The organism is Salinivibrio sp. PR932 (assembly GCF_001996125.1).
GTDB lineage: Bacteria > Pseudomonadota > Gammaproteobacteria > Enterobacterales > Vibrionaceae > Salinivibrio > Salinivibrio proteolyticus.
The window spans coordinates 57672-107662 of sequence record NZ_MUFM01000010.1; the positions used below are offsets into that span (position 1 = coordinate 57672).

Annotated in this window: 38 protein-coding genes (1 of these 38 only partly in view); 21 read left to right on the top strand and 17 right to left on the bottom strand. The window is 48.8% G+C overall.

All coding sequences use genetic code 11. The features are described 5' to 3' along the window. Window positions 1-503, bottom strand: the beginning of a protein-coding gene (locus BZG84_RS06980; RefSeq protein WP_077479157.1) for a hybrid sensor histidine kinase/response regulator. The gene continues 2692 nt to the left of window position 1, outside the view; 503 of the gene's 3195 nt are visible here — the first part of the coding sequence; it begins with the start codon at window positions 501-503; its stop codon lies beyond the left edge, outside the window. A gap of 367 nt (window positions 504-870) precedes the next feature. On the opposite strand from BZG84_RS06980, the gene BZG84_RS06985 reads away from it, so the two are divergent. The 3 genes from BZG84_RS06985 (at window position 871) to nagK (ending at window position 3108) form a co-directional block, all read left to right on the top strand. After that, window positions 871-1215, top strand: coding sequence for a DUF3802 family protein (locus BZG84_RS06985; RefSeq protein ID WP_069588527.1), 345 nt, complete (start codon window positions 871-873; stop codon window positions 1213-1215). A 134-nt stretch (window positions 1216-1349) separates the two neighbouring features. Continuing rightward, window positions 1350-2096, top strand: coding sequence for a tRNA-uridine aminocarboxypropyltransferase (locus tag BZG84_RS06990; RefSeq protein WP_077479158.1), 747 nt, complete (start codon window positions 1350-1352; stop codon window positions 2094-2096). 106 nt (window positions 2097-2202) lie between these two features. Further along, window positions 2203-3108: an N-acetylglucosamine kinase gene (gene nagK / locus BZG84_RS06995; RefSeq protein ID WP_077479159.1), complete on the top strand. Its 906-nt coding sequence runs from the start codon at window positions 2203-2205 to the stop codon at window positions 3106-3108. Between the two features lie 84 nt (window positions 3109-3192). On the opposite strand, the gene BZG84_RS07000 is transcribed toward nagK, so the two are convergent. The 4 genes from BZG84_RS07000 to BZG84_RS07015 form a co-directional block, all read right to left on the bottom strand. After that, window positions 3193-4272, bottom strand: a complete 1080-nt coding sequence (locus BZG84_RS07000) for a ketoacyl-ACP synthase III (protein WP_069588533.1) — start codon at window positions 4270-4272, stop codon at window positions 3193-3195. Between the two features lie 127 nt (window positions 4273-4399). Beyond that, a complete protein-coding gene (locus BZG84_RS07005) occupies window positions 4400-5770 on the bottom strand; it encodes an SLC13 family permease (protein WP_077479161.1) in 1371 nt (456 codons plus the stop codon). A 209-nt stretch (window positions 5771-5979) separates the two neighbouring features. Further along, complete coding sequence (locus BZG84_RS07010; RefSeq protein ID WP_077457021.1) at window positions 5980-6639, bottom strand: SanA/YdcF family protein; 660 nt, start codon at window positions 6637-6639, stop codon at window positions 5980-5982. 119 nt (window positions 6640-6758) lie between these two features. Beyond that, a complete protein-coding gene (locus tag BZG84_RS07015; protein WP_077678100.1) occupies window positions 6759-8450 on the bottom strand; it encodes an NAD-dependent malic enzyme in 1692 nt (563 codons plus the stop codon). A 513-nt stretch (window positions 8451-8963) separates the two neighbouring features. Here BZG84_RS07015 and BZG84_RS07020 point away from each other — a divergent pair. After that, window positions 8964-9701, top strand: coding sequence for a substrate-binding periplasmic protein (locus tag BZG84_RS07020; RefSeq protein WP_077479163.1), 738 nt, complete (start codon window positions 8964-8966; stop codon window positions 9699-9701). A 75-nt stretch (window positions 9702-9776) separates the two neighbouring features. On the opposite strand, the gene BZG84_RS07025 is transcribed toward BZG84_RS07020, so the two are convergent. From BZG84_RS07025 to BZG84_RS07035, 3 genes are all read right to left on the bottom strand, one after another. Next, window positions 9777-10259, bottom strand: a complete 483-nt coding sequence (locus BZG84_RS07025; RefSeq protein ID WP_077457015.1) for a YajQ family cyclic di-GMP-binding protein — start codon at window positions 10257-10259, stop codon at window positions 9777-9779. A gap of 48 nt (window positions 10260-10307) precedes the next feature. Beyond that, window positions 10308-11366, bottom strand: a complete 1059-nt coding sequence (locus BZG84_RS07030; RefSeq protein ID WP_077479164.1) for a 3-deoxy-7-phosphoheptulonate synthase — start codon at window positions 11364-11366, stop codon at window positions 10308-10310. Window positions 11367-11543: 177 nt separating this feature from the next. Beyond that, window positions 11544-13013: a protein adenylyltransferase SelO gene (locus BZG84_RS07035; protein ID WP_077479165.1), complete on the bottom strand. Its 1470-nt coding sequence runs from the start codon at window positions 13011-13013 to the stop codon at window positions 11544-11546. Window positions 13014-13202: 189 nt separating this feature from the next. On the opposite strand from BZG84_RS07035, the gene BZG84_RS07040 reads away from it, so the two are divergent. Further along, the gene (locus BZG84_RS07040; RefSeq protein ID WP_077479166.1) at window positions 13203-14036 is read left to right on the top strand and encodes a CvfB family protein; all 834 of its coding nucleotides are present in this window, start codon (window positions 13203-13205) and stop codon (window positions 14034-14036) included. A gap of 177 nt (window positions 14037-14213) precedes the next feature. Here BZG84_RS07040 and rsmF read toward each other — a convergent pair whose 3' ends face one another. The 4 genes from rsmF to BZG84_RS07060 all read right to left on the bottom strand — a co-directional run bounded on the left by rsmF (window position 14214) and on the right by BZG84_RS07060 (window position 21456). Continuing rightward, window positions 14214-15662 carry a 16S rRNA (cytosine(1407)-C(5))-methyltransferase RsmF gene (gene rsmF / locus BZG84_RS07045; protein ID WP_077479167.1) on the bottom strand — a complete coding sequence of 483 codons (1449 nt, stop codon included), beginning with the start codon at window positions 15660-15662 and terminating at the stop codon, window positions 14214-14216. Between the two features lie 146 nt (window positions 15663-15808). Then, window positions 15809-18445, bottom strand: coding sequence for a PqiB family protein (locus BZG84_RS07050; protein ID WP_077479168.1), 2637 nt, complete (start codon window positions 18443-18445; stop codon window positions 15809-15811). Then, complete coding sequence (locus BZG84_RS07055; RefSeq protein ID WP_077479169.1) at window positions 18408-19667, bottom strand: paraquat-inducible protein A; 1260 nt, start codon at window positions 19665-19667, stop codon at window positions 18408-18410. The genes BZG84_RS07050 and BZG84_RS07055 overlap by 38 nt, the downstream gene beginning before the upstream one ends. A gap of 1 nt (window position 19668) precedes the next feature. Further along, the gene (locus tag BZG84_RS07060) at window positions 19669-21456 is read right to left on the bottom strand and encodes an ABC transporter ATP-binding protein (RefSeq protein WP_077479170.1); all 1788 of its coding nucleotides are present in this window, start codon (window positions 21454-21456) and stop codon (window positions 19669-19671) included. A 76-nt stretch (window positions 21457-21532) separates the two neighbouring features. Here BZG84_RS07060 and BZG84_RS07065 point away from each other — a divergent pair, with 76 nt between their 5' ends. The 4 genes from BZG84_RS07065 to BZG84_RS07080 all read left to right on the top strand — a co-directional run bounded on the left by BZG84_RS07065 (window position 21533) and on the right by BZG84_RS07080 (window position 25596). After that, complete coding sequence (locus BZG84_RS07065) at window positions 21533-21991, top strand: GAF domain-containing protein (protein WP_077479171.1); 459 nt, start codon at window positions 21533-21535, stop codon at window positions 21989-21991. A 115-nt stretch (window positions 21992-22106) separates the two neighbouring features. Further along, window positions 22107-22748, top strand: a complete 642-nt coding sequence (gene proQ / locus BZG84_RS07070; protein WP_069589069.1) for an RNA chaperone ProQ — start codon at window positions 22107-22109, stop codon at window positions 22746-22748. Window positions 22749-22765: 17 nt separating this feature from the next. After that, window positions 22766-24772: a carboxy terminal-processing peptidase gene (prc, locus tag BZG84_RS07075; protein ID WP_077678101.1), complete on the top strand. Its 2007-nt coding sequence runs from the start codon at window positions 22766-22768 to the stop codon at window positions 24770-24772. Window positions 24773-24948: 176 nt separating this feature from the next. Further along, a complete protein-coding gene (locus tag BZG84_RS07080; RefSeq protein ID WP_077456730.1) occupies window positions 24949-25596 on the top strand; it encodes a hypothetical protein in 648 nt (215 codons plus the stop codon). A 79-nt stretch (window positions 25597-25675) separates the two neighbouring features. Here BZG84_RS07080 and pncB read toward each other — a convergent pair whose 3' ends face one another. Next, window positions 25676-26848, bottom strand: a complete 1173-nt coding sequence (pncB, locus tag BZG84_RS07085; protein WP_077479173.1) for a nicotinate phosphoribosyltransferase — start codon at window positions 26846-26848, stop codon at window positions 25676-25678. 342 nt (window positions 26849-27190) lie between these two features. Between pncB and pepN the strand changes: the two genes are divergently transcribed. The 9 genes from pepN (at window position 27191) to rmf (ending at window position 42227) form a co-directional block, all read left to right on the top strand. Next, on the top strand, window positions 27191-29800 hold the full coding sequence (gene pepN, locus BZG84_RS07090) for an aminopeptidase N (protein WP_077678102.1): 2610 nt from the start codon (window positions 27191-27193) through the stop codon (window positions 29798-29800). A gap of 97 nt (window positions 29801-29897) precedes the next feature. Then, window positions 29898-30116: a DUF2835 domain-containing protein gene (locus BZG84_RS07095; protein WP_069587733.1), complete on the top strand. Its 219-nt coding sequence runs from the start codon at window positions 29898-29900 to the stop codon at window positions 30114-30116. A 185-nt stretch (window positions 30117-30301) separates the two neighbouring features. Beyond that, the gene (locus tag BZG84_RS07100) at window positions 30302-35122 is read left to right on the top strand and encodes an NAD-glutamate dehydrogenase (RefSeq protein ID WP_077678103.1); all 4821 of its coding nucleotides are present in this window, start codon (window positions 30302-30304) and stop codon (window positions 35120-35122) included. A gap of 61 nt (window positions 35123-35183) precedes the next feature. Beyond that, entirely contained in the window at window positions 35184-36197 is a 1014-nt protein-coding gene (gene pyrD, locus BZG84_RS07105; RefSeq protein ID WP_077678104.1) for a quinone-dependent dihydroorotate dehydrogenase, read from the top strand. 157 nt (window positions 36198-36354) lie between these two features. After that, window positions 36355-36909: a cell division protein ZapC gene (locus BZG84_RS07110; RefSeq protein WP_077456720.1), complete on the top strand. Its 555-nt coding sequence runs from the start codon at window positions 36355-36357 to the stop codon at window positions 36907-36909. 660 nt (window positions 36910-37569) lie between these two features. Beyond that, a complete protein-coding gene (rlmKL, locus tag BZG84_RS07115) occupies window positions 37570-39708 on the top strand; it encodes a bifunctional 23S rRNA (guanine(2069)-N(7))-methyltransferase RlmK/23S rRNA (guanine(2445)-N(2))-methyltransferase RlmL (RefSeq protein ID WP_077678105.1) in 2139 nt (712 codons plus the stop codon). Window positions 39709-39710: 2 nt separating this feature from the next. Then, window positions 39711-39965 (top strand): glutaredoxin family protein, encoded by a 255-nt coding sequence (locus BZG84_RS07120; RefSeq protein ID WP_077479178.1) that lies wholly within the window; start codon window positions 39711-39713, stop codon window positions 39963-39965. Continuing rightward, window positions 39952-41874: an ATP-binding cassette ATPase Uup gene (uup, locus tag BZG84_RS07125; protein WP_077479179.1), complete on the top strand. Its 1923-nt coding sequence runs from the start codon at window positions 39952-39954 to the stop codon at window positions 41872-41874. Before BZG84_RS07120 ends, uup begins: the two co-directional genes overlap by 14 nt. 182 nt (window positions 41875-42056) lie before the next feature. Then, window positions 42057-42227 (top strand): ribosome modulation factor, encoded by a 171-nt coding sequence (gene rmf, locus BZG84_RS07130; protein ID WP_077456710.1) that lies wholly within the window; start codon window positions 42057-42059, stop codon window positions 42225-42227. A gap of 222 nt (window positions 42228-42449) precedes the next feature. On the opposite strand, the gene fabA is transcribed toward rmf, so the two are convergent. Further along, entirely contained in the window at window positions 42450-42965 is a 516-nt protein-coding gene (fabA, locus tag BZG84_RS07135) for a bifunctional 3-hydroxydecanoyl-ACP dehydratase/trans-2-decenoyl-ACP isomerase (RefSeq protein ID WP_069587720.1), read from the bottom strand. A gap of 68 nt (window positions 42966-43033) precedes the next feature. Beyond that, window positions 43034-44689 carry an AAA family ATPase gene (locus BZG84_RS07140; RefSeq protein WP_077479180.1) on the bottom strand — a complete coding sequence of 552 codons (1656 nt, stop codon included), beginning with the start codon at window positions 44687-44689 and terminating at the stop codon, window positions 43034-43036. 196 nt (window positions 44690-44885) lie between these two features. Here BZG84_RS07140 and matP point away from each other — a divergent pair, with 196 nt between their 5' ends. Continuing rightward, window positions 44886-45335 (top strand): macrodomain Ter protein MatP, encoded by a 450-nt coding sequence (gene matP, locus BZG84_RS07145; RefSeq protein WP_077678106.1) that lies wholly within the window; start codon window positions 44886-44888, stop codon window positions 45333-45335. 59 nt (window positions 45336-45394) lie between these two features. Then, window positions 45395-45685 (top strand): DUF3634 family protein, encoded by a 291-nt coding sequence (locus BZG84_RS07150; RefSeq protein ID WP_069587715.1) that lies wholly within the window; start codon window positions 45395-45397, stop codon window positions 45683-45685. 292 nt (window positions 45686-45977) lie between these two features. Here BZG84_RS07150 and BZG84_RS07155 read toward each other — a convergent pair whose 3' ends face one another. Together BZG84_RS07155 and BZG84_RS07160 are read right to left on the bottom strand one after the other, a co-directional pair. Beyond that, window positions 45978-48101 (bottom strand): hybrid sensor histidine kinase/response regulator, encoded by a 2124-nt coding sequence (locus BZG84_RS07155; RefSeq protein WP_077678107.1) that lies wholly within the window; start codon window positions 48099-48101, stop codon window positions 45978-45980. A 2-nt stretch (window positions 48102-48103) separates the two neighbouring features. Continuing rightward, window positions 48104-49294 carry an FIST signal transduction protein gene (locus tag BZG84_RS07160; protein ID WP_077678108.1) on the bottom strand — a complete coding sequence of 397 codons (1191 nt, stop codon included), beginning with the start codon at window positions 49292-49294 and terminating at the stop codon, window positions 48104-48106. A 200-nt stretch (window positions 49295-49494) separates the two neighbouring features. Here BZG84_RS07160 and BZG84_RS07165 point away from each other — a divergent pair, with 200 nt between their 5' ends. Continuing rightward, window positions 49495-49989, top strand: coding sequence for a hypothetical protein (locus BZG84_RS07165; RefSeq protein ID WP_131826263.1), 495 nt, complete (start codon window positions 49495-49497; stop codon window positions 49987-49989). Window positions 49990-49991 lie beyond the last annotated feature (2 nt).

The window sequence follows — 49991 nt, forward strand, 5'->3', positions numbered from 1 at the left end:
GCGGCTTTTAATTCGGCGACGAGGCTATCGATCGGGCGGACCACATCAATCGATAAACGTAATACTTGCTTGCGAGCCCATTGCTCAGCAATCGGATCAAACTCGGTTAGTACTTTCTGATGAGCTTTACGTTGAAATCTTTCATACAGATGACGAATTTCCGCAAGCCGCTGGTGGCCACTTGGTTTGATCCGTGCCAGCTTGTCTAGTTGGTTCTCGAATTCTTGTTGGTTTTCAAGAAACACGGCCAATGATTCATGACGCCCCATGACATATTTGAGCATGCTGGCATTCATTTCACCCGCCGCCCGCAGTAAGGTCATGGTAATAATGGCACTGGGGATTTCTTGGTTCGTGGCTTGCTCAACATCCCGATTAACGCGCTCTTGCATCACGTAACTGGATACAGAGAGGCCGAGCACCATCAGGGTGATAAAGGTCATGATCAGCCCGATTTTGCTGACAATACTTTTGCTAAATGGGCGGGCACGGTTAGCTGTCATGCGTGTTTCCTACATCCTTGTGCGTGAATAGCGACGGGGTCATCCCGGCTTGTTGCCATTGAGGCCTCTGCATCTTTGCCAACCCCCAGCTATACTGCTGGTAGTTGCACTGGCGTTCAGTCCTTTGTATGAGCTTGTGCCTCAACACGGATTGTGGTTGTATGCTTGCCTAGCTCACGAATTTGACGACGTGTCGGTTCGACGTGGTCGCATGGCGTGCTATACACAATGCTATCTTATAGTATACATAGCGTTAAGCGGTGTACGAAGAAGCGTGACTAGCTTTCTAATTTCGTGCGCAAAAGGCGCATACACTTGACGATCGCGATACAATAGCGACATTAGAACAGTCTAAGGACAAGTAATCATGGTAGTAGACTCAGACGGGTATCAAGCACTGATCGAGCATTTTGCGTTTAATCTCTCTGTGTTTGAGCAACCGGGCGAAGCCATTGGCGATGATACGATTGCCGATATCGTCCATGATTTGGTCGCATCCAATATTATGACTATATGCGAGCAGAATCCTGGCCTTTCGTCAGCGTTGCGCTTTACCATCCTGAAAGAAGCTGACCGTGTGGTAGAAGATATGGAAGAAGTACTCGCGGGACGCTGGGAGCAACCTGTTACGGCAGAACAAGTGGGCTTTTTGGAAGAGTACATTGCACTCGTCAAAAATTTGTTTGATGGCGCTATGGTTGAACTGCGCTAAACAAAAGATCACTACATGCCACAGAGCTCAGTGTTGACTGGGCTCTTTTCTTGTCAGCACACCCCCTTTCAGCACTGCATCCTATTTTACTTTGCGTATAATAGGCGCCTTTATCGTTATTGCCTGCTTACCTTATGCCTAACGCAACCTCTTCCCATGCCATTCACCGCTTATACGAGAGGCGCCTTGCTCGCGCCACACGACCTTATCTTGCCCGAGGTGCAGGTGTTGAACGTTGTACCCAATGCATGTTGGTTCGCCGCTATTGTGTGTGTGAATACCGTCGCCAGTGTGAGACTAACGCCGCGTTTATGTTGATCATGTACGATGACGAAGTTCTCAAGCCGAGTAACACGGGGCGACTCATTGCTGACTGTATCCCTGATACCTCGGCGTATATTTGGTCGCGTACTGAGCCAGATCCTGAGATGCTGACGCGATTAGCCGATCCCGCTTACCAGCCTTATATTGTGTTTCCCGCCCAATATGCTGAGCCGTCTCGCGTTGTTTCTTCCCCAAAGCCTCATCCTAGCGGTAAACGTCCGCTATTTGTGATCATTGATGGCACATGGCGAGAAGCGAAGAAAATCTTTAGAAAAAGCCCTTGGCTTGATCGTTTTCCGGTTTTGAGTATTCAACCTGAGGCATTATCACGCTATCAAGTCCGTGACGCACACGGAGAGAACCAATTAGCGACCGCAGAAGTGGCAGCGCACGTGCTCGAAAACGCGGGTTACCGCCGAGCTGCGGTGCATTTAAGCCAGTGGTTTGATGTCTTTCGCGAACGCTATATTGCTGGGAAGCGACAAAAAGCGTTACCTGAGGGAGATGCGTTAACCCAGTTTATAGCGATGCGTGACCAAACATCTTACGCAGGATAAAATATCTTGTTCTAAAGTAACGAAATATGTTGCGGCTCACGGACATTTATGACCGTTTGCTGAATAATAATTTGTATAAATAACGACACACAAAGGTGGCTGGGCCATGTATTACGGCTTTGATGTGGGCGGAACCAAAATTGAATTTGGCGCCTTCGATAAACAACTCAATCGTATAGCAACTGAGCGCTATGCGACACCGACTAAGGATTACGCAGCCCTGATTGATATCCTCGCCATGTTGGTCGAAAAGTACGACGCGAAGTTCGGCGAAAAGGGGACGGTGGGGATTGGCATTCCCGGATCAGAAGCGGCAGACGGCACGGTGTTAACCGTGAATGTGCCAGCAGCAAACGGTATGCACTTGCGAGCGGATTTAGAAGCACGCGTCGGTCGAGAGGTGCGGGTGAGTAATGACGCCAATTGCTTCGCGCTATCGGAAGCTTGGGATGAGCAAGCCAAAGAAGCGAAAACCGTGCTTGGTTTGATTCTGGGTACCGGGTTTGGTGGTGGCTTGGTGATTAACGGTAAGGTGATCAACGGTAAAAACCAAATGGCCGGTGAAGTGGGTCATATGCGCATGCCTATTGATGCCTGGCTACGCTTGGGGGATAAACCACCCATGTTTGCCTGTGGATGTGGTAATCAAGGTTGTCTCGATAACTACTTGTCAGGACGCGGGTTTGAACAACTTTATGCCCATTATTACGCGCCGCTATCTGCCGTTGAGATCATCGAGCAATACCGCTTAGGTGAAACGAAGGCCGTTGCGTTTGTTGACCGCTTTTTTGATGTGTTGGCGATGTGCTTTGGTGGGTTATTAACCGCGCTTGATCCCGATATGGTGGTACTGGGCGGTGGTTTGTCCAACTTTGATGAAATTTATCATGAGTTGCCCAAACGTCTTCCTCATCACCTTTTGTCCGCGGCAAAACCACCGATGCTGATGAAAGCACAGCACGGTGATTCTGGTGGTGTACGCGGTGCGGCGTTTTTGCATCTCGCTCAGTAAGCAACGCCTGATAAAATACACAGCAAAAAGCCGACTTAATTGTCGGCTTTTTTTCAGCATGTGCGTATGTACCAAGCGTTAGGGCTAGGCTTGGCGGTTCTGACATTGATCAACCGCGTAGGCAAGTAGCTCAAGCGCGGTTTTATCTGTGGCGGGTAATTCTGCATCCGATTGTTGCAGTGGCGTGGTGCGTTCACCCCAACGAATCAATCCCGCTCCCCAAGTTAAACCAGCTCCAAACGCGGCGGTTAACAATTGGCTATGGGGTTTAACCACACCTTGTTCCACCGCTTCGCAAAGTGCGATAGGAATGGTTGCTGCCGAGGTGTTGCCATAGTGCTGAATATTCACAAATGCTTTATCTAGGCCAATGCCGGCGTGGTCACAAAGCGCTTCAATAATGCGTTTATTGGCTTGGTGAGGAACCACCACGTCAATTTGCTCAGCGCTGAGCTGGTTACGCGACAATACTTGATTCGCGGCAGCCCCCATTCCTTTTACGGCACGTTTAAAAATGTCGCGGCCGATAAAGTCAAACGCGAAGTGACCATTTTGCGGGTCAAATCTGTCCATCGCGGTACCAAAAGCAGGGATCGCTAATACATCGCGTCCTGCTGAGTCGCATCCGAGCTGGGCGTCGAGAAGGCCCACTTCTTGATCGGTTTGACTGATAACCACCGCGCCAGCGCCATCACCGAACAACACCGCAGTATCGCGTTTGCTCCAGTCGAGGTACCACGTTAAGTGTTCAGCCCCGATGATCAGCGCATGCTGATAATGGCCGGCTTGAAGCATCTTGGTTGCGGTTTCTAGGCCATAGAGAAAGCCGGTGCAGGCCGCATTCATATCAAATGCCGCCGCGCGCACCGCACCAAGATTACCTTGGACTTTGGAGGCAATGTTAGGAATTAAGGTATCCGGTGAGCAGGTCGCAACAATCAGCAGATCAAGTTGTGCTGCCTCAATCCCTGCGGCGGCCAGCGCACGTTGAGCGGCCACGGTAGCAAGATCCGAGGTTTCAACATGACTGACTCGGCGTGACTCAATACCGGTACGTGATCGGATCCACTCATCGTTTGTTTCAATAATCGTGCTGAGGTCATCATTGGTCAGCACGGCCGGAGGAAGACATTTTCCCCAGCCTGTAATTTCTGCAAATGCCATAGTTAGTTACGGTTAATGAAGCGTCGCAACAGTGTAAACCTGAAACTCTATTGAAACAATTTCGGGGTGAGAGTAGAGGAGAAAAACACTACCTAGCGCAAATGCTAGGTAGTGTGAGTGAACAGGGTTACCAGAATAACCAAGTAAAGACGGCTAAAACCATGATACAAATAATGTTTAGGTACAAACCAATACGCATCATGTCACGCTGTTCGATATGACCGGAACCAAAAACAATGGCATTTGGCGGTGTCGCGACCGGCAGCATAAAGGCACAGGATGCGGCAATCGCAATCAGTGCAGATAGCGCCACAGGGGAAACACCTAACGCTTCTGCAATCGTGGCAAACACAGGAACGAGTAAGGCAGCACTGGTGGTATTGCTGGCAAACTCAGTCAGAAAAATCACAAAGGCGACGACACCTAACATGGTGAAAAAGATGCCAGAGCCGGTCAGGGCGCTGCTTAGGTGGTTAGCCAAAAATAGGCTTGTCCCAGTGGCTTTGAGTACGTTGCTTAGACAAATCCCGCCACCGAAAAGAAGTAAAACGCCCCAATCAGCAGTCTTTTCGATCTCTTTCCATTTCACGACACGGGTTGCACCCAGCAGCACAATGGCAGATAGGGCGACGATGGAGTCAAACTTACTGAGGCCACCTAACAGAGAGTTTAGTGGTTTGCTAAAGATCCAAGCCGCGACGGTGAGTGCAAAAATGCCCATGGTGACTAAGCGAGGTTGCGTCCATTCGAAGTGACGCTTCTCTGCCTCAAAGGCGTGACTTAAATTAGGCTTGGTCAGCACATAGAGCACCAAGACGGCGATCGGGAGTAATACCAAGGTGATAGGCAATCCGATTTTCATCCAACCAACAAAATTCAGTCCCGCTTCTGCTGCGGCAATCGCATTGGGTGGGCTGCCGACGATGGTCGCAATCCCGCCGATACTCGCGCAATAAGCAATCCCCAGTAACACAAACACATAGGTTCCATGATCTTTTTGGTTACTGACTTTACGCAAAATGCCGAGCACAAGCGGCAGCATCATCGCCGTGGTAGCGGTGTTGCTTATCCACATTGACAAGGCCGCAGTGACCCCAAACAGCATCATCACGGCAACGGACATTTTTCCTTTCGCGACCGTCAGTACCTTATTAGCGATGGCTTGATCCAGACCTTGGGCCTGCAATGCCGCGGCAAGGGCAAAGCCACCCAAGAATAGGAAAATGATAGGGTTAGCAAAATTCGCCATCGCCGCAGGGGTTTCAAATACCCCTAAGACGACCGACAGAATGGGAACGAGAATGGCAGTGATGCTGACATGGATAGCTTCAGTGAGCCAGAGCACCGCGATAAAGACGAGAAGGCTGAGACCTGTAGTCACTTGAGGGTCAAAGGGCAGGCTGTAGTACAGCACGAAAAAAAGTGCGATATCGGCAAATAGGATCCACGCTTTTCTATCCAATCCGGAGGATTGGGAGGTCAAAGATTGCACATCCATAGGGCTTCCTTTTTGTTACAACGTTATCGTGCATGCAGCACGTATTATTATGTTTTAAACACCGCACAGCACCTGCTGTGTCAGACGGCGCTAATATACGCCTTATTGAAGAGGGTGTTAATCGATTGCACGCTACTTTTTGAACGCTTAATTAAAAAGATGTGAAATTTGTGAGAGGAAAGAGAAAGAAGGGGTGGATTTATACCCATTTACGATTCAGTGGCAGTGACACCATCAATTGGCTCTTTCGGGCCAGTAAACTTGGGTTTCACATTAAGGATAAAGCTATCTAACACGGCTTTAGTGCGTGCGAGCACTTCACGCAAACGGATCTTTATGCCAGCCCAGCCTTGTGGGCTTGCTACGGCATAGCAAATCGCATCAATATTGTTCACGTCAGCAAGAAATAAGGCACGCTCACAGTGAAACTGCTGACTGACAACGGTAAAGCGGGCCAAGCTGAATACCGTTTTTGCTCGAACCACGGAGTCGAGTGTACGAAATCCAGCATAATCAAGGTGAATGGCGTCGTCTGCGATCCCAGCTTTCAGTAGATCGCGCTTCATGGTCCAAGGTTCATTATAGGAGCGGTGCGCATTATCGCCGCTTAAGAGTAAATGACTCACCTTATTTGCTTTATACAGTGCCTCTGCGGCCTCGATGCGGTGGGTATAGTAAGGATTCGGGGTTTTACCAATATATTTGCTGGTACCAAGCACTAATGCCACTTGGCGTTTGGGCAGGTCGTCGACGTCGGTATAAACGCGGTCACGCGCATTGAGCGTGATCGCTAAGTCACTAGCTACCATGGTAACCAGTGCGAAAATCACTGCGATAAACACCAATCGTGCGAGGCGCCGGATCGCCATACTACTTACTGTCCCTTTCAGAAATGCCATGCGGATAAGGCGTCAAGGTTGGCGCCTCAAGTGAATGGAATCCTAGCAAAAAAAGCTCCTCGAAAGGAGCTTTTTGTGTCAACCGCTGGTTAAAACGACGTGCGTTTATACTCACGGTATCTGGGTTCCCAGAAGCTATCATCAATGCGTTTTTTCAATGCCTCATCAGACAGCTCGGCCGCGACGCCTTCTTCAATCGCCTGTTTCGCAACCGCAAAAGCAATTTGCTTTGAAACATAGGTAATATCTTCCAGTGAAGGAAGTAAGGCACCGGTGCCGCGCTTCGCTAACGGCGAACACTCAGCGAGTGCACGCGAAGAGGCCATTAACATACCATCGGTCACGCGAGTGGCGTCCACTGCAAGGACACCTAGGCCAATACCCGGGAAGATATAGCTGTTATTACATTGCGCGATTGGGAAGGTTTTACCATTGTCTAGGCGCACGGGTTCAAACGGACTACCTGTCGCAACCAGTGCTTGGCCGTCTGTCCAGCGAAGAATGTCAAAGGGAGTGGCTTCGACTCGGCTGGTTGGGTTTGATAGGGGGAAGATAATCGGCCGTTTACAATTATCATGCATGGCCTTAATTACATCTTCGGTAAAGAGGCCTGGTGCCCCAGAGACTCCAATGAGCACGGTTGGCTGGGCATTACGTACCACATCCAACAGTGAAATATTATTGTCTTCTAATTGCCAGTCTTTTAATGCGCTGCTCTTTTGAACCAGTTTTTGCTGGAAGTCGAGTAGGTTTGGCATGGCATCGATGAGTAAGCCCCAGCGATCAACCATAAAGACACGCGCACGCGCTTCTTGATCGGAAATCCCTTCCGACACCATTTGGGCAATGATAGCTTCAGCAATGCCACAGCCGGCAGAACCTGCACCGAGGAAGGTGATGCGTTGCTCGGAGAGCTTGGTGCCAGCGGCTTTACAGGCAGCAATTAACGAACCCACGGTGACGGCGGCCGTCCCTTGGATGTCGTCGTTAAAACAGCACACTTTGTCTTTGTAACGCTCAAGAATAGGCATCGCATTTTTCTGTGCGAAGTCTTCAAACTGAATGAGTGCATCCGGCCAGCGACGCTGCACCGCTTGGATGAATTCTTCAATAAAGTCGTCGTAGTCTTGGCCGCTTATCCGAGTATGGCGCCACCCCATGTACATAGGATCTGACAGACGCTGTGGATTATTGGTGCCCACATCGAGCACGATTGGAAGCGTATACGCTGGGCTAATGCCCCCACATGCGGTGTACAAAGATAGCTTTCCGATTGGAATGCCCATGCCGCCGATGCCTTGGTCGCCAAGACCAAGAATTCGCTCACCGTCGGTAACGACAATCACTTTCACATTGTGACGTGACGCGTTGTTTAAAACATCATCAATTCGATCGCGGTTTGGATAAGAGATAAAAAGCCCACGGCCTCGACGATAAATATTAGAGAAGTTCTCGCAGGCAGCACCGACCGTTGGCGTATAGATGATTGGCATCATTTCGGTGATGTGATTCGACACTAAACGATAAAATAATGTCTCGTTGGTATCTTGAATATTACGCAAGTAAATGTGTTTATCGATATCGTTTTCAAAGCGTTGATACTGCTGGTAGGCGCGCTCGGTCTGCTCTTCAATGGTTTCAATGGCATCGGGTAGCAAGCCCTCGAGGTTAAAAAACTTACGTTCTTCGACGCTAAACGCACTGCCTTTGTTGAGAAGCGGGGTTTCGAGTAACGCAGGTCCCGCATAGGGAATGTAAAGAGGTCGCTTTTGATTATTCATGGGTTTTCAGACTCGGCATTGTCCAGGCTGGAATATGACTGACTTTTATTGCTCACTCAGTAACCTTATTCGTTAGAGTACGCATTATTAATGAGGCCTAATTGAGCAATTATATGAAACAAGGGGTAAAGTTTAGTCATTAATGGTGACCTAATTCAACTTTTTTGCATAGGAGTGGGCGGCCAAACACGTGTTTTTTGCGTGAAAGGGACGTGAGTATTCTTGTTATGCGTCATAACAAGGCCTTGCTTTGTGTATCAAGGTGTTGAATTGTAAAAAACAACAATGAGGAAGACTCATAAGCGCGTTTAAAATTACGCAGGGTGATTCTTCGCTGACTATACTCAGCAGTGATAACGGTTAGCACGGTGCTTGTCTGTGGCTGAGCCACAACCGCATGAACACCATGGTGTGGCAACCCAAAAGTAGCGTCATACATGAGTACGGGTTATCCGAATAATAATATTGGCTGGGCGTCTGTTTTTATGGAATGAACAACAAAGAGGTAGTCCAATGAAGTCACTCATTGCCGCCAGTTTACTGGTATTTTCAACTACGACAGTAGCTGCCAACCTAAGCGACTTAAATTATATCACTGAGGTTTATCCCCCTTTTAACTATGAAGAGAACGGGCAGTTGAAAGGAATTGCCGTGGATTTTCTCGAAGTGGCTACCGAAGCAGCGGGCGAACCGATTACCCGTGATCAAGTTAAGATCCAACCTTGGGCGCGTGGCTATGCCACCGCATTGTCTGAGCCAAACACGGTACTGTTTTCAACCACCCGCACGGAAGAGCGCGAAGATAAGTTTAAGTGGGTAGGTCCCATCACAGATACCAAAATTGTCGTGTGGGCACCGAAAAGTAAAGGGATTACCATTAATAGCGGCAGCGACTTTGCCAACTACAAAGTTGGGGTAGTACGTGACGATGTCGGTGAGCATTTGTTACGCAGCCTAGGCGTTAGCGATAACGCATTGCGTCTCTCACCTAAAGCAGATTTGCTGGCTAAACAGCTCGCGGCGGGCCGTGTTGATATGTGGGCGTATGAAGAAAACGTCAGTTCCTTCATCATGAGTCAAAATAATGTGGACACAAGCCAGTTTGAAGTGGTGTATGTGTTGAGTGAAGCGCAATTGTATTACAGCCTGAGCAAAAGTACGCCTGATAGCTATGTAGAGAAATTGCAAGCTGGGGTAGATAAAGCGATTGCAAGCGGGGCGCTCGATGAAATCAAAAGCCAGTATAAGTAGTGTTAGCTGATAACGACACTGTCTTTACAAGCAAAACGGGCCAAATGGCCCGTTTTTTGTGGCAGATGTTGCACATTAGTCGCGAAAGTTTTCGAACTGGAACGGCTGCTCAAAATCACTGTCTTTTACCAGCTGAATCACCGCTTGAAGATCATCGCGTTTTTTACCGGTTACTCGGACTTGTTCGCCTTGAATTTGTGTTTGTACTTTCATTTTGGCGTCTTTGATAGCTTTAGTGATTTTCTTGGCAACGGGGGTTTCAATGCCATTTTTGAATTTCACTTGCTGCGAGAAGCTTTTGCCTGAGTGCACCATATCTTGAATATCCATGGCACGAGAATCCACGCCACGTTTGGCAAGGTTATTACGCAGGATATCCATCATCTGGTTGAGTTGGAAATCTGCCTCTGCAATGACTTTCACGGTTTCTTTGTCCAGCTCGAAGCTCGCTTCAACGCCACGAAAATCAAAACGCGTCGCCAGTTCGCGACTTGCATTATCTACGGCGTTCTTCAATTCAACCTTGTCGATTTCAGACACAATATCAAAAGAGGGCATAGTTCTGTCCTTTTCTCACATGACGGATGTCATGTCGCTGATAAATAATTAATAGGCTTGATGTCGCTTAGCACTTGCAGTGGCCAGTCGCTCAAGCAAGCGTTCAGTATCCTGCCAGCCAAGGCAAGGGTCGGTAATAGACTGGCCATATCGGCGCGTCGCGCTATCACCCATAGGTTGGTTGCCTTCTTCTAAAAAGCTTTCTGCCATAATACCCGCAATGGCGGTACTTCCGTTAGCCAGTTGCGTTGCAATATCCTCTGCGACATCTAACTGACGGCGATGCTGTTTCTGGCAGTTGCCATGGCTAAAGTCTACCACTAATTTGGCCGGCAACCCGAAGCTCGATAAGGTTTCTGAGGCCGCTTGCACATCTTTTTGGTAGTAATTGGGTTGATGGCCGCCACGTAAAATAACGTGGCCATCAGGGTTACCCGCTGTGCGATAAATGGTCATGGTGCCATGCTTGTCTGGCGAGCAAAACAGGTGTGACTCACGGCTCGCACGAATGGCATCGACAGCGATACGAATATTGCCATCAGTGCCATTCTTAAACCCTACTGGGCAAGACAAGGCGGATGCCATTTCGCGATGGATTTGAGACTCGGTTGTACGCGCACCGATGGCCCCCCAACTGATCAAGTCGGCAATATATTGACCGGTGATCATATCGAGAAACTCGGTCGCAGTGGGTAAACCCATTTTATTGATATCGAGTAACAACTCACGGGCAGTGAACAGCCCAGCACGAATATCACCGCTCCCATCAAGGTGAGGGTCGTTTATCAAACCTTTCCAACCGACAACCGTGCGCGGCTTTTCAAAGTAGGTACGCATGACAATCAGTAACTGATCGGAGTAAGTCTCTGCCAATCCTTTTAACCGTTTGGCGTATTCGCGTGCAGCGTCAGGATCGTGCACGGAGCAGGGCCCAATCACCACAAGTAGGCGCGGGTCATGGCCATTAAGAATTTGGCTGATTGCATGACGCGAAGCAGTAATATGGCGAGCAACATTGTCGCTGATGGGGTGGGCGGCTTCCACCTCTGCGGGCGTGGGCATGGTATCAACCACGCGGGTGCGAAGTTCATCGGTTTTCAGTGGCATAGAGGACAGCCTTCCTCACATCTTAATCTGTTGCGAAGCCAGTAAGATAGCAAAAATCGCGGCCCTTGAAAGCATGAATGTGATATCCGTAGCGTTTTTAAGGCGATTTTGACCAGAAAAATGCTGGTTAGGGCTGACGACGAGCTAAGTTTTTTGCCCGTCATCAGTCACTGATAGTTAGGACGAACAGCTCAATGCAAGGCCTTTATTATCATCCGTTGGCGGGTTGGCCAAGTGCGCGAGCGACGGGTGCTCATCGAAGGGGTGGGCAAGTACCGTCATTAAATCATGGGTTGGTTGTAAGTCCCCTTTTTCAGCCGCCTCGATGGCCGCTTGGGCCAAATAGTTGCGTAAAATGTACTTTGGATTGGTGCGCTGCATACAGGCCAGACGAGTCGCATCATCCAGTGTATGGACGCGCTGTTGATACGCGGATAGCCATTCAGTTAATGCCTGCGTGTCTTGGCAGATGGATTTGAACTGGTTCAGGGTGCCGGCTGTTAGGAGTGCGTCACCGCGATACTGACTGAGTTGATAGAAAAAACACGTATAGTCGGTTTGGTTTTCCTCTAGCAATGCAAAGAGCTGATTAAACAATTGACTGTCTGACGGCTGTGCGTCGGACAAACCCAGCTTATCGCGCATGGCGCGGCTATAGGCAACTTGTAGTCGATGTTCAAAGCTGCCAAGAATATCGTTAATCACATCCTTGTCCACGAGAGGCGTAAAGGCATAGCCCAGTGCGGACAGATTCCAGAGTGCGATGGCAGGTTGCTGATTAAACGCATAGCGACCACTGTAATCGGAATGGTTGCAGATATAACCTGGGTCGAAATCGTCTAAAAAGGCATAAGGGCCGTAATCGAAGGTCTGGCCGAGAATCGACATATTATCGGTATTCATCACACCGTGGTTAAAGCCGATGGCTTGCCATTGGGCAATCATATCCGCCGTTCGTTCGACAATTTCTTGTAGCAGTGCCGCATAGGGTTTTTCGGCCTCGGCCAGTTCAGGGAAATGACGTGCAATCACATAGTCGGCCAGCGTGCCTAGTGCCTCATGCTGCTGACTGTAAAACAAGTACTCGAAGTGGCCAAAACGGACGTGACTCTCGGTAACGCGAAGTAGCGTTGCGGCAGTTTCGATGCGCTCGCGCATCACCGGGGTATCGCTGGTGGCCATGGCTAATGCCTGAGTGGTCGGAATGTTGAGCCCTGTCATGGCGGCACTGGCGAGATACTCGCGGAGCGTCGAGCGTAACACCGCTCGTCCATCACCGTGGCGGCTGTATGGCGTTTTTCCCGCCCCTTTTAGGTGCCAATCCCACAAGGTGCCATCGGCATCGCGCCATTCCCCTAATAAGACACCACGGCCATCGCCGAGCGCGGGGTTATATTGACCAAACTGGTGACCGGTGTATTTCATTGCAAACGGTGTTCGGCCGGCTAACGGCTGCTCTGCGGATAAAATCGCCCGAAACGCTTCCGAGGTGAGGTCAGATTCATTCAATCCAAGCTGTTTTGCCAGTTGGGCGTTATAGGTGAAAAGCCGACCGTTTTCGAGCGCGGTTGGCGTAACGTGTTCGCCAAATGCACTGCCAAGCTGGCTAAAACTAAAGCTGATGTGTGAGCCGTTAAATACTGCCATGAATTCCCCCTATAGTCTTCACTCAAGCCTAACAGGGATTGGGCCGCTAACAAGAGACAGAAAGTAGGGGTATAGCGGGAGATAGGCAGTGCTTGAGGGTTTTTTATCCGTTTGAGTGGTGTTTTGGCTGCGCATATCAGGGTGAAATTGCGTATACTCACCGCCATTACTTTCTACAGCGTTGAGACAATGATTAAACTAGGCCAATACAACACATTGACGGTAGTGAAGCAGGCAGACTTCGGGGTATTTCTTGATGGTGATGAGTTCGGCAATATTTTGCTACCAACTCGGTACGTCCCTGAGAATACCCGTGTCGGCGACGAGCTCAAGGTGTTTATCTATTTCGATTCCGAAGACGATATTATCGCCACTACTGAAACGCCATTGGCCCAAGTGGGCGAGTTTGCGTCTTTGCGCTGTGTTGGTGTCAATTCGGTTGGCGCGTTTGTCGATTGGGGCTTGAGCAAAGACTTGCTGGTGCCTTTTAGTGAGCAACGCACGCGAATGGAAGAGGGTAAACCTTATGTGGTTCGCGTCTACACGGATAAAGCCTCGGGCCGTATCGTGGCTAGCCGCAAATTCAACAAGTTTATCAGCGACGAAAAGCCTCGTTTAAAAGCGGGCGACAAAGTGTCGGTAATCATTACGGATATCACGGACCTCGGCTTTAAGTGTGTGGTGAATAATCAGCACTGGGGGCTTATTTATCGCGCTGAAGCGTTCGGGAAGCTGTTCATCGGTAAGAAGCTGAGTGCGTTTGTTAAAACGGTGCGCGACGATGGTAAGTTGGATCTTGCTCTACAAAAACACGGTAAAGCGCGGGTTGATGATTTAAGCGATAAAATTTTGCAAACCCTAGATAAAAAAGGGGGCTTTTTGCCGCTTAACGACAAAAGCTCCCCGGATGCGATTTTTGCCTTGTTCCGCACCAGTAAAGCGACCTTTAAAAAGACTTTGGGTGGCTTGTACAAGCAACGCAAGATTCGTATTGAAGCGGATGGCATTTACCGCGTTAAGTGACGGCGTCACGTTAGACAAGACAAAAAAAGGCTCGGAACGTCCTGTTCCGAGCTCAGGGAAAGGGCTCATTGGAGCCAGATGCCAATTTAGGTTGTGATTCCACTAAAGTGTAGTTTATCAATACAGCTTTGCCAGTTTCTTTCCCTGTGAACTATTATCAACACCATTTCATATCGATTAAAACAAGTTGCTATCGCGAACTTGATCGCGAGGTAGGCCATTTTTAATCCGATTCCCGACCCATTTGCCGAGTCCGAGCACGTCCCCTTGATAGGTCACAATAATATCGCCCTTATCTGGCGTTTGATCGGGCCAAATGTCGCGTCCTTGATACCATTCAACGGCTTGTGTCTTGGTGAGCGCAATGGTTTTACATTCAGCGAGTGACTGGGTGCTCAGTGCGATAATCGCCTCGTGTTGCCAGCGATAACCTTTGCGGTGGGTTTCGGCTAACTTGATCCCAATGCGGTCAAACTTCACTTCGCCTAACATAGGTTCGATAGCTGAAGGGAAAAGCCATACCTCTTTGTCACGTAACCATAGCGTGGCCTCATTCGGCAGCGATAGCCCGAGTTCCTTTTTAAAGGTGGCGCTTATCTGTTGATTGTCTTTTTGACTTGCCGGTGAGAATGGAAATTTGCCCAGTCGCTTTTTTACACTCGGTGGAGTGGCGGATGCATGTTTACGAATGCGGGCGACAAAAAAGCCCTCGCTGTCAAAAATCTGAGGGTAGAGATGTAAAAAGCCTTCCTCGGTCAGAGCTTGTTCGGCACCCGGGAATAAATCCTTTAGTGACTCAAAAGTGACAGCGTCACCGTAAGTTTGCTTGAGCCAGTGGCAAACCGACTGATTTTCGGTGTGGTTCAAGGTACAGGTTGAATACACCAGCACGCCGCCCGGTTTCAGTGCGTGAAACGCGCTATCAATCAGGGCTTGTTGGGTCTGCGCAATATCATCGACTGAGGCAAGGCTCCAGTTATTCATTGCATCAGGATCTTTACGAATAGTTCCTTCACCAGAGCAGGGCGCGTCAAGCAGAATGGCATCAAATTGCTCGGGTAACCAGCCGCCGAATACACGGCCATCAAAGTGAGTCAGTGCAACGTTTCTTACCCCGCAGCGTTGTACATTGGCATGTAGCCCTTTGATGCGGCTCGCTGAAAACTCATTCGCGACCAAAATACCGTTGTTTTGCATGGAGGCTGCCAACTGAGTGGTTTTTGAACCTGGTGCGGCCGCAACATCAAGCACTTGCTGCCAATCAGGGGCTTGGCCCGGTTCATGCTCGCCTGCCAGCAAGGCAGTGACCGGCATCATAGAGCTTGCTTCTTGAATGTAAAACAGTCCCGCCATGTGTTCAGCCGTATTGCCTAATGGCACTTTGTCATCGTCTTGTCGCTCAATCCAAAACCCTGTGTCACACCAAGGTACGGGAGTCAGTGTCCAATGATGCTCTGCGGCACGTTGCTTAAATGCATCGACGGAAATTTTTAACGTATTGACACGAATACTGCGGCGCAGAGGACGCTGACAGGCAGCGACGAACTCCTCCATGGAGAGGTGCGAGGGCATTGTCGCCTGTATTTGGGCTAAGAAAGCCTCTGGCAGTGAGATATTGGGGTGCAAAACAGGATCTCTTGTTGATGAACTCGAAATTAGCAGCGCAAGATTGTAAACAGATCTTGGTCTTGAGTGTAGGTCGCGGGAGGAGAAAGTCGGTATTTTTACTCAAAAAGGGCAGCCAAAGAAAAAGGCTGCCCGAAAAGATAGCGCTAGGGTTTCGGGATCGCAGTGCGCCACTCACGCCACTCTGCTTTGGGTTCTCGATGCAGTAGGTAGTGGCGTTTGTCGTTAGCTTTGGGGGCCAATGGAGAGGTGTCGGGTGTTGCAAAGGCGATCCCACCTTTCAGTAGGCTATCAATGGTGCCGCTTTTTAGGTTGGCACCGGTCAAACCAATCGACACATCCACACCGGATTGATTCCAAAACACCGTGTTTTCTCGAACCAGATGTGCATACTGCGGCGTGATCTGGACACTGAATAAAACGCGGTCAGCAAACTCGCCCAATTGCACTTTGGAGACAGTGCCTACCTCCATATCGCGATAGAGGATTGGGGTGCCAACAGCAATGGAATGACGTGCATCACTTTCGAGCACCAGTGATAGGCCCCGCGGATATTTGGGGGAAGCATGTAATTCGAATTCTTGCTTAAATTCGCCCGCTCCGGGTACGACAGAGATATAGGCCCCAAACAAAGAATCTAAGTTCTCAGTTTTTGTAAGGCTTAATACCGGATGGGTTAGCCAGTAATAGCTCCCTTGACGGGCAAGTTCATTTTTATATTCAGGGTACAAACGACTGTGCACGCGGACCGATTGAGTTTTAAAATCCGGTTCTAGTTGGGTAATCTCGCCAACATCCACCCCTTGATAACGGATTACGCTGCCAACCTTTAACCCTTTGGCTTCGTCCGTGTTGAGTACAATATCGACCCCGTAACGTGCCGCGTCTTTTCGTGAGGGGTAGAGCTTCCAGTCGCCTTGGCGTTTGTTGCTAATGCCCGGCATAGAGCCAAAGGCGATACCGCCACTGAGTAAAGAGCGAAGCGAGCCTGTGTTGATTTCTACACCACGTAAGTTGGCTTTGATGTCGAGACCGGATTGATTCCAAAATACGGTATCGCGGTTTATCAGGTGGCGATAGCGATTGTTCACGGCAATCGATATCGTGACGCTTTTTCCATTCAGCTGGTAGCCTTCCACTTGCCCGACGACAAAATTGCGATACATCACCGGACTGCCCTCGTTAATGCTGGGCAGTGCATCAGCCACTAGGGTAAAGCGGGTTTTGCCTTGCGCGTCTTCTCGCGCGTGTTTGGCTTGGATACGTGAGGTATAGAGCGGATAGCTATCGCGTACACCTTGCTTGCCTTGGCTAGTAAAGCTTAATGCGGGATCGGCGATTTGCTCCATAGCAGGCACTACCACATCGAGCCCATTGCCGCTCAACTCACCGGTAATTCCCCCTAATATAAAGAATTGCGATTGTTGTTTGACAAGATGGCGGTATTGCGGATAGATCACCGCTTTTATCGTGACGGTGTCACTTTTATTGAGGCCGATGTGATCAATAAAGCCCACCTGAATGCCACGATGAAGCACTTTGGTGCGAGGCGTAAGGCCGTAAGCGTCATCGGCGTCGAGCGTAACTACCAAGGCATCGGCGGCCTCTTTTTGTTGCTGCTGCCACGTGCTGGCTGAGAAGCGATAATGACTATCAACAGCTGGAGCATCAGGGGAGCCGGGCACCACGGATAAGAAGTTACCCAACACCAAGTTGCCGATATTTTTAAGACCGTTAAAACCAATCTGTGGTTGTTCGATGGTGATTTGGGTCTCTTGATTGAACAGCCACAGCATGCTCGGGTCTATGGCGGCCGTGGCAGACGCGTTTTGGGTGTCTGGATCGATGCGAATCTCGGTAATCTCACCGATCTGCAGTCCTTGATAGGTGACTCGGGCGCCAGCGCCTTGAATACCGTGGTTGGTAGGCAAGGCAATTTCAATGGTTTGGCCACGTTCTGCAGCACTCAGGCTTGGGTATAACCTAAAGCTGTCATTATGCGTCGCTTGTGGGCTGGTACTCGGTGAATCAAACGTCACACCGCCGGCCACTAAGCTGGCAAGACTATCAAGTTCGACATCGACCCCAGACAGATCGACATTCGCTTTCAAACCACTGACGGACCAAAACCGCGTGTCTTGCTTCACCAACGAACTGAACTCAGGTTTGATCAATACAGACAGGGTGACGCCTTGATTATCATCATCAAGACGATAACTGTAGATCTCGCCGACTTGGATTTTACGGTAATAAAGTGGCGAGCCAATATTGAGCGAGCCCAAGGTCGGTGCGTGGAGCTTAAAGGTCGTGCCAGCTTTATCGGTCGTATCAGCCGGGGGCTCATCGCGCGCGGTAAAGCGAAGGCTAGGTTCACCCTTTCCCGGTTGAAGGGCGATGTAATTCCCCGACACCAGTGTTTCAAGGCCGCTAATCCCCGTTAATGACGCGCGTGGTTTCACTAACCAGAATTCACTGCCGGTCGTGAGCAACTGCTTGGCTTCTGGGTAAATCGTGGCATCGACATAAATGCCATTGAGATCATCCGCCAAGGTGATATTGCGAACTTTCCCGACTTCTAGCCCTTGGTAACGAATGGTTGTTCGCCCCGCTTCTAAGCCTTGCGCATCGTTGAACAGAATTTGAATCCGCTGTCCGGCTTCATTAATGGATTGAAAAACGAGCCATCCCGCTAAGCCTAGCGCCAAGATAGGCAAGATCCATAAAGGAGAAAGGCCATAGGTCGTCTTAATGGTTGGCGTCGGCACGTCGTGTTTGTCGCTCATGATGATCCCATATCAAACGCGTATCAAGAAGGTCAGTGGCCAGCATAGTGAGTACCACCACAATACCAAAAGCAATGGCGCCAGGGCCGGGTGTAAAGTCCATAATGCGGCCACGATCAACGAGCGCGACCATCAATGCAATCACGAATAAGTCCATCATTGACCACTTGCCAATCCATTTCACGCTTCGATATAGCCACATGCGTTGGCGTGGCGTAATGGCGACAGAGGTATGCAAGCTAATCAGAATGAAACCAAGTCCGAGAATCTTTGCCACTGGCACAATGATACTGGCGGTAAAAATTATCGCCGCTATTCCCGGCATACCATTGTTAATCAGGCTGGCAACGCCAGAAAAAATCGTGTCTTCGAGTCGGATGCCATTCGAGAAAAAAATCGAGATTGGATAAAGGTTGGCGGGCAACAAAAAGACCGCAGCGGTGAGCAGACACGCCCATGTTTTTTGCTCGCTGCGTAGCAGGCGAACGTGTAGGGGACGTTCACAACGTTGGCAATGGGTTTGAGTGCTATGGTGTTGCGTCAAACCACAGTGATCGCAACGAATCAAGTTATGGATACTGTTGACAGGTTTAGGGGCTAAGAACGCATCCCAGTAGCGTCGGGTATTGACACGTACTAGCAGCACCGAAAGCAGAATTTGTAACGTGGCGTAGCAGGCGAGCCCCAATGAAAAGCGAAGATCGGCATAGTCTTGGATTTTAAAGCACGCAATCGCGAGGCTAACCATAAACACATCCGCCATGACCCAATGACGGAGGTGATCAATCAGCGTCACGGTTGGACGGAAAAAGCGAATGTTGCCGTGACGGCGCGCCAAGTGCATGACCAGAATGGCTAAGGTAAAAAGGAGTGGTGCAAGGCTAGCACAAAAGACCACCAGCGCGGTGACAAAGGGGTAGCTGGTCCATAGAAGGTTCGCGCCGGTCAGCACAGATGCGCTTATTTCCTTGCCTAATAAGTTGATTGATAACAGCGGTAGCCCATGGGCGGGTAAAAATAACACCAGTATGGTTAACGCAATGGCCAACTCACCGTTAAACGATAATCGACGCCCTTGCTGCAATTTAGTGGCGCAGCGTGGGCAGATGGCAAGGTGATCCCAAGCGGTTTCGCAACCGGTCAACACAAGATCGCAACCGGGACAGCGAATTAACCCTGTCCGAGGTTGAGGCTCAAGATGAGTGACCGGTTGCACGCGCATGCTATTTCCCTGCTGCCTGTTGAATGGTGCCATAAAGTGTTTGGTATACGCCCGGGGCGGTAACCAACTCACCGTGGGTGCCTTTTTGGGTGACTTGGCCATCCTCCAGCACGTAAATCAAATCCGCTTCTTTCACCGCGGAGAGTCGATGCGCCACAATCAGCGTGGTGCGACCGGCTAAGAAGGTATGCATCGCTTGGTGCAGTGCCCGCTCCGTTGCGGTATCTAATGCCGACGTGGCTTCATCTAGAATGACCAGTTTAGGGTCGCCAAGCAACATTCTTGCGATGGCGACACGTTGACGTTGCCCGCCCGATAAACGGATCCCTTGTCGTCCCAGCGGTGTATCGAGCCCTTGAGTGAGCTTATTCACGACATCACCAAGTTGCGCCTGTTCTAGCGCGTGCCAAAGCTCGCTATCAGTCACATCTCGCCCCAAGCTCAAATTATTACGTAGGGTATCGTTAAACAACATGGGTTGTTGTAGTACCACCGCAATCTGTTGGCGAAGCGCGGCTAAATTAAGCTGATTGATCGAATAGCCGTTATAGCGGATATCGCCGCGTTCAACCGGATAAAGGCCCAGCAACAATTGGATCAACGTTGATTTACCGCCACCACTGGCGCCGACCAATGCGACACGCTGTCCCGCTGGGATATGCATATTCAAGCCATTGAGAACAGATTTATCTTCATCATAGGCGAAGTGCAGATCCTCAATCTCGATATCCAAGGCTGTATTGTCGCTATCACTTGGATTTTGGCCGTCAGGACGGCGTGCCTCTTCTTGCAAACTCAACACATCGTTGACTCGATTCATGGCTGCTTTAGCGCTATACCATGCAAACTGGATCCCTAACAGTTCCTGAACCGGGCCCAACATAAACCAAAGATAGCCGAACACAGCAAACATTTGACCAATGGTCAGATCACTAAAAAAGACCATGCCCATCGCGACAGCGCGGAAAAGTTCAAAGCCAATCAAAAACATCAAAAATGATAAGCGTCCCGCGGCCTCTGACTGCCAAGCATATTTATCGGCACTGACCTTAATATCGCCTGCACTTTGATCCAATTGATGAAGGTATTCACGCTCTCGGTTGGCGGCGCGGAGTTGGTAAAGCCCATCGAGTGTGTCGACGAGACGTTGCTGGAAGCGCTCAAACGCTTGGTTTTCTCGTTTTTTAAGATGTTTAACCCGTTGGCCTAGAGCGCGACTTAAGGCAACCACGATCGGGTTGATGAGCAAAATAAAAAGCCCTAATCGCCAATCCAGCCACAAAAGCACCACCGCGGTGCCCATTACGGTGAGAATGCCGATAATAAACTTACTCAGCGTAGTACCAATAAATTTATCAATGGTTTCGACATCGGTCACCAAATGAGACGTTAACCCGCCACTGCCGCGCAGTTCATACTCTTGCATACTCACACGGCCTAATTTTGCAATCAGGTGTTGACGAATTTTATAGGTAATGGCTTTGCCGACCAGGGTGAACTGACGGCTTTGAAGGATGTTAAGCGCTTGGCTGGTGGCACGCATCAACACCACAATGACAAGCACCGCCGCGATATAAAAAGCGGCATGTTGCCAAGCTTGTGGCAATACGTGGTTTAGCACCGCGAGCCCCCAATCGGGTTTATCGAGCAGCACTTCATCGACCAGTAATGGCATCAATAACGGAATGGGCACGCTGATCAGGGTGGCGACAATTGCCACAATATTGGCCCAAATCAGGCGGGTACGATGAGGTCGGGCTTGGTCAAGAAGCCAGCGCCAAGTAATCATAAATCAAGATACTCAATTGAAATGTCTTTGGATTATTTCTATTGTAATGGTCTTGTTGTTTGAGATGCAGTGATTTATGGAAAACAAAGCTGATTTTTACCGTCTGTTAACCCAACAAGCGGTTGCTTTATGTGAGGGCGAGCCAAGTTTGATTGCAAAACTGGCGAACGTGAGCGCATTACTGAATAGCCAACTTGAAGACATTAACTGGGTGGGTTTTTACTTGAGTGATGGCAAAGAGTTGGTGTTGGGACCATTTCAGGGCCTGCCGGCGTGCGTTCGGATCCCATTTGAAAAAGGGGTTTGCGGTGCCGCCTTTAGCCAAGATAAAGTCATGCGGATTGAAGACGTACACGCATTTGAGGGGCATATCGCCTGTGATGCCGCCAGTAACGCTGAACTTGTCGTCCCGGTTAGAATCGACAACCAACTCCAAGCCGTGCTTGATATTGATAGCCCAACAGTGGGTCGTTTTGACCAAGAAGATGAACAGGGCCTGACTACCTTGGTCAAAGAATTGCAAAAACACCTGTAATTTCGTCAATCTCGGTAGTTTTTTAATATCAGGTATCTATAATACGCACCACTTTCATACTTAAATACACGTAGATATTCTGCTGCAGCTTGACTACAGCAGGCCAGGAAAAAACATGGAAAATACTGAAAAGCTCGCGAACAGCAAAGAAGTCATTGCCTACATTGCTGAACGTTTCCCTAAATGTTTTACTGTTGAAGGCGAAGCCAAGCCACTAAAAATTGGCATTTTTCAAGATCTTGCAGAACGCTTGAATGATGACCCTAAGGTAAGCAAAACCCAATTGCGAGCCGCGCTTCGCCAGTACACGTCTTCCTGGCGTTATCTGCACAGCGTGAAACCGGGTGCGTCACGCGTCGATCTTGATGGCAACGCGTGTGGCGAGCTAGAACAAGAGCATATAGATCACGCGGCTCAAACTCTTGCTGAAAGCAAAGCGCGTGCGGCGGAACGTCGTAAGCAACAAGCGAAAAAAGCAGACGGTCAAGGCAAAACGCCAGCCAAAGGCAAAAAAGCGGCAGCTCAAACGGCAAAAGCTCGTACGAGTAAACCAAAGCCAGCTAAAATGACTAAGAAAGCTAAAGAGCCACGTCGCGAACTCAGCGCCAGCGACGTTGTCGTAGGAAAAGACGTAAATGTGAACATGGGCAATGGTAATCTGCCAGCGACCATTGTTGAAATTAACAAGGATGAGGTGCGTGTTCGTCTTACTAACGGTTTGACCATGTTAGTGAAAGCGGAGCACCTCAGCGCCTAAAGGAGACTCCTCGACGCATGTTTTGTCGACGCCGCTTTTCGGCTATCGCTGCCAGCTTGATGCTGGCAGCGTCTGCCCAGGCCGTAGAGGCCAACTTTCAACTCAGTGATTTGCCAACACTTTCCGCTGAACCCCAACACAAAACCGCTTCAAAGCGTGTCACCTCGCGCTTTACCCGCTCGCATTACAAGCAGTTTTCTCTCGACGATGCTTTCTCGGCCGGGATCTTTGAGCGTTATCTCGAGACGTTAGATTACAACCGTGTCTTTTTAACCCAGAGCGATGTCGATACCTTATCGCGTTGGAAAGACCGGCTGGACGATCAGCTCAAAGAGGGGGAAACCGACGCGGCCTACGAAATCTACAATTTGGTACTCAAAAAGCGCTTTGAGCGATACCAATATGCACTCGAGGTTCTCGATAAGCCGTTTGATTTCTCTAAAGACGAGTCAATGGTTCTCGACCGTACCGAACTGCCTTGGGCGGCCAATGAGCAAGAACTCGATGCGATTTGGGATAAGCGAATTAAAAATGATGCGTTGAATCTCCGTCTAACGGGGAAAGACGATGACGATATTCGCGAAACCCTAGGTAAGCGCTATAACAGCGCATTGAAGCGCCTCACCCAAAGTCACAGTGAAGATGTGTTTCAAGTCTACATGAACGCGTTTGCGCGAGAAGTGGACCCGCACACTAGCTATCTTTCTCCGCGCAATGCTGAGCAGTTCCAATCTGAGATGAACCTGTCACTCGAAGGGATTGGTGCGGTTTTGCAGGTGAAGGATGAATATACAGTGATTCGTTCGTTGGTGGCTGGTGGCCCTGCCTCAAAGTCTAAACAGTTATCGCCGGGAGATCGCATTATCGGTGTCGGTCAAGAAGACGAGGCGATGGTGGATGTGATTGGCTGGCGACTCGATGATGTCGTCGAGCTGATCAAAGGACCGAAGGGAAGCGAGGTCCGGCTACAGATTTTGCCTGAAGGCGCCAACGCTAAAAGTTACAGCGTCACTATTACTCGTGACAAAATCCGCTTAGAAGACCGCGCGGTCAAATCCGACGTGATTGAACGTGGCGATCAAAAAGTAGGGGTGCTGACGGTGCCGGGCTTTTATGTCGGTTTGGCTGAAGATACCAAGAAAGAGTTGGCAGCGCTCACCGCGCAAAATGTCAGTGGTATTGTGGTGGACTTGCGTAATAACGGTGGCGGCGCTTTGAGTGAAGCAACAGCGTTGAGTGGCTTGTTCATCGACAAAGGTCCGATTGTGCAAGTGCGCGATAGCTACGGTCGGGTTAAGGTCAACAACGACAGTGATGGCAAGAGTTTCTACAACGGGCCGATGACGGTACTGATTAACCGTTACAGTGCGTCGGCGTCAGAGATTTTTGCCGCGGCCATGCAAGATTACCACCGTGCAATTGTGCTTGGCGAACAGTCATTCGGTAAAGGTACAGTGCAGCAGCACCGCTCGCTAAATCATATTTATGATTTGTTCGAAAAGCCTTTAGGTTACGTGCAATACACCATTCAAAAATTCTATCGCATCAGTGGTGGCAGTACCCAAAATAAAGGCGTGGTACCCGATATTGCGTTTCCATCGCCGGTATCCCCCGATGAAACTGGTGAGAGCATGGAAGACAACGCGTTGCCATGGGATCAAATTGCCCCTGCGGAATACTCGGCAATGAAGCTGCCTGATGACGTGATTGATGCGTTGACCAAGCGCCATCAAACCCGCATTGCTTCAGACCGTGAGTTTGGTTTTATCCGCGAAGACATTGCGCTTTATCAGCAGGAAAAAGATAAAAACAGTATTTCCTTGAATGAGAAAGTGCGCCGGCAGGAAATGGATCACGAGGATAAAGAACGTTTGGCGCGCCTAAATGCACGTCAAAAAGCCATGGGCGAACCGCCGTTTAAATCGCTCGAGGATGTGCCGAAGGATTACGAAGAGCCGGATGCCTACTTAGAGGAAGCGGCGAGCATTACCAATGATCTTGCCACTCTAATCGCTAATCGTTGATCATCCTCGGTTGGTGTCACGACAAGCCTAGGCAATTGCCTAGGCTTTTTTTATGACATGGAGATGACGCGTAGATGTTGATGAACCGATAAAACGAGATCAATATCAAAAAATTGTAGCATTTTGAGATCTACGTCTAACCTTATTGATAGGAATAACGGTCAGTGGGGTGAGATATGCGTCTCTTACTTGGGTGTATGTTAGCGATCATCGTGTCGCTTCCGGTTCGCAGCGAAGAGCTCTCTCGCGTGGATTTCCCATTACTGCTGGGGGATTGGTATTGGTTTAGCGACATGCCCGTTGAGCAAGCCCCACATCCTTACAAAGCGATTAATCTGTCTTTTAATTCCAATTACGAGTTTCGTATCGATTTGTTACGTCATGATGGACAACTCGAAACCGCTGCAGGGCAGTACGACATCAACGAGAACATATTACGCCTGTACGATAATGAAGGCATCGAGCAGCGGCATGCCTATCAGCTCAATCATAACCAATTGCAACTGCAAGGTGCGGTCTTTACCAAGCTCCTGCCAGAAGATTTAAGCGGTTTGTGGCGTTCCCACAGCATCTCAGGCGAAGATGTGAGTGAACACGTTGACGGGGTGTCGCTGCAATTACGGCCCGACTTCTTATTCGCGATGCAGGTGCGCGGGGATGATGGGAGCTCAGTCACTCATCGCGGGGTCTATTTGGTGGAAGGCGACAACCTGATGTTGATCTACCGTAACGGTCGGCACTCATCGCAATTCCAACTGGCGGCAGATACCTTGCGATTAACCAATGATGTGTTTGGAATGGAAGCGATTCTGGAACGGCAATAGTGCCCCAAACAAGACAACCAGCCCGTCACGCGATGAAAAAAATGCCCGTATCACAGCGGGCATTTTTGTACCTGACTCTTTAATCAATCAGTCTAAATGCCGCTTTCAGCGCACTCAAATGCGCCTCGTCTTTACAAATTGCTTTGTTTGGCTCATCGGAGATTTTGGCGACGGGTTTGCCTTGGCAGCTAGTGAGCTTGATCACCACGTTAAGGGTTTTCACGTCGGGTAGATCACAGGTTAATTGGGTACCAATTCCAAACGATGTTTGCACCCGCCCTGAAAAATGGCGATAGATATGAATAGCCTTGGCCAGCGTGAGGCTGTCAGAGAAGACCAACGTCTTAGAGTCAGGGGCGATATCGTGATGCTGGTAGTGGGCAATGGCTTTTTCTCCCCAAGCGATGGGATCGCCACTGTCATGACGCAGACCGGTAAAGGCTTGCGAGAGTTCGCTGTCAAAATCACGAAGGAAAGCATCCATATTGATGCAATCGGTCAGAGCGATGCCCAGACTGTTTGGATATTCTTTTAACCAAACACGTAGCGCAAGCTGTTGTGAATCGGCCAACGCTCCCGCCAGCTGCTGATGCGCTTGAAACCACTCATGAGCTTGGGTACCAACTGGGGGCAGGCCAAGCTCTTTCGCTAACCAAACATTGGAGGTGCCTTTTAGCGGGGGATAAGCGGCTTTCAGGCGTTTAACGATGGCATAGTGCACATCACGCGAGAAGCGGCGACGTGTGCCGAAGTCGACCAATTGAAAGTCATCGGCAAAGCCGTCTTCGGGTAAATGATTCAGTTTCTCCTCAAGTCGGGCCAATGCGTGCTCCACCCCGAACGTGGGGTAGCAGATGCGATTCCGTAACTCACAGATAATCGCGAGTAATGGCACTTCCCAGAGAATCACTTCGCACCACGGACCAGCAATATGAATCGCCAGCTGTCCTTCTTCGATAGTGACAGTAACTTGCTCTGGGCGAAGCTGAAAGTGCTTCAGGTATGAGAGAAAATCTGCTTGATAGAGCTCGAGCGAGGCCAGATAATTTAACTCCTGCTCAGTAAAACGCAGTGAGCCTAGCGCGTTCACTTGCGCTATCACCGCGTCTTTTAGCGGAGTTAAATTCTCATCACTCCGACAATAGAAGTCCGCGGTGACGTGAACGTCACGATAGTGATGAAAGACGGCTTGCTGCATATTCAGCTTGTATGCGTCCGTATCCAGCAGTGAAGTGATGATCGGATTGTGCATGCGTGTGGAACGCCTTACGTGTTACAAAACGAAATTGGCGTCATAGTACCGCAATTTCTGTAAAATTTAACCGTCGTCACATTATATTTCCTGCCGGATTGGCAGCCTGCGTTGACAATATGCTGCATAATTCGCCAATTTGAGAGGTTTTATCGTCACATTGACAGTTTGTGAGGCGTTTTTTACACATCGCATACGCAAACAATTGATAACAAAGTGTTAAACCTATAGTCATCTTTTTGCGAGCGCGGTATGGTATAGCACGCTGCTCGCCAAGGTTGGCGTCAGGCAGTCACTGACACGATTTGTTGGCTGAGGTACACCCAATAATAAGGATTCAACATGTCTCAACAACCCACTGCGAAATATCGTAAAGATTATCGCGCCCCTGATTTTACCATTACCGACCTAAACCTAGAGTTTGATCTTGAGCCGAACGCAACCTTGGTAACGGCCGTGAGCCAAGTGAAGCGTTTAAATGACAATGCGACCGACATTGAACTGGATGGCGAAAACCTAAAGTTAGTGCGTATCGACATCAATGGCGATGCATGGACGGCCTACAGTGAGGAGTCAGGCAAACTCATCGTCCGTGATGTGCCTGCGGCGTTCACGCTCACGATCCAAACCGAGATCGACCCAGAAAATAATTCGGCCCTTGAAGGTTTGTATATATCAGGCGGTGCGTATTGCACGCAGTGTGAAGCAGAAGGCTTCCGCCGTATTACTTACTATCTCGATCGCCCGGATGTATTGGCACGTTTCACCACCAAGGTGATTGCGGATAAAGCGTCTTATCCATACTTGCTGAGTAACGGTAACAAAATTGCGTCGGGCGAGTTGGATAACGGTCGTCATTGGGTTGAGTGGCATGATCCGTATGCAAAGCCAAGTTATCTGTTTGCGCTAGTTGCTGGTGATTTTGATGTGTTGCGTGACAGCTTTGTGACGCGTTCAGGTCGTGAAGTGGCCCTCGAAATTTTCGTGGATAAAGGCAACTTAGATCGCGCCGATCACGCCATGGTTTCGCTTAAGAATGCGATGAAATGGGATGAAACACGCTTCGACCTTGAGTATGACCTTGATATCTACATGATCGTGGCCGTTGATTTCTTCAACATGGGTGCTATGGAGAACAAAGGCCTCAATATCTTTAACTCCAAGTATGTGCTTGCCAATGCAGAGACGGCAACCGATGCCGACTATTTGGGGATTGAGGCGGTTATTGGTCATGAATACTTCCATAACTGGACGGGGAACCGAGTCACCTGTCGTGATTGGTTTCAGCTGAGCCTGAAAGAAGGGTTAACGGTTTTCCGCGATCAGGAATTTTCGTCTGATTTGGGCTCTCGCTCGGTCAACCGTATTGAAAATGTTCGCATTATGCGCGGCCCTCAATTTGCTGAAGATGCAAGCCCGATGTCGCATCCGATCCGCCCAGAAAAAGTGATCGAAATGAATAACTTCTACACCCTGACAGTGTATGAAAAGGGCAGTGAAGTGATTCGTATGATGCACACTATTCTTGGCGAAGAAGGGTTCCAAAAAGGCGTGAAGCTCTACTTTGAACGCCATGATGGCACAGCAGCAACGTGCGATGACTTTGTGCAAGCGATGGAAGATGCCTCAGGGATTGATTTAACCCAATTCCGACGCTGGTACAGTCAATCGGGCACGCCGGTTCTCAATGTATCTTCAACCTATGACGATGCGACTAAACAACTGGCATTGCATGTGAAGCAACATACGCCAGCAACGGCCGATCAAGCGGAAAAACTACCATTGTATATTCCGCTCGATATTGAACTGTATCGCGCTGATGGCAGTGTGATTGAGTTACAGCGTCATGGAGAGCCTGTACACCATATCTTGGCGGTGACTGAAGCCGAACAAACCTTTATTTTTGATGCGGTGGATGAGCAGCCAGTGATTTCGTTGCTACGCGAGTTCTCGGCACCGGTGAAGCTTGAGTATGATTACCAAGATCAAGACTTAACCTTCTTGCTGCAACACGCGCGCAATGACTTTGCTCGCTGGGATGCGGGACAAAGCTTGCTGGCAAAACACATCAAGGCCAATGTGGCACGCGTACAAAATGATGAAAAGATAGTGATCCCAGCGTCAGTGGTTGATGCTTTCCGTGGAGTACTACTGAGCGAGAACACTGAACCGGCATTGATTGCAGAAGTGCTCAAGTTACCTTCTGAAAACGAAGTGGCGGGCTGGTTTGATATTGTGGATGTGGATGCGATTCACATGGTCATGGCGGCTTTCAAACAGCAATTCGCGGATGAAATGGTTGATGAGCTGGAAACGGTTTATCGCCAATATACACAAGCGTCATATGAAATCAGCCATAAAGCGATTGGTGAGCGTGACTTACGCAACACGTGTTTAAGCTATCTTGCACATACTGAAAACGGCAATGATTGGGTCGAAGCACAATACCGTAATGCCAACAACATGACCGATACAATGGCAGCACTGCATGCGGCCAACGCCGCCCAACTGCCATGCCGCGAGTCCTTGATGAAGCACTTTAGCGACCAGTGGCAGCATGACGGGCTAGTGATGGATAAGTGGTTTGTGCTGCAAGGTATAAATCCGGCAGAAAATGCCTTGGAAGGGGTGAAAGCACAAATGGCTCATCCGGCATTTAGCCTTAAGAATCCAAACCGAACCCGTAGTTTGATTGGTGCCTTTTGTTCGCGCAACCCCGCGCACTTCCACGCCAAAGATGGGAGTGGCTACCGATTCTTGAAAGAGATCTTGGTAACCTTAAACGAATCGAACCCGCAAGTGGCTTCGCGTTTAATCGATCCATTGCTTAAACTGGCGTATTACGACACCGAACGTCAGCAGCATATGCGCCAAGTACTACAAGAGTTGGCTGACATGGATAACTTGGCTAACGATTTGTACGAGAAAGTGCAAAAAACGCTCGAACAATAGGGCGAGCGAATCGTGATCCAATGATCATCAAGCCGTCCAATTTGGGCGGCTTTTTTGTTACCCTGTCGCAGAGAAAAAATGACCGAGTATCAACACGATGGATTATCGTTTTAACGTCAATATTTCCTATTCAGAGTATCAGCTCTATTACAGTGGCGCCGCGTCGAGTGTGGTGGTCACTACCGACAAGGGACTACGCTTGCAAATTCCCGCCGCACGCTTTCGTCCTTATCTCTCACAACTCGGTATACGAGGCCGTTTTAAACTTACCACCGATGAGGAGAATCGCTTTCGTTCTCTCGAGCGCATCGCCTAACCAAACGTAGCTAAGGAAATAGCTACACCAGTCACATTCTCGCGAAATTCGTATAAATCCAGCTGTTTAGATATAACGTTTTTGTGTAGCAAGCCTTACACTAGGCAGTGCGTATGTTAACGCAATGTTTACCTCTAATACTTACTACAAAGATAACGTCTAAAAAAGGACTACGGAGTTCCAGAATGACCTCGCGTGACCCTATAGTACCGGTGTTACTTGAGAAAGTTTATCAACTGATTGCCGATAAACTGGATGATACTCAACAGCCACTCGTCGATGCATTAGCCAAAAGGATATTGGGTCAAATTTCTGATAATGATTTGCAGGAACGCAATGAATCAGATCTCTATGGTGCCGTGATGAGCATGTGGCACCATCTCAACACATTCGAACAAGATAAAATATTCGTTAAGGTCTTTAACCCCAGCCTCAGTGGTAACGGTTGGCAATCAACCCATACCATTGTCGAAATCCTCGCCCCGGATGCGCCGTTTTTGGTGGATTCCGTCCGTATGGCCCTCAATCGATTGGGGATCACAACACACCTGATGCTAAACACGCCTGTGAAAGCGTTGAAAAACCAACAAGGTGATGTGGTTGAGATCAGCGGTGAGAACGGCCAATTCCAAAGCACTTTCCACATCGAAATCGATAAGATGTCAGAAGATGCTGAAATGGCAGCGTTGGAAAAAGAACTCCATGAAACGCTGACCGATGTGGTGATGGTCGTGAATGATTGGCAGCCAATGCGCGAGCAAATGCTGTCTTTGGTGAAATCACTGAAAGAGGCCGCGCTGCCGTTTGATGATGAGCGCCGTCAAGAAGCGATTGAATTTCTGACCTGGATTACCGAAAACAACTTTACCTTCATGGGTTACAAGTGTTTTGACCTTGTGGCCGTTGAAGGTGACTATGAGCTTTCCGCCTCCAGTGAATGCGATGCACTCGGTCTGGCCAAAAAGCATAAATCACCGAATGTGGTGCGCTTGTCGGAAATGCCAGAGTCTGCGCGTGCAACGGCATTAAAGAAAGAGCTATTGGTACTGACCAAAAGCAATGCGAAATCGCGTGTGCACCGACCTGCCTATGTTGACTATATCGGCATCAAAAAATTTGATGCGCAGGGAAATGTGATTGGTGAGCACCGCTTTACGGGGCTTTACGCGTCATCGGCGTATAACCAATCGACCTCCAGTATTCCGGTATTACGCAATAAAGTACGCCGAATTCTGGATAACAGCGGCTTCTATCAAGAGTCACATTCGTGGAAAGCACTGGCGAACATCCTCGAAAACTATCCGCGTGATGAGCTGTTCCAAGCGACCGAAGATGAAATGCGTAATGTCGGTATGGGCGTCGTGCAAATGCAAGACCGTGACATGCTGCGTGTGTTCGTCCGTCGCGATCCGTTTGGCCGCTTCTTCTCATGTATGGTGTATATCACGCGTGAGCGGTACAACACGGAATTCCGTCGTCAGACGCAACGTATTTTCCAGCAGTACTTTGGTTCTGATCAGGATGTTGAGTTCAACACCTTCTTCTCTGAAAGCCCATTGGCACGCACGCATTACATTGTGCGGGTCGATAATAACAACTTCGATATTGATGTGAAAAAGATTGAGCAAAACCTTACCGAAGCGGCTTCATCATGGGATGACCGTTTACAAGAAGCGGTGATTGCCAACTTTGGCGAAAACCGAGGTACGCCGATCGCGAAGCGTTACCTACGCGCGTTCCCTCGTTCCTATAAAGAAGCGATGTTGCCTGGTTCTGCGGTGGCTGATATTGAACGTTTGGAAGGCTTAAGTGACGACCATAAGTTGGACATGTTGTTCTATCGTCCACAAGAGGTGAGTCATCACTCGAATGCGGTGAGCCTGAAACTGTTCCAAAAAGGTGAGCCGATCCACTTATCCGATGTGATGCCGATGTTGGAAAACCTCGGTCTGCGTGTCATTGGTGAATCGCCCTATGAAGTCGAAACCAGTCATGGTGACGTCTATTGGATTCTCGACTTCTCGATGTTGCACAGTGCCGGTTCAGCCTTCAACTTGTCGAAAGCGCGGGATCGTTTCCAGCAGGCCTTCGCTGATATTTGGCACGGACGGTTAGATAACGATGGATTTAACCGTTTAGTCTTGAATGCAGGACTATCGGGTCGTGAAGTGACTATCCTTCGTGCCTATGCGCGTTATATGCGACAAGTCGGTTTTCCGTTTAGTCAGGCATACATTGAAGAGACGCTGGCGTCCCATCCTGATCTAGCGAGTTTGCTGGTTCAACTGTTTAACAAACGATTTGATCCAGCGGCGAAGAATACCCAGCGTGCGCAAGACAAATTGATCGCCCAGATCGAAGACGCGCTTGAGCAAGTGGAAAGTCTGGATGACGATCGGATTATCCGTCGTTATATGGAAATGATGTTGGCGACATTGCGCACCAACTTCTTCCAAAAAGACCCAGAGAATGGCCTGGATAAGCCGTATCTATCATTAAAATTGCAACCTGCAGACATTCCTGAGATCCCTCAACCGGTGCCAGCCTACGAGATCTTCGTATACTCACCCGATGTGGAAGGTGTGCATCTGCGCGGGGGAAAAGTCGCTCGGGGTGGTTTGCGCTGGTCAGATCGTCAAGAAGACTTCCGTACCGAGGTGCTTGGCCTCGTTAAAGCACAACAGGTGAAAAATACCGTGATTGTGCCGGTAGGCGCGAAAGGCGGATTCGTCTGTAAACGCCAACACCAGTTTACCGGTCGCGATGAGATCTTTGCAGAAGGTCAACGCTGTTACCGTATTTTCATTCAAGGTCTGTTGGATATCACGGATAACATCATCGAGGGCGAACTAACCCCACCAAATGAGGTGGTGCGCCATGATGATGATGACGCTTATCTGGTGGTTGCGGCGGATAAAGGCACGGCAACCTTCTCTGATTTGGCGAACAGTGTCTCAGCACAATACAACTTCTGGTTAGGGGATGCCTTTGCCTCTGGTGGTTCCAATGGTTACGACCATAAGAAAATGGGCATTACCGCGAAAGGGGCCTGGGAGTCGGTAAAACGCCATTTCCGCGAGCTAGACATCGATTGCCAGACGACAGATTTTACCTGTGTTGGCATTGGTGACATGGGCGGCGATGTATTTGGTAATGGCATGTTGCTTTCTAAGCATATTCGCTTGGTCGCGGCCTTTAACCATATGCATATCTTTATTGACCCAGAACCGGATGCCGCAAAAAGTTGGAAAGAACGTGAGCGTTTATTCAACTTGCCTCGTTCTAGTTGGGAAGACTATGACAGTAAGCTGATTTCAAAAGGCGGCGGCGTTTTCTCTCGTCGTGCGAAATCCATCACCTTGACGCCAGAGATCCAAAAGCTATTGGGTACGCGTAAGCAATCCATGGCGCCGAACGACTTGATCAAGCAGATCCTGCAAACCAAAGTGGATCTGCTCTGGAATGGCGGGATCGGGACGTACGTGAAAGCCGCAAACGAGACCCATACAGAAGTGGGTGATCGTGCGAATGACGGATTACGTGTTAACGGCAAGGAAGTGGGCGCGCGCATTATCGGTGAGGGCGGTAATCTCGGCATGACGCAATTAGGACGTATTGAATACGCACTAAAAGGTGGTCGTGTTAATACTGACTTTATTGACAATGTGGGTGGCGTTGATTGCTCGGATAACGAAGTCAACATCAAGATCCTATTGAATGGCTTGGTGGCATCCGGCGATCTTACCTTGAAAAAGCGTAATCAACTGCTGGAGAAAATGGAGAATGATGTTTCTGAGATTGTGCTGGAAGATGCCTACAGTCAAAGTGAATCTATCTCTGTCACGCACAATCAGCAAGCGTCGTTGCTCAAAGAGCAGATCCGCTTTATTCATTATCTCGAGAAAGAGGGCAAGTTAGATCGTGCGCTTGAGTATCTACCTGATGATGAAACGCTCGCGGAACGTAACTTACGAGGAAATGGTTTAACACGTCCAGAAATTGCCGTGCTGGTTGCATATGGCAAAATGGTGTTAAAAGAGCAGCTGGTGGTCGAGGAGGTGACGCAAGATAGTCACTTTGGCCAACTGCTCCCCGGTTATTTCCCCAAAGAGTTACAACGTCACTATCGTCAAGAGATGGAGTCGCACCCACTGCGTGGTGAGATCATTGCGACTGTGCTGGCGAACCAAATGTCGAATGATATGGGCTTTAACTTTATCACCCGTATGCAAGACGAAACCGGTGCCAGTGTGAGTGACATTGCTAAATCTTACGCGATTGCTCGCGAAATCTTTGGTTTTGAACAGATATTTGATGATGTTCGCGCATTGGATAACCAAGTGAGTGCGTCCGTTCAATACGATATTTTGTTCCGTTGTCGTCGCATGTTGCGTCGCGCAACCCGCTGGATGCTTCGCAACAAACGCAAAGGCGAGAGCATTGAAGCGCAAGTGGCGTTTTATCGTCCCGCGTTACAAAACTTGGCAGCGAACCTGGATAGCTACTTGGTCGACAGTGAGATTAAAGAACACGATGATCAGGCGGAGAAACTGCGCAAAGCGGGTGTACCTGATGAGTTGGCAAGCAAAGTGTGTCGTTTGACCAGCATCTTCTCGGGCCTCGACTTGGCGCAAGTATCCGAGCAGTTAGATAAACCGTTCGAGCTGGTGGCACGCTTATACTATGTGCTGGGTGATAATTTATCGTTGCATTGGTTCTTGAAACAAATCAACAACCAACCGGTCGACAACCACTGGCAGGCTCTGGCGCGTGCTTCATTCCGAGAAGATTTGGATTGGCAGCAACGTTTGCTGACTGCGCGTATTGTTTCAGAAATGGATCCGAAACAAGATGCAGAAGCGGGACTCGACGCATGGATGGAAGAGCATGCCATGATTCTGGGCCGCTGGCGCAGTATTGTGGATGAGTTCAAAGTCGGCTCGGTCCATGAATTTGCAAAATTCTCGGTTGCGCTGCGTGAATTATCGCTTTTAAATTTGAATTAAAGCAGTAATAACGCAATAATCTAGCCCCGTTTATAACGGGGCTTTTTTATTAGGAGGGATAATGCTATACCGCCTCGCCAGACCGGCAATCTTTCAATTGGATCCAGAAAAAGCACACGACTTAACGATCAGCTCGCTTTCCCGTTTTCATTCGACCCCCCTTCGTTTTATCTACTCTCAGCATCTTCCTCCTCGTCCTGTTACCGTTATGGGACTCAACTTCAAAAACCCCGTTGGCCTCGCCGCAGGGCTTGATAAAAATGGTGAGTGCATAGAAGCGTTTGGAGCGATGGGGTTTGGCTTTGTCGAAGTCGGAACGGTGACACCACGACCACAACCAGGAAATGATAAGCCGCGATTGTTCCGCATCAAAGATGCAGAGGGGATTATTAATCGCATGGGCTTTAATAATCTGGGTGTGGATGCGCTGATTGAAAACGTTAAAAAAGCCAAAGGGTTTGATGGGATCCTTGGTATCAATATCGGCAAAAACAAAGATACGCCGATTGAGAAAGGCACGGACGACTATGTCATTTGTATGCAAAAGGTATATGCGCACGCCGATTACATTGCGGTGAATATCTCGTCTCCCAACACGCCTGGGCTGCGAAGCTTGCAATACGGTGAAGCGCTAGATGAATTGCTGAGCACCTTGAAAGCGGAACAAGCACGCTTGAGCGAAGRGCAGGGCAAGTATGTGCCGCTTGCGGTCAAGATAGCACCTGATCTGACTGAAGAGGAAATTGAGCAAGTTGCGCAAACATTAGTGCGAAATCAAATTGATGGAGTGATCGCGACGAACACGACCTTAGATCGCGCATTGGTTGACGGTATGCCACATTACCAAGAAGCGGGTGGCCTCAGTGGTCGACCTGTTCAACTGAAGAGTACCGAGATTATTCGCCGTCTTCACCAAGCCCTAGAGGGTGCCTTACCCATTATTGGGGTCGGCGGGGTTGATTCGGTGATGGCGGCTCGCGAAAAAATGGCAGCGGGTGCTGCACTGGTACAAGTTTACACTGGACTGATTTATCACGGTCCGGGCTTAGTGAAGCAATTAGTACGCAATATCTAACCATCACTAAAATTTTGTATAAAAAATAAAGGTTTTAACGCGAAAAGGGGAAGGTTTCTTCCCCTTTTTTTTTGCCCTTAAGCCATTACACTTCGGGAATGTGGCACATTTGGCAAAGCCAGATACCCCATTAGATGTATCGTCGCGGGAGCTGAGTATGTTAAAACCTAACAATGCATGGACATGGTATTTCGACACCGAGTCGGAATCGCTAATGCTTGATTTGGGCGATGACATGCTATTTCGCGTCGCCATCAGTGCCAAACACCTCATCCCCGATGCGTTCTCTGAGTCCCCATTCTCTGTAGAGGACGCATCCCTTTTTCAGAGCATGACAGATACTTTGTCATGCCTCGATTTGTCGGCTCCTCGGCGAGCCGAACTCGCTTTGAACGCAGTGGCAGCCTATCGCTTCCACAAACCTATCTTACCGAAAAGTTGGTTTTTTGACCCTCAGCTTGAACCGCTCTCAGCACCTGAGTGTGGGCAGGTTGTGGAGCTTCAAAGCCAAGCGGGAGATAGGGCGCCATTTCTAATCATAGAAAACGCAGGCTCGGCTTCATTGTGCATGCTCGCTCGTGAGGCCGATTTTCAGCTTAGCGACAATAAAACCTTGGCGTTTTGTGGTGCGATTAAAGTAATGAACGACCGGTTATCTCAATTCATACCTCAAACAAATAACCGAAAAGGTCGATTTGCGTTAGTGGGCTGAGTACCATTTTTGGTACCAGCCCACGCTTTATTTGCTTCCTACCTCTCATAATCTCCGTTCATCATTCATGAATTTTCTCCGCTTCTTTGGCTAAATTCGTTTCTATTTACGAACAGCCTAACGATTAAAATGTGATCTATATCTACTGATTGAACAAAATTCGTGCGAAAAGTCGCACCACTATGGGGCCAATCTGACTTAAAAAACACCGTTATTGCGGCAATCTATTACCGTTTCCTTCCTATTTTCCCGTGCTATACGCTTTTAAATATATCTCATGGTCTATACCAATTTGGGTGGGCGTTGTTGTTGCCTGATGGGATTTAATCTGTCTATTTAAAAACACGATGGCCTTGTTTGCGTGAGTTTTGTTCATAGTGAATGCTTACCAATGGCTATATAGAGTCGCCGACAACCCTTGCCACGAAAGGGATTCATGCTGGTGTTTCTATTTGGAAACAGACTTTGATTGCGGACAGACACACTTGTGTCTTGATGGAAACAGTTGTCTTGGTTGGATTGATTCTTATCAGAAACAAATCGGTGGTGATTATTTCAACAATCAATGTGGATGATGTGGCTTAATCCCACGAGTAGGTTCAGTTTGATGTATAATCGGCGCCAATTTGATAAATGACGCCCCAAGGGTGTAGAGAACCAATGAAATACTATCTCGCGATAACCGCTCGAGGCCTCGAGCACTTGCTTGCACAAGAGCTAGAACAACTCGGTGCCACCAACCTCAAACAAGTTCACGCAGGCGTGAAGTTTAAAGCCGACGACGCAACCCTGTATCAGTGTTGTTTATGGAGCCGTATTGCTTCTCGCTTTGTGTTGGTACTGAGTGAGTTTACGGTGCGCGATGATATGGATCTCTATCTCGGCGCCACTGCCATCAATTGGCCGGATTACTTTCATTCCAGTCAGCGTATTGCCGTCGACTTTAACGGGACTAACCGTGAAATCCGCAACAGCCAATACGGTGCACTGAAAGTAAAAGACGCTATCGTCGATAAGTTTGAAAAAATGAACTTCCCTCGACCGAGTATCGATCGCGAGCAGCCCGATTTACGCATTCACATGCGCTTATCTAAAGAGCAGGGCGTGCTCGGTATCGATATGGTTGGCAGTGGTTTGCACCAACGCGGATATCGTACACAAGCTGGTGCGGCGCCATTGCGTGAAACCCATGCTGCTGCACTGGTAAAACGTTGTGGTTGGCAGCCTGAACAACCGTTTATGGATGTGATGTGTGGTTCAGGCACTTTGGTGATTGAAGCGGCGATGATCGCGGCGAACGTGGCTCCGGGCTTGAAACGGAAACGTTGGGGGTTTGAATCATTACTTGGGTTGGACAGTGACGCTTGGAAGAGCATTAAAGCTGAAGCGAGCGTTAAAGCAAAACGTGGCGTGAGTCAGTGCCAAACCCGCTTTTTTGGCTTTGATAATGACCCGCGGGTGGTCGAAACGGCGAGGGCGAATGCAAAACGCGCTGGGGTTGGCGAACTGATTACGTTTGACGTTGCCGATGCCACTCAGGTTACGCTACCTGAAGGCTTTACTGGCGGCCATATTCTCTCCAACCCACCTTATGGTGAGCGTCTTGGCACAACCCCAGGTTTGATTGCGCTATATACCCAACTTGGTGATCACCTCAAGCAGAGTTTTGCCGGTAATCAGGTATCACTGTATTCAGGCTCTGAGGAGTTGCTGAGCTGTTTACGTATGCGCGCGGATGACAAGTTCAAGCTACGCAATGGCGCGATTGATTGCGTAATGAAAACATATGGTATTACCGCGCGTGGCGAGAAGCCCCGATCCGATCAGGATAAAGAGGCGCACGGGAGCACGGATGTCGCGCCCGACTTTGCCAATCGCTTGCGTAAAAACATGGCCAAGTTAGATAAATGGGCGAAAAAAGAAGGGTTAGAATGCTATCGCCTATACGATGCGGATTTGCCGGACTATAAAGCGGCCATTGATCGCTATCGTGACTATTTAGTCATTCRAGAGTATGCCGCGCCCAAGACGATTGAACCAGAGAAAGCGCGTCGTCGTTTGCTGGATATGGTTCGAGCATCGATCGCGGTGACCGGAATTGACGTCAACAAAGTTGTCCTCAAAACCCGCGAAAAACAAAAAGGGAATAACCAGTATCAGAAGCTGGCGGCAGGCGAACGTACCATGACGGTCCATGAATATGGGGTTGCCTTGGAGGTTAACCTTTACGACTATCTCGATACCGGCTTATTCCTCGATCATCGCCCAACGCGCAAACTCATTGGCCAGAAAGCCGCGGGTAAAGACGTGTTAAACCTTTTTGCCTATACCGGCAGTGCATCCGTCCACGCGGCGGTTGGGGGCGCTCGCTCAACAACCACGGTCGATATGTCCAAAACCTATTTGGCCTGGGCCGAACGTAATATGAAGCTCAACGGCATTGTGGGTCGTCAACATCAATTTGAAAATGCCGATTGCTTGCAGTGGATAAGCCAATCAGATCGCCAGTTTGACTTGATTTTTATTGATCCACCGACGTTTTCTAACTCCAAACGCATGAACACGACGTTTGATGTTCAGCGCGATCACGTCGATGTTTTGTTAGCACTGAAAGAGCGGCTTCGCCCAGACGGTGAGATCATTTTCTCTAACAACAAACGGCATTTCAAAATGGATACCGACGCGCTGGCTGAAGCTGGCTTACGCGTTGAAAATATAACTAAGCGCTCGATACCAGAAGATTTCGCGCGCAATCCTCATATTCATAACTGTTGGATCATTCGTCACCAAGAGGCCTAAGTATGGCATTAATGCTCTACAGCACGGAAGGCTGTCACCTCTGTGAGCAAGCCTATGAACTCTATCAGTCGTTGGGGTGCCAGACACCCCTCGACACCCAAGATATCGCCTTCGATGACAATTTATTTGAGCGTTACGGTGTCACTATTCCTGTGATTGCCGTGCTGACGCCGGGAGGACAGGTGAGGGCAGAGCTTGGCTGGCCATTCGATTCAACACAATTACAGGCTTGGTTAATAGAACATGGCATTGATTAAAATTACCGGCGCACAGTTAGCGTACGGCGATAATCCTCTACTCGACAACACGGACTTTATTTTACAACCGGGCGAACGCGTATGTTTGGTGGGACGCAACGGCGCGGGAAAATCGACGTTGATGAAGGTGCTTGACGGTCAAGTTCAACTGGATGATGGCTCGATTCAACGCCAATCTGAATTAAAAGTCTCGCGTCTTGAGCAAGATCCGCCGCGCGACAGCGATGGTACTGTCTTCGATTATGTCGCCGAAGGGTTGGCCGAGGCGGGCGCGAAACTCAAGGAATACCACCAGTTGATCGCGACGATCGAAACCGATCCTAGCGATCGCAACATTGCCGCGCTTGCGCGTGTACAAGAAGCTCTTGACCATGCAGACGCGTGGCGTTTCGACAATCAGATTATGGTGGTATTAGGCGCATTAGGTTTAGACGGCAACACCGCATTAAATGCACTCTCGGGAGGTTGGCAACGTAAAGCTGCACTAGCGAGAGCATTAGTCTGCGAGCCCGATGTACTGCTGCTTGATGAGCCAACAAACCACCTTGATGTATCGACCATCCTGTGGCTAGAACAGTTCTTAAAAGACTTTAAAGGCGCCATTGTCTTTATATCTCACGACCGTTCTTTCATTCGAGCCATGGCAACGCGTATCTTAGATCTCGATCGCGGCAAGCTGTCTTCTTGGCCCGGTGATTACGACAAGTATCTCGAAGGCAAAGAGGAAGCCCTGCGCGTTGAAGCGGAGCAAAATGCCGAGTTTGATAAGAAACTCGCGCAAGAAGAAGCGTGGATTCGACAAGGCATCAAGGCGCGAAGAACGCGTAACGAAGGGCGAGTGCGTGCGTTGAAGGCGTTACGACAAGAACGCGCCAGTCGGGTTGAGTTACAGGGTAACGCGAATCTCCAGCTCGATGATGCATCTCGCTCCGGTAAGATTGTCTTTGAGGCTGAGAACATCAGCTTTACCTATCAAGAGCAACCCTTAATTAAGCCTTTTAGCTTTACTGTCATGCGTGGCGATCGCATTGCATTGATTGGTCCCAATGGGTGCGGAAAGAGTACGCTATTAAAGCTCATGCTTCAGCAACTCGAGCCTGACACTGGCCATTTGCACGTTGGCACCAAGTTAGATGTCGCCTATTTTGACCAATACCGAGAAAAGCTCGATCCGGAAAAAACCGTGATCGACAACTTGGCGGGTGGGAAAACCGAAGTCGACGTTGGCGGCCGTAAACGCCATGTGATGGGCTATTTACAAGATTTCTTATTCCATCCTCGACGCGCTCAAACACCGGTCAAAGCGCTATCTGGCGGTGAAAAGAACCGGCTATTGCTGGCGAAACTCTTTTTAAAGCCAGCTAACTCATTGGTACTCGATGAGCCAACCAATGACCTTGATATTGAAACTTTGGAGCTACTCGAAGACTTGCTGTCGCAATTCCAAGGCACCTTGTTGCTCGTTAGCCATGACCGCCACTTTGTTGATAATACCGTAACACATAGCTGGATTTTCGAAGGCGATGGAACCATCAATAAGTTTGTAGGCGGCTACCATGATGCACAACAGCAGCGTGAGCAATTTTTGCAAGCGGTCGCACCGTCAAAATCCGACCCCAAGAGTGTAAAAAACACCCAAGATACGGAACAAAAGACGGCAAAACCTAAAGGTAAACCTCGTAAGTTATCTTATAAATTGCAACGAGAGCTTGAGGCCTTGCCAGCACTGCTTGAAGCGCTAGAAGCCGAAATCGACAGCCTACAAACAGAAATGAATGATCCTGAATTTTTCTCTAAAAGTCAGGAGGTTACTCAGCCAAAGCTCACAAGACTCTCGGAAGCCGAGCAAGAATTGGAGCAAGCCTTTGAACGGTGGGAAGAATTAGAGGCCATGCAGCAAGACATATAGTGACGTTGTCACTAATAGGCTTGGGCACGACTCACAATTTCATTGTCATTGGTGCGATATGTCTTGATTAAAAAATAATCATGATCGAAGCTGTAGAGGATGCTTCATAAAAACGTCACGGACAGAAGCATCCTTGCGATAGCAAGTAGCACTGAATAAGATGGAATWAAGAGGGCGACTCTATGAAAAGACAGAAGCGAGATCGTTTGGAACGTGCACAGTCAAAAGGCTTCCAAGCAGGTATCAACGGTCGATCGTCTGATATATGTCCTTACCAACAAACGGATGCAAGGAGCCACTGGCTTGGTGGCTGGCGTGAAGGCAGAAGTAATAAATCTGAAATGATGAAGTAATCATTTATTGCCGTGTTTTTGGCCTTATCGTTCGGGTAAGGCCTTTTTCTTGGTTGTTTAATGCACTATAACTTTATGTGTAAAGCAAAAATAAATCATACCTAACGAGTTCCCATTAAGCTAGATCACTAAATTCAATTTAAAAGTCTATTAAAGCGCGTCGGGGATAATAAAAAGCCGGCGTAGATGCCGGCTTGGAGAAGTGTAGAGATACAGTATTAGTTAGAATGCTGATGTATCTTGGAACAAACCTACTTTCAGGTCTTTGGCGACATAGATTTCTTTGCCATCGACAAGCACGCGCCCGTCAGCAACACCCATCACCAACTTGCGGTTAATCACTCGCTTCATGTGAATTTCGTAGCGTACTTGCTTGGCAGTAGGAAGTACTTGGCCGGTAAATTTGACTTCACCGACACCAAGCGCACGTCCTTTACCTTCGCCACCAACCCAGCCAAGGAAGAATCCCACAAGCTGCCACATCGCATCAAGACCTAAACAACCCGGCATCACAGGATCACCCGGGAAGTGGCAATCGAAGAACCAAAGGTCAGGATTAATATCGAGCTCGGCGATGATGACCCCTTTATCGAAATCTCCACCTTGTTCGGTGATTTCAGCAATGCGATCCATCATTAGCATGTTAGGCGCGGGGAGTTGCGGTCTGCCAGGGCCAAATAGTTCACCCTGGCTAGAGGCGAGAAGGTCTTCACGGTTATAGGAATTTTGGCGTTTCATTATATCTAAACTGCTCCTTATTCAATTGCGAGCAGATTAGCGTACACGTGTACGCCAAACAACTCGGATCAGTACTGGCCCAACCAGTTTTTTAATCGGCTAAACAAAGTGTTGCAGGTTTGTTTTTCACCATTATGAAAGTGATCGATCCTGTCAGAAATTTTGCCAAGTAATGTTTCGCCTTCGTCTCCTGAGAATGGGAGCCCAGTCACGATAGGAAGCGCTTGTTCGACATCATCAACTGCCCAAATATGAAATTGACCGGCTTTTATTGCATCCACGACATCTTGGCGTAGGCAGAGCGATGACAGATTTGTTTTCGGTAATACAATGCCTTGCTGACCAGTTAAGCCACGATGCGCACAAACTTGATAGTAGCCTTCGATTTTTTCATTGATCCCTCCCACGGCTTGCACTCGTCCAAACTGGTCGACAGCACCCGTAATCGCAATCGCTTGATTGATAGGTTGCAAGGAAAGCGCGCTAACAAAAGCACACAGCTCTGCCAAGGAAGCACTGTCACCATCGACCTCACAATAAGATTGCTCAAACACAATGGACGCTGAGTAGGGCAATGGTTCATCAAGATTGAGTGCGGCGCTAACAAAGGCCTGCATAATCATCATGCCTTTAGCATGGATATTACCCGCGAGTTCCGCTTTGCGTTCCACATCGGCAATGTCGCCGTCGCCAGAGTGTACAACACATGAAATACGTGCCGGTTCACCATAGCTCATGGGATGGCCAGGGACTTCAATGACAGTGAGACCGTTGATTTGGCCAATATGTTCACCGCGAGTATCAATAAATACTTGGCCTTTATGGATATCTTCAATCGCTCGCTCGGGTAAGTAGGCGGCACGTTGATAGCGCTCTGCTAATGCCTTAGCAATTGCGTCCCCGTCCAATTGATTTTCAGCATGCATAAGTGCTTCGCCAAGCAGCTGCTGATACCACACTGGGCACAAAGGCATACGGTGCTGGGCTTCGCTTTCTCGCGCTCCCGCTTGCATCAGTTGGACAATGGCAGTGTCAGTGATGCTTTTATCTGTTAACTGATTTGCAATGCCTTTTAGCCAAGCAAGATAGGCTTCAATATTGTTCTCATTGACTTCAATGTCTTGCTCGTACTCCGCGAATGCGGCGATACCATCGTACAAGTCAGGTTCATGAGTCTCAAAATCTGCTAACCATTGTCGATCGCCCACCAGTATCACTCGGACGCTGAGCGCCTCATCGGGCAATGTGGTCAGTTGATCGGCACGTGCTGTTTGCCAGGGTAAGCGACCCGTGGCGAGTAGCTGACGCAAACGAAGCCAAACACGCGGTTGTTGAAGCACATCTGCGATTTTGAGAATGATGGTGCCTTGGTGAGCTTGGTGAATTAAGCCAAATTGCTTTTGTGACGCTGTAACGTTTTTGTTTTCATCATAAGCAAAGCCGAATAGTGATGTTTCAGTGATGTTTTCACCCACAATCACAGGGGTAAGTGCATCAATTTGGGTTAACGCATCCTGGTACGCATTAAGATAGCCCGGCAAATCAGAGGACATGACGACTAAGCACTGTGTTGGACAGTCTGGTGTCATTAGCCACCGGAACGCGCGACCAAGTCGAGATTGGAGTGAGAATAGCTCAGCCGCTTCCAATGTCTCAAATTGAGCAATTGCTGGGGTAAACTGAGAATAATGTGGTTTGGCATCACGCCAATCAACTTCATGCATGTCTATGATTACTGACTAGGATTAGAATGGAACGAGTATAAAGGATAACACACTGGGCGAATAGGCATACTCGCATGGGCACACCGGTAAGCGATGGGCAGGGGATCGATACGCCGCTTTTACTATGTGTGATAATTGAACAGATTGACAGTTGGTGTTACGCTGTCACCAATCGGCGTGATCAAAGCTTGGGCATATGAAATATCAACAACTCGAAAACCTCGAAGCGGGCTGGAAATGGGCCTATCTAGTCAAAAAATGGAAAGATGGTGACACCGTCACAAAGTACATTGATAGTTCCGAAATACAAACGGCTATCGATGCGTTAATGGCGATTGAGCATGAGCCAACTCGCGTCAATCAATGGATTGAAAAGCACATGTCGCCAGCGCTCGATAATAAGCTTAAACAAGCGATTCGTGCCAAGCGAAAGCGTCACTTTAATGCCGAGCAAGAACACACTCGTAAAAAATCAATTGATTTGGATTACCGGGTTTGGGAACGGCTCTCACAAAAAGCGCATGAGCTAGACGCGACCTTATCCGATACCATCGAGTATTTGTTGTCCGAGGCAAACCGTACAGAGAGCGCAAGCAAGCAAGTAGATGCATTGAAGAAAGATTTGAGCAACTTACTCGATATGTAGCCGTTGGACAGATTGCATTCACAGCAAGAGTCTGACTCTGGAGCAGTTAGAGCAGTATTATGGGTTATTTTTTATTTATATCGTTCGCGATTTTTCTCGCGTTTATGTTGATTGATAGACCTTTGATTGTCATCGCATTTAAAGATGGACAGCTTGTTCGTCACAAAGGCAAAGTGCCAAAAGGTTTCTTGCATGATTGCCAAGAAATTGCCAAACGAAATCCGTTTACCGGAACCGTTAAAGTGTATAGCAACCGTTTTAAGCCGGCGAAATTGGTCATGTCACGCAGCATCGATAGTCGCACACAGCAGCGCATCAAAAACGTTTTTCCACATCAATCATTCAAATAGTGCTAGTTTTCGCTCAAATAACATGACTGTTGGAGGCGATAATCAACACGTCGCCTCTGTGTTAACCATTAAATCCAAGTGCGCATTATATATATTATGTTAAATATCATGTTTGGTTGATTGTGGCATCTATCGCATTAACAATGCTCTTCTCCACTTTATCCATGTCATTAAACGTAATTAGCTATTTACCATAAAATAGCTAATTACTACTTCTTTTAATCTGATTATCCCAGCTTGGTATAAACCGATTCAACTCATTGTAATTAGGCCTCGCAATCGTTAGCACGAGTTACTCGGTATGTACTCTGGGCTGGTAGTCACTGAGTACCGCATGGAGGCTTTCTGCTCTGACCGGTTTGGTGACGAAGTCGTTCATGCCGGCTTGAATGCAGCGGCGGCGATCTTCATCCATCGCGTTGGCTGTTAAAGCAATGATTGGCTTGTTAAAACCAGCCATCCGTAAGGCTTTGGTAGCGGCGATACCGTCCATCACTGGCATCGACATATCCATGAGCACTAAATCAAAATCATCGAGGCGTTGCTGAATATGGTGAACAGCTTCTTCACCGTTGGATGCCAGAATGACTCGATGGCCTTGCTTTTCCAGCATGAGTCTCACCACCATTTGGTTGGCGCGACTGTCTTCGGCCACTAAAATCGTCATCGGCGGTACGACATCGTGATGATACGCGTTCCTTTCTAGTTGTTCCGGCGGTAATGCGTCATCGGGAGGCGCAATAATGGGCAAACGGACACAGAAATCTGTTCCTTGGTTTAGCTCGCTTTGCACGCTGATGGTCCCGCCCATCATTTCAACCAGTTTCTTACAGATAGACAGCCCTAATCCCGTCCCGCCAAAACGGCGTGTGATACTGCCGTCTGCTTGAGTAAAGGGATCAAAGATCCGTGCGAGCTGGTTTTTTTCGATGCCAATGCCGGTATCTTTCACCCATAGCACCAGCGTGTGCTGTTCTGCATCAAGAGACACGGTGACACCACCACGATCGGTAAATTTGAGTGCGTTACCGATGAGGTTCAGTAAGATCTGTGTAAAGCGATTTTCATCCATAAAAATCGTCTCGGGAACCACAGATGAAACCGACACTGATAAGTAGATATGTTTTTTATCGGCGCGATCAACCAATTGCTGATAGACGTTTGTGACACTGTCACTTGGGCGCATAACGGAGGGAGACAGTGAAAAGCGATTGGATTCAATTTTCGATAGATCAAGCACATCACTAATCAGCGTTAAGAGCAACTGAGCCGATTTATCCATCTGCCCTACCCACGCCATTTGATCGGCATTGAGCGAAGAATGTTGCAGGGCGTCAATAAGGCCCAGCACCGCATTTAATGGGGTTCGTATTTCATGACTCATCACCGCCAAAAATTGCGACTTCGCATTATTGGCTAGCTCTGCTTGTTGGCGTGCTTGTTGCAGTTCTTCGACACGACGCTTGGTGGTGGTAATATCCTTGGCTGTGCCGCGATACCCCACTAACTCTCCCCGTTTATTATAGAAGGGGCGGCCCGACAAACTTACCCAGTAATCATTTGTACCAGCACGCATATGCCATTCAATATCACTGAATGCTTTCTCGTGGCGGATGAGTCGCTCTAAGCGTGCTTTAAGCGCCGTGTCTGATTTGATTTTATTAAGTAGCGCTTCCGGATCGATATCCGCATCGGTTGAAGGTGAAGAAAGGTAAGTTAGGTGAAAGCTATTATCCAATTCCCAAAACCAATCACTGGCTGTTTGGGCAAAATCTTGAAACCGTTGACGACTTGCATTGAGCTCTTGGGTGCGGATCCCAACCAGCGTATGCAGGCGGTGACGATAATCGATATCCATAATCGTCCGTTGGATTAATGGACGAAATCTGTCTAACACTTGCTGGGCTTCGTCGTTGAATGAATCGCGGCGATGCGACAGCAAGACCAACATAACTTCACTATCGTTAACAGTCAGGCCACTGATCAGTGCTGTTCCATTGATATATCCTGCATACTGGTGAGTTAAACAGTGCAGCTCTTTGACCAATCCTGGTTTATAAATCGCGACTGTCTCACCGCGGACGCAACGACGAAATACCTCCCCCGTTTGCCAAGTCACGGTTTCCAGAGAACTGTCTGTCGCTACGAGGCAGCGGAAGGCGTCTTCCGTTTCTCGATTGCGGCTCAAAGCTAAGGCGCTATCAAAACTGACATAGCGACGGATCACACCCAATAATGAAGCAAAGATATCCGTTTTCGTCGTCGCTTCTGTCATTGCCGAAATCGCAGATAAGATGGCATCGTTTTCTTCACGCAGACGCTTTTCTCTCGCCTCAACGCGACTGAGTTCAAACAATGTTTCTTGGAGCGATTCTGAGTCTGAGCGAGCAGACGCAGTGAGTCGTTGCGACGCCATGATTAATCCTTGTGAAATAGCACAGCTGAGATCATTAAATTACCGTGAGACAACTCGCCACCTTTGAACAAGCCCTGCTCGCCGAAGGTAAACGGACAAACGAAAGGCGCATCGTATAACGCAATATTAATATTGTGAGCCACCTGCTCTAGCTTGTCTTTGACATGTAGCATGCATCCTGCACAGTAAATCGCTAATCCCCCTAGGGGTTCAGGCTGCCGCAACGCATGATCATTGGCTGATTCCACTACTCGGCTAGCGCGCGCGACTAATCCTTCGCTGGTTCCAGACATCAGATACACCGATTGACCAACCTCGAGCTGAGAGAATAGCTCTAAATGGCCTTGTTCATTAAATGCCATTGGATGCGCCAATGTGTAATAAGGTAGACCATGAATCGTCCCTGTTTGCGTCCCCAAAGGATACAATGTGGATTGTGTGAACACCGGTTGTTGTGCATCGAAAGCGGTGCCGGTCTCAGCCTCGTACCATGCTTTGTAGACCTCTGCCGCAGGCTGGTGATCAAGACTTACTAGTTGACGCCCTCTTACATCAGTCACTGTTGCACTGCGCTGAGTAGCTGCGTAGCCGGAATGAAACGAGTAGCTGACTCTTGCTGACGGATAAAACACACTAACCGCTACCCCTGTATTTGCAGTGCGTTGGCTATCGAAGACACGCCATTGCCCTTGCACACTATCCGCGGCAGCTGAGCCACCGATCACCGGCACCGCAACCCCCAGTTCTTCTCGAATCGCGGCCAACGTATGTTCTTCTTCACCAGGGGTGCTGTGGAGTGCAATGAGTTTGGGTAACTCTCCACATCGGCCACTGTTTTCGATCGCTTGGTTCAAGGCAATACGCGCAGAGTCAGCGACTTGACGATGGGGTTCGTGCGGCACCAAAGCGGAACCATAGCATCCTTTCTCATCATTACACGCCCAGACAGCAATGGACGGCCCTTCTATATAGCCACTTTGTGTCATTACACCACAGCAAGTTGAGCAGCCGATCACTTGGGCGTCAGGAAACAGTTCAGTGAGTGTCTCTCGCAGCTGGTTGGCGTCATACTGCTCGGTAAAGTACACCATTAAGAGCTGTGGTGTGGTTAATCGTGCTTTTAGCGAACGAGCCAGGGCGTGTGCTGCTTGGCTCGCATCGCTTAGTCGCGTATGTGCTGTCGCTATTTTCATACAATCCGTATGTTTTAATGACACATTAATGAGTAAGGATAGTCATGATACGCACATTAGGCGCTGAATTCATCGCTTTAGGTGGCTGAAATTGCACCTTATCTCGCGTATCCTAAATCCAACCTTATTATGGATAGACGAAAAACATGGACTGTCGACCTATCGCACTGCTTGGTGGGGCCTGTAAACTTGGTGCCGTTTTGTCCCATCAACTTGCCGCTCAAGGCTTTATCCCTATCATTATCGATCATCGAATAACCAACGGCTTAAACATCGTCGCAGACGAGCCTCGTGCTCGCTTTCGTGAAGCGCAGCCTTCGGCGAGTGAAACCCTGACAGTGTTGGAAGAATGCTGTCGGCAAATAGGTCCTCTTCATGGTGCTGTTGTGCTCCTTGAGTATGGTGAGGCCTATTTATCTGCGGTTGGATGGCGTGCCTTGATGGCGTTCTGTATTCAAGAACCTGTATTTGTCACGATCCAATCACTCAATCCAAACGGCCCCGCACACAAACCCGATACAGAAATTGTGAAACGCTTTAACAGAGTTATTTTCAAGTCGGATCACACAATTAACACTGATGATGAGTCGTTGCTAGAAGGTAAAAAGTGCGAAGTTTTGTCATCCTTGACAGTGTTCTTAATGAGCGAAGATTCAAAATTCATTTATAATCAAATATTTAAGATATCCATTTAGAG

Coding starts and splice junctions, on each gene's coding strand:
- BZG84_RS07060 (WP_077479170.1), bottom strand. CDS start 21,456: ATGATTACTTGGCGCTGGCTTCTTGACCAAGCCCGACCTCATCGTACC.
- matP (WP_077678106.1), top strand. CDS start 44,886: ATGAAATATCAACAACTCGAAAACCTCGAAGCGGGCTGGAAATGGGCC.
- pepN (WP_077678102.1), top strand. CDS start 27,191: ATGTCTCAACAACCCACTGCGAAATATCGTAAAGATTATCGCGCCCCT.
- rmf (WP_077456710.1), top strand. CDS start 42,057: ATGAAAAGACAGAAGCGAGATCGTTTGGAACGTGCACAGTCAAAAGGC.
- BZG84_RS07100 (WP_077678103.1), top strand. CDS start 30,302: ATGACCTCGCGTGACCCTATAGTACCGGTGTTACTTGAGAAAGTTTAT.
- BZG84_RS07010 (WP_077457021.1), bottom strand. CDS start 6,639: ATGGCGATCCGGCGCCTCGCACGATTGGTGTTTATCGCAGTGATTTTC.
- BZG84_RS07015 (WP_077678100.1), bottom strand. CDS start 8,450: ATGAATAATCAAAAGCGACCTCTTTACATTCCCTATGCGGGACCTGCG.
- BZG84_RS07080 (WP_077456730.1), top strand. CDS start 24,949: ATGCGTCTCTTACTTGGGTGTATGTTAGCGATCATCGTGTCGCTTCCG.
- BZG84_RS07160 (WP_077678108.1), bottom strand. CDS start 49,294: ATGAAAATAGCGACAGCACATACGCGACTAAGCGATGCGAGCCAAGCA.
- BZG84_RS07095 (WP_069587733.1), top strand. CDS start 29,898: ATGGATTATCGTTTTAACGTCAATATTTCCTATTCAGAGTATCAGCTC.
- BZG84_RS07110 (WP_077456720.1), top strand. CDS start 36,355: ATGTTAAAACCTAACAATGCATGGACATGGTATTTCGACACCGAGTCG.
- nagK (WP_077479159.1), top strand. CDS start 2,203: ATGTATTACGGCTTTGATGTGGGCGGAACCAAAATTGAATTTGGCGCC.
- uup (WP_077479179.1), top strand. CDS start 39,952: ATGGCATTGATTAAAATTACCGGCGCACAGTTAGCGTACGGCGATAAT.
- BZG84_RS07140 (WP_077479180.1), bottom strand. CDS start 44,689: ATGCATGAAGTTGATTGGCGTGATGCCAAACCACATTATTCTCAGTTT.
- BZG84_RS07055 (WP_077479169.1), bottom strand. CDS start 19,667: ATGCGCGTGCAACCGGTCACTCATCTTGAGCCTCAACCTCGGACAGGG.
- BZG84_RS07025 (WP_077457015.1), bottom strand. CDS start 10,259: ATGCCCTCTTTTGATATTGTGTCTGAAATCGACAAGGTTGAATTGAAG.
- BZG84_RS07050 (WP_077479168.1), bottom strand. CDS start 18,445: ATGAGCGACAAACACGACGTGCCGACGCCAACCATTAAGACGACCTAT.
- fabA (WP_069587720.1), bottom strand. CDS start 42,965: ATGAAACGCCAAAATTCCTATAACCGTGAAGACCTTCTCGCCTCTAGC.
- BZG84_RS07020 (WP_077479163.1), top strand. CDS start 8,964: ATGAAGTCACTCATTGCCGCCAGTTTACTGGTATTTTCAACTACGACA.
- BZG84_RS07155 (WP_077678107.1), bottom strand. CDS start 48,101: ATGGCGTCGCAACGACTCACTGCGTCTGCTCGCTCAGACTCAGAATCG.
- BZG84_RS07035 (WP_077479165.1), bottom strand. CDS start 13,013: ATGGCAGTATTTAACGGCTCACACATCAGCTTTAGTTTTAGCCAGCTT.
- BZG84_RS06990 (WP_077479158.1), top strand. CDS start 1,350: ATGCCTAACGCAACCTCTTCCCATGCCATTCACCGCTTATACGAGAGG.
- BZG84_RS07000 (WP_069588533.1), bottom strand. CDS start 4,272: ATGGCATTTGCAGAAATTACAGGCTGGGGAAAATGTCTTCCTCCGGCC.
- BZG84_RS07030 (WP_077479164.1), bottom strand. CDS start 11,366: ATGCCACTGAAAACCGATGAACTTCGCACCCGCGTGGTTGATACCATG.
- BZG84_RS06985 (WP_069588527.1), top strand. CDS start 871: ATGGTAGTAGACTCAGACGGGTATCAAGCACTGATCGAGCATTTTGCG.
- proQ (WP_069589069.1), top strand. CDS start 22,107: ATGGAAAATACTGAAAAGCTCGCGAACAGCAAAGAAGTCATTGCCTAC.
- prc (WP_077678101.1), top strand. CDS start 22,766: ATGTTTTGTCGACGCCGCTTTTCGGCTATCGCTGCCAGCTTGATGCTG.
- BZG84_RS07150 (WP_069587715.1), top strand. CDS start 45,395: ATGGGTTATTTTTTATTTATATCGTTCGCGATTTTTCTCGCGTTTATG.
- BZG84_RS07065 (WP_077479171.1), top strand. CDS start 21,533: ATGGAAAACAAAGCTGATTTTTACCGTCTGTTAACCCAACAAGCGGTT.
- BZG84_RS07040 (WP_077479166.1), top strand. CDS start 13,203: ATGATTAAACTAGGCCAATACAACACATTGACGGTAGTGAAGCAGGCA.
- BZG84_RS07120 (WP_077479178.1), top strand. CDS start 39,711: ATGGCATTAATGCTCTACAGCACGGAAGGCTGTCACCTCTGTGAGCAA.
- pncB (WP_077479173.1), bottom strand. CDS start 26,848: ATGCACAATCCGATCATCACTTCACTGCTGGATACGGACGCATACAAG.
- BZG84_RS07005 (WP_077479161.1), bottom strand. CDS start 5,770: ATGGATGTGCAATCTTTGACCTCCCAATCCTCCGGATTGGATAGAAAA.